Raw genomic sequence first — 55,859 nt, forward strand, 5'->3', positions numbered from 1 at the left:
TCACCCCGGCCGGGATTTTCAATATGCCGCTCAGGTGCTGCAGCCCGGCCTGGGCCGGATCGCTGGCTGCCGCCCGGCTCCATTGCGTCCAGTTGACGCCGTCCGTCGAATAAGTGAAGCCGATTCCGACCGGCGCCGGCGTGCGGCCATCGCGGTGCCCCCCGAATGGTATCCAGCGCGAACGTGTATTCTTCGTTTTCTTTTACCGCGAAACCGTTGCTGGCCAAGCTGTCGCGATTGACCAGCAAGATGGCGCTGCCGCCGCTGGCGAACCCGGCATCGGCCGCATTGACCGTGCGGCCGTCGGTGCGCCAGCTTTGGTCGATGGCGTTGGCGCCGCTCACCAGGTTGCTGGCCAGCGATTTGGCATAGCGGATGCTGTCGGTGACATTGCCGGCGGCGTCGTATCGGCGCTCGGTGACGTAGCCGGCGGCGTCGACGCTGAAGGTCGCCCGGCCCGCGCGTCGTAAATGCTGCGCGTGGCCTGGTCGGTGGCGTCGGTCTGCAAGATCTTGCGCAGGCCGGCGTCGTCCAGCCCCGCCGCGCCCGGTTGCGCCTTGCGTAGCGGATGGTCGCGGTAACGTTGCCGGCCGCATCGTATTGGCGCTCGGTAACGTAGCTGGCGGCGTCGACGCTGAAGGCCGGACGGCCGGCGGCGTCGTAAACGGTGCGCGTGGTCTGATCGGCGGCGTCGGTCTGCAAGATCTTGCGCAGGCCGGCGTCGTCCAGCCCCGCCGCGCCCGACTGCGCCTTGGCGTAGCGCATTGTGGCCGTGACGTTGCCGGCGGCATCGTATTTCCGTTCGGTGACGTAGCCCAGCGCGTCGATGCTGAAGGCCGGACGGCCGGCGGCGTCGTACACCGTGCGGCTGCTCTGGTCCGCCGCGCTGGCCTGCAGCCGCCCGGCAAGGTCCGCTTCGCTCAACTGCCGCTTGTCGCCCAGATTGGCCAGTTGCACCGCCGTCGCGTAACGGGTGCTCGCAGTCAGCTGGCCGGCGGCGTTGTAGTCGTTGCGCGTCACCTGGCCCAGCGGGTCGATGGTGTAGCGCAGCCGGTCGCCCCCGTCGTACACATAACGGGTCATGTTGCCGGCGGCGTCGGTCTTGGCCACCACGTTGCCGTTGCCGTTGTACTGGTACTGCGTCGCCAGCTTCAGCCCGTCCGGGTCCACCGTTTCGCGGATCCGCCGACCGGCGCCATCGTATTCGTACGCGGTGACCTTGGCTTGCGCGGTGCCCGCCGCTTCGGTCACCCGGAGCTGTTGCCCCTGGCTGTCGTAGTCGTAGGCGGTGGTCAGCTTCAGCCCGTCCGGGTCCACCACCACTTGCTTGACTTGGCCGGCGGCGTCGTAGCGGGTTTCGGTCACCCGGCCGCTGGGGTCGGTTTGCCGCAGGATGCGGCCTTGGGCGTCATAGCACGTTTGTGTCGTCAGTTTCAGGCCGTCCGGATCCACCGTGCGGCTGAGCACCCGGCCGGCGGCGTCGTAGCTGTAGCGGGTCTTGACGCCGCGCGCGTCGGTGGCGGTGATGAGCTGGCCGCGCTGTCGTAAGCGCTGCTGCTCGTCCCGGCCGCGGTGGTGGTGGACTGCAGTTGGCCGTCGCGGTTGTATTGGTAGGTGGTGGCGTGGCCGAGCGCGTCGATCAGTTTCACCGTTTCGCCGTAGGCATTCTTCTGGCTGACGGTCTGGAGGTTGCCCGGCTGGGTGACGGTGACGGTGCCGCTAGCGTCGTCGTAGACGGTGGTGGTGGTGTGGCCCAGCGCGTCGGTGTGGCTCAGTTCGCGGCCGAAGGCGTCGTAGACGGCGCTTTGGCCGCCATGTCGCGCGTCCTGGGTGGCGATCTGCCGCCCCAGCTTGTCGTAGTCGCGGTGGCTGGCGTTGCCGTTGGCGTCGACGCTGTCGGTCAGACGGCCGAAGGCGTCGTAGCGGGCGCTGCTCTGCAGCGCCAGTCCTTCGGCGTCGGCCGTCTGGCCGACTCGCTGGCCGCGCCGGTCGTAGCGGCTCTGCTGCAGCGCGCGATGGCCGGCGTCGAGGCGCTGGCGCTGGCCGATGGCTTCGCCGAAGGCGTTGTAGTCCCAGTTGTCGCGATTGGCGTTGACGGCGTCGCTTTGGCTGACGCGCTGGCCGAGCCGGTTGTAGCCGATTTGGCTCAGGCTGTCGAAGCCGGCCCGTTGCAGCGCGCTGGCCAGGGTGCCCAGGCTGCCGCGCGGCCCGCCGTTCAGTTGCGCCAGTTGTTCGGGGTTCAGCCGGGTGGCGTAGCTGCGGGTTTCCACCGCTTCGCCGAAGGCGTTGTAGCGGATTTCGCGGATTTCGCCCAGGCTGTTGAGGGTGTGGCTGAGCCGGCCTTCGCCGTCGTAGTAGTACAGGGTTCGGCCGCCGCTGCCGCCTTCGCCGTTGGGGCTGAACGCGGCGATGCGCTGGCCGCCGGCGTTGTATTGGTAAGTGGTGCCGTAGCGGCGCCAGATGGCGTCGGCTTGCGCCTGGCTGGGGGTGGCGCCCAGCGCCGCCAGCGCTTGCGCGCCTTCGCCGCCCAGTTCGCCGCTCAGCCGGCCCTGGCTGTCGTAGCGCTTGAGCTGGCTGCGCACGTCGCCATTGCCGGCATCGCGCACGCTGCGGACCAGATGGCCTTGCTCGTCGTAGAAATTGAGGGTGACCAGGCCGTCGGGCTGGCTTTGCTGGCGGATCAGTTGGTCGGCGTCATCGTATTGGTACAGCAGGCCGCGGTCCTGGCCGCTGGCGGCCGGCCGCAGTTGCGCCAGCGTGGCGCCGGCGGCATTCGCGCGGTTGGCGTAGCGTATCGTCTGCGCCACCCGCCCGCCCGCGTCGTAGACGGTTTCGTCCAGGTAGCCTTCGGCGTCGATCTGGCCGACCAGGCGGCCTTCGCCGTCGTACAGGCGGCGCACGCGCTGGTCTTGGGCGTCCGCCTGCGGGCGAATGGCGTCCAGCGTGTCGCCCGCGGCGGCGCGCGTGGCGTAGCGGATGGTGTCTACCGCGTGGCCCGCGCCGTCGTAGCGCATTTCGGTCAGGTAGCCTTCGCCGTCGACGCTGCCGACCAGCAGGCCGTCGCAGTCGTACAGCTGGCGGCTGACGCGGTCGTTGGCGGCGTCGGCCGCCGGCTGGTTGGCGGCGTCGTTGGGGTCGAGTTCACCCTGGCTGCTCAGCGCCGGCAGCCGCGCCAGCCGTTCGGCGCTCAGCCGGGTGGCGTAGCGCACGCTGCGCGTCAGCCGGCCGGCGGCGTCGTACTGGTTGCGCACGACCCCGCCTTCGGCGTCGATGGTCTGCGCCAGCCGCCCCAGGCTGTCGTACAGCTGGTACTCGAAGCGGTCGTTGCCGTCGTCCGGCGCCGGCCGCAGGCTGGCCACTTGCCAGCCGGCCGGGTCGCCCTGCAGCTTGGCGGCGTCGACGCGGTTGGCGTAGCGCTGGCTGCGGACCATTTGGCCGTTGCCGTTGTACAGCCATTCAGTGAGGCCGAGTTCGGCGTCGATCTGGCCGACCTTGCGGCCCAGCCCGTCGTACAGCAGGTAGCGGACGGCGCCGTTGGCGTCGGTCAGCTTCACCGGCTGGCCGTCGGCGTTGTACTGGGTGGTGGCGGCGCCCAGCGGGCCGCCGGCGTCTTGCTGGCTGACGCTGAGCGCCAGGCCGGCGGCGTCGTAGCGGGTGATGGTGGTCAGGCCGTTGGCCAGGGTGACCGCGGTCTGCCGCTGCGCGTCGCCGTAGACGGTGGTGGTGACCGCGCCGCGCGCGTCCCGGGTGCTGACTACGCGGTTGAGGCCATCGTACAGATAGGAGGAAAGCACCGCGCCGCTGACGCCGTCCAGCTTCTGCAGCAGATTGCCCGCCTGGTCGTAGACGTAGCGCGCCACGGTTTGCTTGCCGTCGGCCACGCCGTTGCCCTGCGCGTCCAGCGTGGCGTAGCGGGTGGTGCTGGCCACCAGGCCGCGCAGGTCGTAAGCGGTGTCGAGGCGTTCGATCCGCGCCGGATCCTGCTGCGCCGCCCACGCTTGCAGCTCGGCTTCGCCGGTGGCGTCGGCCGCATTGGCGTATACGCCGCCCTGGTAGGCCAGACGGCTGGTTTCGCGGCCCTGGGCGTCGTAGCGGTGTTCCACCACCCGGCCCTCGGCGCTGAGGCTGAAGCGCAGATGGCGGCCGCCGGCGTCGTAGACGTAGCGGCTGGTTTCCATGCCATGGCCGCTGTCGACCGTTTCGCTCAGCAGCTGGTTCTGCACGTTGTAGCGGCGGCTGACGCTGTGGCCCAGCGCGTCGCGCTGCAAGACGCGGTTGCCGTTGGCGTCGTATTCGTAATGGGTGGTCTGGCCGCGCGCATCGCTGACGTCGCTGACGCGGCCATGGCCATCGTAGCTGAAGCTTTGTGTCAGGCCGCCGGCGTTCAGGCTCAGCAATTGGCCAGCCGCGTCGTAGCTCAGCAGGGTGGTTTGCCGGGCGGCGTCGGTGATCGTGGTGAGATGGTTGACCGCATCGTAGTCGAAGCGGGTAGTCAGCGTCGCGCCATCGGCGCGCACGTCGCTGACAGTCTGGATGCGGTAATCGCTGCCGACCAGCACGTAGCCGAAATCGAGCCGGCTGCCGTCGTCCTGCTGGATGCTGGCGAGGCGCTGGCTGGCGCCGTCGTAGCGATAGCGGGTGGTGTAGGCCTGGCCGTCGGCGATGCTGTTGTCAGTGGGCGTGAGGTCGGTGCTGACGCTGATCAGACGATTGGCGCTGTCGTAGCCGTAGCGGGTGCGGGTCAGGGTGCGGCGGTTCGGGCCGTCCTGGTACACGGTGCGCAACTGGCTGAGGTTGCCGGCGGCGTCGTAGTCGATGAACAGCGTCTCGCCGCTGGCGCTGTTGAGGCTGACCAGTTGGCCGGCGCCGTTGTAGCCGAGGTCGATGGCCAGGCCGTCGCGGTCGCGCGCTTGCAGCAGGCGGCCGTTGGCGTCGTAGCTTTCTTGCTGGCCGCTGTCGCCGGCGGTCCAGGTCCAGCGCTGGCCGTCGAAGGCCAGGCTGTCGTCGACGCCGGCGCTGTGTTGCGACAGGTAGCGGCCGCTGCCGGCGTCGAACGCGTACAGGGTGTCGCTGCCGTCTTCGGCGATGCGGTGCACCGTGCTGCCGGCGGCGTTGGCGGCGCCCGAGAGGCCGCGGATCTGGCGGCTGTAGCCCAGGCGCCAGTTGCCGCTGTCGCCGCTCTGGCCTTGGCTGTTGTAGGTGCGCAGCAGGTTGAGCGGCAGGCCGTTAGCGGCCAGGAATTCGTCGCGGTGCTGCAGCACCAGGTTGCCGTTGCCGGCGTTGACGAACACCCGTTCACCGCCGCGGCCCAACTGCGCGCCTCCCAGCTGCCCCTGTTCGCCCAATGCCGCCAGCGAACCGTTCCGAAGCCCCAAGCCCGCGCCTGCTACGACTGCAACCATACAACCCTCCCGGCATATGAAATTGACATTTCGCAGTCTTATCCCGGGATTTCGAAAAAAGTTTAGAGGAAATGCAAAATAAATTTCTTCCGCGCTTCGGACCAAGCAAAATGGCCGCATCCCGATCAGGGATGCGGCCATATCTCATGCTGGCCTACTGCAAACGGAAACGGTCAATGCAAGGTTGGCGGACCGTCCTGCCCCCGGCCAGGCGCCAGCGCCACCGCGCGGGCGACTGCCTGTTGCAGGCTGGTGCCATCCGGCAGCACTTGCGTACTCATCAATTGCTGGTGGATGGCCTGCGCCTGTCCCGGCAGACCAGCCGCCTGCAGCAGCAGACTTTGCGCATACTGGCCCGGAAAGCTCTGAGGATTCAGGCCCAGCGCGCGGCGGGCGGATTGCTGCGCTTCCTGCAGCTTGCCCTCCATGATGGAGACGATGGCCAGGCCGCCATGGGTATCCGCAAAATTGCGGTCCAGCCGCAAGGCTTCCAGCAGCGCCTCCTTGGCTTCCTGGGGCTTGTTCTGCAAAATGCGGCTCCAGGCCAATACATGCCAGCTGCCCACGTGGCCCGGCATATTCCGCAGCGCCTGCACCATGGCGGCTTCCGCCTCGGCCAGATCGCCTTGCAACATCGCCGCCAACCCCAGCCCCACCTGCGCGCGCCCGGAATTGGGCTTGTTTCTGCTGGCGGCCTGCAGCAGCGGGACCGCATTGGCCAGATCTTGCTGGCTCAACGCCAGCATGCCCAGCACGGTGGCGGCATCCGGATCCTGCGGCGCGACCGCAAGCACCTGGCGCGCGACGATTTCGGCGCCGGACAGGTTTTCCTGATCCAGATACAAGGTGGCCAGCAAGCCATAAAGCGGCAGATGCTCCGGATGGTCGGCCAAGGCCTGCTCCGCCACCGCCACCGCCTCGGTCAGCTTGCCGAGGAAATGCAGATTGCGCGCATACAGCGGCCCGGCTTCCGGCAGCAGATCCAGCCGACCGGCAGCCGTCGCCGCCGGCGCCTCGGCTTCGGCATGACGGCCTTGCAGCATCAACGCATAAGCGAGGTTGTAATGCAGCGCCGGCTCATCCCAGCCATCCTGGCGCAGTTGGCTGAAAACCGCCGTAGCTTCCTCCAACCGGTTTTGCTGCAACAGCAGAATGCCTTGCAGCGAGCGTCCCGGGCAATGGCCGGGCTCAAGCTCGAACAACTGTTGCAAAGCCGCCTGGCAGGCCTGCGGCTGCCGAAGCTGCAATTGCAGGTCGGCCACTTCGTACAGCAGGTGCGGGTTGGCCGGATCGGCCTCGAGATAGGATTGCAGCTGTCGCAGCCGCTGGGTAGGTTCGGTCATGGTGCTTATTTGTGAGCGAGTTGCAATTGCTGCCGCAGATAATCGGCCAGCGCGTCGTATTGGCCATGCTGTCGGATGGCGTCGACCACATCGGCCAGCAGCCCGCCAAACGCCGGATCGCTGGCGACCTCCCCGCCAAACTGCTCGGTGAGCATGGCGCGGACATGAATCTCCAGCGCGCGCGGCACCGCATCCGGCCAAGCGGGATCAATCGCGCGCAATTGGCTGGCGATGCGCTTGCGCAGGCTGGGCGCATTGGCTGCGCCGCCAGCGGATTGCCGGGCAGCGGACACCCTACCGGAGGCAAGCTTGCTGCCACTCTTCGCCACCCCCTGCCCCAGCAGGCGCTGCAACATCCCAGCCTTGTCTATTGGTTCCATCTACTCAGTGCCTCCCTATGGGGCGAGCCATCCCGACTCACTGAACCGGATCGTCCCCCGACGCGGCATAGCCGCGCAGGAACAGGCTGCCCGCCGCGCCGACAGCCGGCTGCGTTTCCTCCTCAGGCGGAACGCCGGCCTGGACGGCCTCTTCCAACGGTTCCAGCTGCTGCAGGATGCGCGCCATGTCGGCATTCAGGACCGGCACCGCCTGATTGGCGGCAATGCCTTGCGTCAGCAGGCTGCGGCACTGGGAGAATTCGTCGCGGATCAAATGCTGCAAGCCCTGGCGGAACAGCTGCAGCGGCGACTCTTCCGGCAATGGGTCCAGCCCTTGCCAGGCGCGGACAGCCTGGTCCGGCTGGCCTTGGGTCAGATACAGCAGGCCCAGCTGGAATACCGCCATTTCCAAGGCCGGCCGCAGCGCCACCGCGCGCTCCAGCGCCTCCACTCCGCGCTCCGGCATGCCGATCTGCGCATACTCTACGCCCAGCAGATAATGCAGGCGAGCATCCTGATCATCATTCGACAAACCCTGCTTGAGCAAGGCAATGGCTTCGGCATGCTGCTGGTTTTCCATGGCATGCAGCGCCAGGCGGAACAATTCTTCCTGGTCCAGTACGGCGTAATTCATCACAACTCCAAACTAGGTAAAAACGCTGCGCCACCGCTCAAAACGGCAGCACGCTCATGAAAAATCGAGTCAGCCAGCCCGGGTCGGTAAACAGCCGGTTGTTGCCCTTGGTCTGCTGCTCCAGCCTGACATCGGTCAGTTTGGTGGAGGACACCAGGTTGCCGGGCAGGATCTCGCGCGGATTGACGGTGCCGGACAGCCGGATCTGCTCGGTGTCGTCGTTGACTTGCACCTGCTTCTCGCCGCTGACGCGAAGATAGCCATTGGCCAGCACGCCCACCACCGTCACCGAAATGGAGCTGGTAAAACTGCTGTTGTTGCTGCGGCTGCCCTTGCCGTTGGACTTTTCATTGCCGCTGAATCCCAATTGGCTGTCTATCGTGTTCTTGCTGGGCGAAGCGGACAGGAAAGGCACGCCGAGGCTGCCGTTGATGCCGTTCTGCAGCGAAGAGTCCCGGCTGCCTTTGGCCTCTTCGGACAGACTGGAGCTGGCGCGCTCCTGGATCACCACGGTCAGGCTGTCTCCTACATGCGACGGCACATCGTCGCGGTAGTACGAGCGGTAGCGCGCCGGTTGATACAGGCTGCCGGGCGAAACCGGCTGCGGCGCCGGGGCTTGCGGTTCCGCGCTGGTGGGACCATTCACCAGCGGCTCCCTGAGCGCGGTGACGCATCCCGCCATAGCCAGGACCAGAACCGATACTGACAGTAATTTGACACAACCCGGCATATTTTCGTCCTTCCCACTCATATCTCTGTACAGCGAGCAGGGAATGACAGATACCCGCAACGTCGGAGCCACTCCAAGCTGCTCGCCGAACAGCACCCTCTCGCTAGTCTTATCCCGGATTTGGCGAAAAAGTTTAGCCTGCGTCCATTATTTACATTCACGTCCATCTACCCTTCCGCATTCTGCAAGGTACCCAGACACCCGCGCAGCTTGCGCAGGCCATCTTTATGCAACTGCGAAACCCGTCCTTTGCTGATGCCCAATATCTGGGCAATGTCGTTGAATTGCACGCCGTTGAAGTAATGCAGTTTCAGAACCTGCTGCTCACCGCGCGCCAAGGACGCGATCAGCCGCCTCAAGTCCAACTGCAGCTGCTTCAAGGCATATGCCTGGTAAGCGCTAGGCTGCTTAGCTTCCGTTTCTGTTGCGTGATACATGCCGGTATCGTCCAGCATGAAGCTGATGGCAAAACCGATGGACAGCGAGAACAACATGTCAAACGGCTCTTCCTGGCAGTCCAGAATCGCCTCCGACCTGTCTTGCAGACGCTGCCGACGCGCGGAGATCTGGCTGGCGACTTCCGACGCCTGCTCCAGATGGCTCAATATCTCTCCTCGAATCCTGCGCTCGGCAAAGGTTTTGAACTTATTGCCCAAGGCAGGCTGGAAGCGGTCTATCGCCTGCAGCAGGCCTATCATTCCCGACTGATACAAATCGGCAAACTCCGAGGCTTCCCCCACCCTTTTCGCATAGATCCCCGCCGCCAGAATGCGCACCAAAGGTTGATAGCACTCAACCAGCGCCGCGCGCAACGCTGGATCGCGGCTCTGCGCAAATTGCGACCATAGGAGACCTTCCTCCATGGCGGATGGGGGGGCGAACCGAGAAGGCATGTATCTGTCACATGTTGTCGGATAGAACGGCCCTGGCGACCAGAGTCCAGCCGTCGATCATGACAAACATCAATATCTTGATCGGCAGGGCGATCGATGTAGGCGGCACCATCATCATGCCCATCGCCATCAGCACGCTGGAGACGATGATGTCCACCAGCAGAAAGGGCAGGAAAATCACGAAGCCGATCTGGAACGCCAGCCGCAATTCGCTCAGCAGGAAGGCCGGCACCACATAGACCAAGCTGATGGAGTCGGCATCGGCGGGCATGTCCTTGCCGGCGATGCCCAGCACGAAGCTCATGTCCTGTTCGTGCGTCTTGCCCACCATGTATTCCTTCATGATGCCGCCGCCGACCCTCAACGCAGCCGAGCCGGCCATCTTCTGCTCGTACACCGGCGTGATCACTTGCTGCTCCAGCTTCTCAAAGGTGGAGGACATGGACAGCAGCGTCAGGAAAGCCGCCAGCATGATCAACACCACGTTGGGCGGCGTCTCTTGCATGCCCATGGCATGGCGAAGCATGGACAGCACGATGATGATGCGGGTGAACGACGTCATCGCCACCAGCATGCCGGGCAGCAGCGCCACCAGCGTCAGGGCCAGCACGATATTGACCGCCTGGCTGATGCCGGCGCCGTTCATCGCCACCGTGGCCAGTTGGTCCTTGGCGTCGGCCAGTCCGGGCACGAGCGCAAGCGACAAGGCTATTCTCTGGAAACTCTTCATGGCTTGAGATCATCCCTGATTGCCGTTACGCCATGCTCATGCTCTGCCAGCACGATTTCACGGTCGCGATGATGAATGACATAAATGGTGGTCTTGACCGACAGGCGGCATTTGCCGACAACCCTGACGCCATCTTCGGCGCCGGCGATGCGGCCGCCCTGCAGATAGCGCCGCCGCAGCCAATAAGCCGCCGCGCCGGCCAGCGCCAGGCCCGCCAGGATTTCATAGGGTGCCAGTAATTGGCCGGAGCCCTCTGCCGCAGCCTCCTTGCGAAAATGCAAGGGCGCGCTCGCGGGTTCGGAACTGGCTTCCCGGCAAGCGCCTCCGGATGCGTCCGCGCACGGCTGCGCCGCCAGGACAGGCCAGGCAAACGCCGCCAGGCAAAGGCCGGCCAGCCATGCGGAAACTGCAGAACGTCGAGATTTCATGGTCATTCCGTCGCCGTCGGGTTCAAACCGTAAGCTGCGCCACTTCTTCAATGCGCACGCCGAAATAATCGCCCGCCACCACCAGGCTGCCGCGGGCCACCACTTTGCCCGCCAGCAGAATGTCCACCGGCTCGCCCGGCATCCGGTCCAGGGTCAGCACTTCGCCCTCCTTCAACGCATTCAGCGCGGCCACGCTCAGCTGGCAGTGGCCCAGGCGGGTGTCGAGCTGTACTTTGACATCCTTCAGCAAGTCCAGCCTGCCATCCAGCAAGCCGGGGGCAGCCTCGTTCGGCTTGGCTTCCAGTTGTTCCGGGCTGAAAATTTGTACTTCGGCATTCATCGCTATTGATTCCTGTAACTATGTTCCATCTACCGCGCGACACGCACGGCAAGACGAGCCCGGCTGACGCCATACTCGACCCGGCCCACTACCGAGCCGTCCTTCAGGCGCAGCTCGAAGGCGTCGCCAATCCGCTGATCCAGCCGGATGACATCGCCCGGGCGTATCGTTCCCGCCTCCTGCACCGTAAAACCGGTCGCTGCCGCATAAACCTCCAGCGCCACCTCGCCCTCCAGCCGCAGCTCCCGCAGCGACAGCGGCGCCAGTTCAGGGCCGGGCGCCGGCCGCGGCAACATCTTGGCGGCACATGCCGCGGAAACCAGCGCCGACAGCCGCTGCGAGCCGCTACGCACTTCCAGCCACAATGCGCCGGTGGCGGTGTAAATGGCTGCCAGCGCCTCGCCAGCCTGCTCGGTCGAATAGGCGCTCGCCTGCTCCGCCTGCGTCAGCGCCGCAGCCCAGGACTCCATCGCCGCCTGCAATACCGGCTGCGCCAGTTCGGACGCCGCCAGCGCGGCCCGGCTCTTCTCAGCCCCGAAGCAGAGTTGGGAAAAGAAACCGTACAGGCCGCTGTCGGCGCGCAATGCCGGCTGGCCCTCTCCGGCAGTCAGCCAGGCCGAGGAAACGACATCCGCCAATTGCGCCGGCGTGGCCGATACCTGCAAGGTGCCATCCGCGCCCGACCAGCTCTCCAGCCAACGGCTGGTCGCTGCCAGAACCTGCTCCTCCACCCGCGCCAGCTCCCGGTGGCCGTATAAGCGAAAAGGCAAGGCATCCATCAGCGGGAACTCTTCATCTGCAGCGCCTGCTGCATCATTTCATTGGCGGCGGAAATCAACTGCGAAGCCGCCTGGTAGCCGCGCTGGGTGATCATCATGTCGCTGAACTCTGCCGACAGGTCGACGTTCGACAGCTCAACCTTGCTGCCCACCACTTTGCCGAACGCGCCGACGCCTCCTGCGCCCAGCTCCGCCGACTTGTCGTCCAGGGCGCGGTAAATGCCGGCGCCGACGCGCTGCAGCTGCTGCTCGGGCCTGGCGAAGCGGGCCAGCGCCAGTTGGCCGCCGATAGCCGTCTGGCCGTTGGAGTAGCTGATCTGGGCGCGTCCATCGCTGTCAAAGCTCAGCTTGGTCATGCCGCCCGCCGCATAGCCATCCTGGCTGGCCACCCGGATGGTGGAAGTCGTGCCGCCGGAGAGGCTGGTGGTCGCGGAAATCGAGCCCGGCGCGCCAAAGGCCAGCTTCAGCGGGGAGGCAGAACCGGTAGCGGTTTTCAGCTGCATGTTCAGCTCGTTGTAGCCGACCGAGGGCGAACCGTCCGGACCAAAACGGATTTCGCCGCTGCCGACCGTGGCCTGCGTGGCCTTGTCCTGCACCTCAATCTTCCAGCTGCCCGGCGTCGCCGTCGAATTGCTGGTGAAGGTGATCTTCAACTGGCGCTGCACTCCGTCCTTGTCATAGACGGCGGTGTCCGCGCTGCTGCTGGTCGCCCCGGTGGACAGGTTGTCGGAGAACTGGATGGCGGTGGTCGGCTTGGCCATCTGGCTGCGCAGGGCGCCCACCGAGAAGTCCTGCATGCCGCCGGCCGAGCTCATCATCTGGATGCGCGACTTGTCCTGCCGGTTCACCAGAAAACCATCCGGGTCCAGTTCAAACTGGCCGACTCGGCTATAGCTGAGTTGGCTGCCGCTTTTGGCGACAAAAAAGCTGCCGCCATCGATGGCGACATCCAATGGATTGGTGGAGGCCTGCAGCTCACCCTGGGTGAAATCGGTCACCGTGGAGCCGACCTTCACTCCATCGCCGCTGAAATCGCCGCCGCCCTTGGCATCGTATTGATACATCATGTCGGTGAACTGCAGCGAAGTGCGCTTGAAGCCCGGCGTGTTCAGGTTGGCGACGTTGTTGCCGATATTCGACAACCCTTTCTGAAAGGTGCGCAGGCCGCTGAGACCGACGAACATGGTATCGATCATGTCGCGCTCCCGCGCACCAGCGCCACCTGGGTCAGAGAGACGTCGGTCATCAACTCCCCGCTGGCAGACTTGACTGTCAGCAAGGGCTGGCCGCTGGAGAAGGAGATGGTGGTCACCTGGCCGGGGACGTTGCCATTGGCTGTGGCCACCTCGACGGTCTTGCCGATCAGGCCCAGCGACTGGCTGGCCGCCTGCTGCGACAGCAGGGTATCCAGCTTCTCGTTGGACATCCGCGTTTGCTCAAGCGAGGAAAACTGCGCCATCTGCGCCATGAACTGCTGGTTGTCGATGGGCTTCAGCGGGTCCTGAAACGTCAGTTGCGTCGAAAGAATGCGCAGAAAATCCTGCTGAGTGATGCCACGCGTCTGTTCCACCCCGCCAGCGCTGGAAACGCCCAATCCTGTATTCGCCATGTTCATCCTTGTTTCAAATCGTGTTTGTTCATTGCATCGGCGCCGGATTCCACCAACGCGCCGTTGATTGCCAGCAAGGCCAGCCGGCCGCCGCTATCCTTCATGTACTGCTCCAGCCGCCCGCGCAGCGCCTGTGCGTCGTCGGCGCCCAGCCGCGCGTCCCGGATCCAGACCCGAACCTGATCCCCATCGGCGAATACCGTCACCTTGTACGGTTTCAGCCAGGAACGAACCACGGTTTCCATCTCCGCCGCCAAACCGGCGGACTTGCCCGCCGCCAGGCTCTCGGCGGAAGCCGCCGTCCGCGTCGGCCCTGCCCACAGTCCGGCGCCGACCCTGGCTGGCAAGATGCGCCCTTGCGCCGCCGCCTGGCCGCCAAGCGGGCCGGCCGCCGGAGCCGCAACGCCTGCCGCGCCGCGCGCGTCTGCGGCGATGGGGCCCCGGGCGGGCGTGTTTTCCATCGCATCGCCCGTCGCCGGTCCGCCGCTGGCCGGCTGCCGGCTGGCGTCGACACCCCTGCGGCCATTCGCCGCGTCCCGCAGCGCAATGGCGCGGCACACGCTCTGTTCCGCCAGCTCGGACTCCAGCCGCCGCTCCCACTGGCGCGTGGCCAGTTCGGTCGGCGCTTCGCGCCGGTAGGACAAAGTCGTCCCCGGCTGATCGCCGTCAACCAGTGAAATGCTCATTCCCGCCTTCTTTTCCGCCTCGCCGCAGCCAGGCCTCATCCAGCTCGCGGTATTCCCGCTTCTGCCATTGTTCCCTATGCGCCAGACGCTGGCGCTCGCGATGCTTCTCCAGCTGCCGCACCCGGGCCCGCGCCTCTTTGAGGGCGTCGCCGGCCTGCAGCCAGGCGCTTTGCGCATCCGCCACCACGCGCGCCTGCATCCTGCGCCGCTCATGCATCTCCCGGACAAACCCCAACGCCGACAGGAAAATCGGCGTATTGGCCGGCAAGCCGCTCAAGGCCTGTTCGCAACCTCGGACGTCGGCGACGATGGCGTCCAGCCGCGCGCTCTCGTCATCCAGCCGTCCATGAGCCGCCTGCAGCGCCGCGCGCAAGGGCTGCAATGCTGCCTCCTGAAACCGCAGCAAAGGCGCCAAGCGATAGCGAAAACCCGTCATCGCCATCCGCTCGCGGAGAAGACGCCGGCCAGCTGCGCCACCGCCGCCTTGCGTTCGCTGCGCTCATGGGTGCCCTGCTGAAAAAAGCTCTCCAGTCCAGGCTTCTTCTCCAGTAGCTGGTCCAGCTCCGGATTGCCGCCCGGCTTGTACACCCCGAGCTCCAGCAGATCCTTGCTGCCTGCCAGCACGCTCAGCGCCTTGCGGCAGGCTTTCATCAGCGTCCGCTCCTCCGGACTGGCCAAGTCCGATGCCAGGCGGCTGACGCTGCCCAGGATGTCTATCGCCGGGAAATGGCCGCTATTGGCCAGATCGCGCGACAGCAAGATATGGCCGTCCACAATGCCTCGCACGCTGTCGGCTATCGGATCGTGGATATCGTCGCTCTCCACCAGCACGGTGAACAGGCCTGTGATGGAGCCGCCTTCTCTGCGGGTGCCGCAACGCTCCAGCATCGCCGCCAGTTCGGAGAACACCGAAGGCGTGTAGCCGCGCGAGGTAGCCGGCTCGCCGATGGCCAGACCCACTTCGCGCCGCGCCATCGCGTAGCGAGTCAGCGAATCGACGATAAGCAGCACCGACTTCCCCTGGTCGCGGAAATGCTCTGCGATGGTCACCGCGCTCAACGCGGCTGCCTCTCGCACCAGCGCCGGCTCGTCGGCGGTCGCCACCACCACCACCGCACGCGCCATGCCTTCGTCGCCCAGCGTTTCCTCGATGAACTCCAGCACCTCGCGGCCGCGCTCGCCTATCAGGCCCACCACCACCACATCAGCCGCGCTGTTGCGCACCAGCATGCCCAGCAGCGTGCTCTTGCCCACACCGCTACCGGCCATGATGGACAAGCGCTGGCCATAGCCTATGGTCAGCATGGCGTCGATCGCGCGCACGCCGGTTTCCAGCACCTGGGAAATCCGGCTGCGCCGCAACGCCGGGATGGGCGCGCAACGCACTGGACGATGGCTCTGCGCAGCCAGTTCGCCGCCGGCATCCAGCGGCCGGCAGAAGGCGTCCACCACTCTGCCCAGCAATGCCGGCCCCACCGGCACCGAGAACGGCCGACCGGCCGAAACCACCCGGCCGCCCAGCAGCAGGCCGTCCACCGCGCCATAAGGCAGCAGCAGCAGGCGGTCCTCGTTCAAGCCGGCCACTTCGGCCAGGATGGCGGGCCGGCCGTCGGGGCGCTCGATATGGCACAAATCGCCGATGCCGGCGCCGGCCGGGCCGCGCGCTTCGATCAGCAGGCCGGTCTTGCGCGTCACATGGCCGACATGCTCGACCAGGTCGGCGGATTCGATCGCCGACAGCAGTTCTGCTACTTTCGTTTTCATTTGGCGCGCGCGTCCCGCAGTACCCTGCGCAACCGCTCCAGCTGGGTGGTGAACTGGGCGTCCAGATCGCCGCCGGCGGTTTCGATCACGCAGCCGCCGCCGCTCACCTGGCGGTCGGGGACGATGGTCACGCCGCGGCCCTCGCCATCCAGCGATCCCGCCGGCACATCAACCATTAGTGCGGCATCCTCGGGGTGCAGCCTGACCCGCATCGGCTCGCGCCCGCGCGCCTCGCTCAAGGCGCGGCGTACGCAGGATGCGACCAGTTCGGAGGACGGCGTCAGCTCGCCGATGATTTTCGCCAGGGCGGCATACAGCAACGGCGACACCAGCTCTTCCATCTCCGCCAGCGCGCGCTGCCGCTCCTCGTCGACGGACTGCATCAATGCCTGCAAGCGGCCGTTGAGGGCTTCCTGCCGCCGCACCGCCTCGGCTTCGCCGCGGCTGAGGCCTGCCTGGTAGCCTTCGCGGCTGGCCTGAACCTGCCACTCCTGACGCTCCGACTCCAGCCGGGCGTACAACGCCTTGCGCTCGGTTTCCAGCTGGGCGCGCCAATCCACCCGCTCTTCCGCCTGCGGCGGCGCTACCGGCTGGCGCGCCGCTACGGGCGGCTGCGGCAGTACCGCGACGGTGGGCGGCGCGCTGGCGGCTTGCCGCTCCCGCACCAGCGGATTGCGGATGATGTCACCCATGCCAACGCTCCTTCAATCTGGACCAGAATCCCGCCGGCGCGGCCGGCGAGGCCGCCGCCGCGGGGGCTTCGTCGGGATAGGCCTCGGCGCACTGCGCCAACTGGCGCAACAGGCTGTCGCGCAGCATGGGCGCAGCCCCGGGCAAGCTGCCGGCCCAATTGCGGCGCAGCGCGTCCGTCTTGTCCCGGCATGGGCCTGATTCGGCAGCAAAATTCAGCAACTGGGCGCGCAACGCCTCGCCCAGCGCCTGGCCGATGGCCTTCTGCATCCAGGCCGGCTCAGCGACTATCGCCCGCAGCGCCTGGGAAAGATGGCCGCCCAGCCAGGCCGCGTCGTCCTTGGGTTCGGCCCGGGCTCCGGCTTCCAGCCTGGCGGCGACTCCGCCCAGCGCCTGCCCATCGATTTGCCCAACCGCCCGCGCCAGCTTGGCGCGCTCCTCCGCCGACAGGCGCGCTTCCAGCCAACGCCTTTCTTCCGGCAGCAATGCGGAAACCGCCAAGGCGGCGCGCAACTCCGCCTGCGAAACCGCCATCACTGGGCCCCCTCGCTGGCCGGCTGCTCTTCCGCCAGCCAGCGCTGGACTTGCCGCAGCACTTTCTCGCGCTCAGCTTCGCTCAGCGCCCGCGCCGCCGCCTTGCGGCGCAACAGCCAGGCCGCCAGCGCCAGCGCAATGGCCAGCGCGCCGACAACCAGTCCAACCCATAGCGGGCCCAGGTCCGCGGCGGGCTTGCGCGCCGCCGAGGCCGCCTCGGCGTTTGCCGCCGGCGCCGCCACCGCCTGGATATTGTCCATGGCGGAGAAGGCGATGCCGTCGCCACGGGCGCTATCCAGGCCGACAGCCATCGCGATGACGCCGCGCAGGCGCTCCACCGTGCTATCCGACAGGCTGGCGTTGGAAATGATGCCGACGCTGATATGCTTGATGGCGCCTGTACCGGTGCTGGTCTGCTGGATCTCGCGGCCAACCTGGTACTCAGCGTCCATCGTCTTGTTGCCGACGGCTTCCGCGGCCGTCGGAGCGGCCTGCATGGACTGGATCCGGGCGACATCGTTGTCGCCTTGCCACTGCTCGCGCTTGCGCACCAGCATGCCCTTGTCGGCGCCGTCGCCCAACAGCGATTCGCGGGTGGACTTCACTGCGGACAGGTCCAGCACCACGTCGACGCTGGCTGCGGCCTGGCCAGGCCCCAGAGCCGTATCCAGAATACGGGTCACCTTGTTGTTCAGGTAGGCCTCTGTCTCCTTCTTCAGTTGCAGGCTGGCGTCTGCCGTCGGCAAACCGTCCTCGCCACTCTCCCGCGCCGACAAGGCGATGCCGCGCTGATCCAGCACGGTGACCGCGCCCGCATCCATCTCCGGCACCGAAGCCGCCACCAGGCGCTGGATGCCGGTGACTTGGTCGGCAATCAGGCTTTTGCCGCCCTTGAGCGTCACCCAGACCGAAGCCTTGGCCTTGGCGCCGCGCTTGCGCAGCATGCCGCCCTCAGGCAGCACCAGATGCACACGGGCATTCTGCACTTCGTCGAAACCCATGATGGTGCGGGACAGCTCGCCCTGCAGCGCGCGCTGGTAATTGATCTTCTGCGCGAACTCGGTCATGCCGAATTCGGCGTTGTTGAACAACTCGAAGCCCACCGACCCTTTCAGATCCAGACCGCCGCCCAGCAGCTTCATCCGCGTCTTGTACAGCGAGTCCTTGTCCACCTGAATGGTCCTGCCCTCATCGGACAAGACATAAGGCGTTTTCTGCTTTTCCAGCGCGGCCACCACCGTGGCCGCGTCCTTGGCGTCCAGATCGGAGAACAGCACCTGGTAATCGGGCCGGCCCGACCACCAGAAAATTCCCGCCGGCACCGCCAGCGCGGCGACTACGCCTGCGATCAGCATCGCCCGTCCCGCTGTTGACGAGCGCTGCCATAGCGCCCTGAAAAAATCGACCATCTTTTCCCTATCCAATTCATTGCCCGGTCAGGCAAGTCACACTTGAATGCGCATGACTTCCTGATAGGCTTCCAATGCCTTGTTCCTGGCCTGCATGAACAGCTCGAACTGCATGCGGGTTTCTTCCATCTTCAACATGACCTGGTGCAGATTGCCCGCCTGGCCGGTAGCGACATCGTTCAGCAAGGCGCCGATGCCTTTTTCAGACTGCTCCACCTGAGTCAAAATCCTTTCAAATCCTCCGGCCACAGAAGGCGCGGCCTGAGGCTCCACGGCGCCCACCGGGCCGCTGCCCTGCAATGCCTGCAGGGCGTGAATCGGCCCGGCGCCGGCAATCGCGTCTATCATTGCTTGCCTCCGATATCCAGCGCCTTGAGCATCATCGAGCGCGCGGCGTTGAAGGCGGTGACGTTGGCCTCATACGAGCGCACCGCCATGGTCATCGAAAACATTTCCTCCAGCGTGTTCACCCCGGAGTACTGTACATAACCCTGGGCGTCGGCCAGCGGGCTGGACGGATCCAGCACCTTTCGCGGCGCCACATCGGACTCCACCACCGCGGCCTTGACCCCGCCCAAGGGCAGCTGCGCGCTGTCCGCGTTGCTCAAGGCCTGAGAAAACGATGCTCCGCCGACCGGCATCGCCAGCACCCGCAAGGGCTTGGCCATGTTCGCGCCCGGCGCCGCCGCCACATTGGCGTTGGCGATGTTGCGAGCCGCGATTTCCGCCCTCAACTGCTCCACATCCATACCGCTCTGGCTGATAGCCAGTGACTGCCAGATACCCACTTACCGCCTCCCGTCCGAAACCGCCAGCTGCATGATGGCCAGCTGCTTGTTGACCCCCTTGATCAGGGTCTGATAACGCAACACCGTGTCGGCCAGCATGCTGACCTGATGGCTCAACTCCGCTTGCGCGGCCTGGCCCGTCGGCGCCGCCTGGCGCAAATCGGGCTTGATCCGCACCGCATTGGCGCCGTCGCCGGCGCCGGCCGCCACGCTTTGCAGCGCGCTTTCAAACTCCACTCGCATCGGCGTATAGCCGGGCGTGTTGAGATTGGCGATGTTCTGGGCGATGACCTGCTGGCGGGCCACCAATCCATCCAGCGCCAACGGCACCACTTCGCCTACCGAACCTATTTGCATATCGTGTCCTTTTCTTATTGAATCACCAGCTCCGCGTGCAAGGCGCCCGCGGTGCGGATCGCCTGCAACACCGCGATCACGTCGCGCGGGCTGGCGTGAATCCGGTTCAGCGCCGCCACCAGGTCCGCTATGGTGGAGTTGCCCTTAAGATTGATGCCGGGCAGCGGCTTTTCCTGCACCGCCATCCGGGTTTGCGGCACCACCACGGTCCGCACTTCGCCGGCGCTGCCGATAAAGGGCTGCGGCTGCGAAACCTGGTAGTCGGTGACCACCGAAATCTTCAGGTCGCCATGCACCACGGTGACTGCCGACAACCTGACGTCGCCCCCCGCCACCACCGTACCGGTCCTCTCGTTCACCACCACTCTGGCGCGCTCATCCGGCGTCACCTCTATACTTTCGATGCGGCTCAGCAGATCCATCGCGCCGGCCGTCGTCGACGCATCCACCCAGATGCGGACCTTGCCCGCCCCCAGCGGCGTGGCGATCTGCCCGCCCAAGGTGCGGTTGATCGCCTTGGCGATCCGCTCCGCGGTGGTGAAGTCCGGCGATGCCAGCAACAGCTCCGCCGCGTTGTCGCGGATGAAGCTAGTCGCCACCGCCTGCTCGACAATCCCGCCGGCCGGTATCTGGCCCACGGTGGGGTGGTTCTTCTGCACCATGTTGCCGTTGCTGTCGTAACGGTAGCCGCCCACCGACAGCGCTCCCTGGGCCAACACATAAACCTGGCCGTCTATGCCCTTCAACGGCGTTTGCAGCAGGCTGCCGCCCAGCAAGCTGCGGGCGTCGCCGATGGAGGTGACGGTAACGTCGATCCGCGCGCCCGGCTCCAGCAGCGGCGGCAGATTGGCGGTCACCATTACCGCGGCGACATTGCGGCTGTTCACTTGATCCGGCCCCAGGCTCAACTCGAACTGCTTGAGCATGTTGGCCAGCGATTGCTGGGTCATCTGGCTGCGCTGGCTGTCGCCGCTGCCGGCCAGACCGGTCACCAGGCCATAGCCGATCAGCTGGTTGTCGCGCCAGCCGCCAAACCTGCCCAAATCCTTGATTCTTTCGCCGGCCTGGGCCAACGATATGCCGAGCAGCAACACCGCCCCGCCTTGAAGAATCGATTGCAACCATCTGCTCTTTTTCATTTCCCAACCTTGCCGGCGCCAGCCGACAGAAACCAAACCGCCTGTTGTCACATCACATCCACGGCGCCATCCGCGGCCACCCTGGCCTTGAAGGCTGCGCCGCCCTTTTCGGACTTCGCGTACACCACCTCGCCGGCCGCGCCATCGCTGACCGCGATGGCGGACAGCTCCAGCTCCACCGCGCCGCTGCGCACCCTCGCAGCCACATGGGCGCCTTTTCTCACCAAGGGCAGCGGCAACGCATCCGACTCCTGCAGCACGCCCCCTGCCGGCAGCGCCCTGCCGGCCATCAGCCCCTGCAGGGACTGAAGCGCGCGGCCGGTGGCGGCGACATCCGCCACGGCTTCTTCGACATTGTCCGGCGACAGGCTTTCGCCCTTGGCGATCTCGCGCCTGGCCCTCAAGACCGGCCGATAGCACGCCACGTCGAACCACACCGGCCAACTGCGGTAAAGCGCCTCGCCTTCGAACGCATCCAGCCACACCACCATCCGCCTGGCCAGTTGCGGACTGGGCGGCACCCTGGCCGCCAGCCTCAAGCCTTGGCCTGGCAGCATGGCGTCGGCCTGCTCTGCCCGCGGCCGCAGCTCTGCGCGACGGCATGCGCCGGACAAGCGCTGTTCCAATGCCTGCCTCGCAGCCTGCTCGATGCGGCCGGCTGCAGGCGCGCCGCCGCTTCTGGTCACGGTGATTCGCTCCGGCATGTCCAGCGGCCATTGGCCGGCCGCCGCGCCCAGCGCCGACTGCCAGGCCATCAGCACCTGGCGCCGGCTCAGTTCGCGCGGCTCGCCTATGCGCAAGCCCGACGCCACCACCCGGGAGGCCAGCGCGGGGTCGCTCGCCCCAGGCCAGCGGCCGACGACGATGTCGCTCAGCCGGGCCTCCCGCGCATCGACAACCACGTCCGCCTTCGCCTGAACCGATTCAGCGGCGCGGCCCTGTCCTGCCCCGGCCAGCAACGGCAGGGCCAGCAGGCTTGCTATCAGCCTGCTCAACTGCGGCGCAGGTTGTTGCTGATGGATTGCATCTCGTCGGCGGCCTGGATGATCTTGGAATTGGCTTCGAAGGCGCGCTGCGCCAGCATCAGGCTCACCAGCTCGTCCGCCATCTTGACGTTGGAGCCTTCCAGATACTTCTGCGCCAGTTTGCCGCGGCCATCCGCGCCGGCACGGTCCAACTGCGCCTCGCCGGACTGCTCGGTGGCCTGGTACAAGCCCTCGCCTGCCGGCTTCAGACCGGAAGGGTTGCCGAACATCGCCAGCTCGATCTGGCCCACCTCAAGCGACTGGCCGTCGGCGGTCAGCACCGACACTTTGCCGGTTTCGCCCACCTGCAAGCTCTTGGCGTCGCGCGGAATGGTGATAGGCGGGTCCAGCGGCAAGCCATTGCGCAGACTCAGCAGGCCATCCTCGCCGACGCGCAGCGACCCCAGCCGGCTGTACGACAGGCTGCCGTCCGGATTGCTGACCGGCACAAAGCCGTCGCCATTGATGGCGACGTCGAACTCCGATTCCGACGCGCGCAGTTCGCCCTGCGTGAACACCTTGTTCACGCTGCTCATCCGCGCGCCCAGACCGATCCGGACCATTCCGGCCGGTTCGCCCTGAGCCGGCGTCTGTTGCGCCGCCTCCCGGTACATCAGATCGTCGAACACCACTTGCGAGCGCTTGAAAGCTGGCGTGTTCATGTTCGCCAGATTGTTGGCCACCGTCTCCAGGCTGGTCTGCTGCGCAGCCATGCCGGTCGCCCCCACGTACAATGCATCAATCACGATTCAAAACCTCAGTCATCTCATTCACTCAAAATTCGCCCAATGTGCGCAGCGCCTTGTCCCAGACCGCATCCATGCCCTGCACCGCCTTCTGCACCGACTCGAAGTGCCGGGTCGCCTCCATCAGCTCAACCATCTCCCGGGTGGAATTGACGTTGGACATTTCCAGATATCCCTGCCGCACCCGGCCGGCGCCGCCCGCATCCTTGGGATCGGCCAATGCGCCCTGCAGCCGGTACAGGCCGTTGCCCGCCGCTTCCAGCCGCGCATCCTTGGCCGGATAGGTCAACTTGATCTGCGCCACGCGGTCGTCGCCCTGGAATACCTGGCCGCCATCGTCCACGCGGAACACGCCCGGCCGCAGGAAAATCTCGCCGCCGTCCCCGGAAAGCGGCAAGCCAGACTGCGCCAGCACCAAGCGGCCGCGGCTGTCCAGCCGCATAGCGCCGCCGCGGCTGACATAGCTGCCGCCGTTGTCCGCCACGGTGAAGAAGCCATTGCCTTCAATCGCCAGATCCAGGTCAGAACCGGTGCGGCTCAAGGCGCCCTGGCGTTGATCCACCAGCGATCCCGCCTGGCCGTCGCCCAGCGTGAACATCCGCTTGAAACCGGCGGTATTGCTGTTGGCGATGTTGTGAGCAACCGTATTGACCCGGCTCATGTCGGCCTGCATCGAGGCCGCCATCACTCCCAGCAGTTCACTCATCTGAATACCTTAATCAAAACGTTACCGCGGCGAACGATTTCAGGTTCACCCCGGACGGCACTTCGTTCAGCGCCAGCACATGCAGATGCGGAATCATCCGCTCGGTCAGCTTGCGCAGATTGGCCCGTACTTCCGGCGCGCACAGCAACACCGGCATATGGTTGGCTCCGGCCATCTTTTCCGACTCGGCCAGCATCTTCCTCAGCAGCTGCTCGGCAAAGCGCGGGTCCAGCGCGATGGAAGTGGCGCCGCTCTCGGCTCGGCGCAGGCCGTCGTACAAGGTCTGCTCGATGCCGGCGTCCAGGGTGATCACATGCAGCGCCCCCTCGCGGTCGAGCAGGGACTCGCAAATCACATTGCCCAGGCGCTGGCGCACCCGGGTCGTCAACTCGTCGATGTCCTTGTTGCCGCGGCCGGCATCGACCAGCACTTCGAAAATCGACTCCAGATGGCGGATGGACACCTTCTCGCGCAGTAGGGCCTGCAGCACTTTCTGAATGTCGCTCAGCGTCATCACATTGGGCACCAGCTCGTCCACCAGGCTGCCCTGAATCTGCCGCACATGCTGCACCAGCCGCTCCACCTCGTCGCGGGTCAACAGCGCGGCCGATTGCCGCTTGATCAGTTCGGAGAAATGGGTCATGAACACGGTGGTGGCATCCACCACCGTGTAGCCGGACTCGCGCGCGCGCGCGCGCTGCGCGTCCTGAATCCAGATGGCCGGCAGGTTATAGGCCGGATCGGTGGTGGCGATACCCTCCAGCTTGGCTCGCTCGCCGCCCGGGTGGATGGCCAGCCAGCAACCGGCCTCCAGCTTGCCATCGCCCAACTTGCTGCCCTGCAGGAAAATCTGGTAGCCGCCATCCTGCAGGCTCTTGCTTTCCTTGACCTTCACCTTGGGCAACACCAGGCCGGAATCCAGCATGAACTGCTTGCGGAACAAGGCGATCCGCTCCAGCAACAGGCTGGCGCCGCTGCCCATCAGCGGCGTCAAGGCCGGCGACAGCTCGATCGCCAGCAGCTCCACCCGCATCTCGTCGTACAGGGAAACGTCGCCGCGCTCCTCGCCCTCCGCCTCGCCATCCGCGCCCATTTCCTCCTCCTGCTTCCTGGCGCGGCGCAGCATCATGCCGATGGCGAAGAAAGCAGCCGCCAGGAACAGCGCCGGCGCCGCCGGCAAGCCCGGCAACAAGGAAATCAGGAACAGCGCACCGGCCAACATCAACAGTATGTTGGGATAGGCGGTGAACTGGCCCAGCACTTCGCTGCTCAAGCGGTCGTCCGACGCCGATCGAGTGATGATGATACCGGTGCCCACCGCGATGACCAGCGCCGGCACCTGAGTGACGATGCCGTCGCCTATGGTCAGCAGCGTGTAGGTCTGCAGCGCCTCCTGCCACGGCATGCCGTGCTGGGCCACCCCGACGGCAAAGCCGCCCACCACATTGATCAGCATGATGATGATGCCGGCGATGGCGTCGCCTTTGACAAACTTGCTGGCGCCGTCCATAGCGCCATAGAAGCCGGCTTCCTTTTCCAGCGCCTTGCGGCGGCGCTGCGCCTCGGCTTGGTCGATGAAGCCCATGTTCAGGTCAGCGTCTATGCTCATCTGCTGGCCCGGCATGCTATCCAGCGTGAAGCGAGCCGCCACTTCGGCCACCCGCTGGGCGCCGCTGGTCACCACAACGTACTGCACCACCACCAGGATCAGGAACACGATCACGCCGATGACGTAGTTGCCGCCCACCACGTAGGATCCGATGGCGCCGATCACCCGGCCGGCATCGCCGTCGGACAGGATCAGCCGCGTGGCGGACACGTTCAGCGACAAACGAAACAAGGTCGCGATCAGCAGCACCGACGGAAAGGTGGAAAACTCCACCGGCTTGCGGACATAGAAGGTCAGCAGCAGCACGAACAGCGCCAGACTGAAGTTGCTCAGCAGCAGGCCGTCCAGCAGACGCGGAGAAACCGGGGTAAACAGCACAAACAAGATGCCGATCATCAACAGGATGATCGAAACATTCGCCCCTTCTTTCAGGACTTTAATCAGACCGCTCATCAACAAGTAACCATTTCACCATTGCCGCCTCAAGCGGCATGCTCGCCTCTACGCACCTTGAAAGCCCAGACCAGGGCTTTCGCCACCGCGCCGTAGTAGGCATCAGGAATCCACTCATTCACATCCACCTCCCGGAACAGACCCCGCGCCAGCGGCTTGTTCTCCAGGATGGGTACGCCATGCCGCCGCGCCATTTCCTTCATCTTCAGCGCCATCTCGCCGGCGCCCTTGGCCAGCAACAGCGGCGCCGCCATCTTTCCCCTCTGGTACTGAATGGCCAAGGCCAGATGCTGCGGGTTCACCACCAGCACGTCGGCCTCCTTCACCCGCGACATGGAGCGGGTTTTCTGCAGAAACTGCAGACGGATCTCTTTCAGCTTGGACTTGATCCGCGGATCGCCCTCGCGCCGCTTGTACTCGTCCTTCACTTCACGCTTGGACATCCGCAGCTTCTTGCTCAAGCTCCGCTTGACGAACAACCAGTCCACCAGGGCCGCGGCCAGCATCATCAGGAGCATGTAACGCAGCACCTGCAGCATCGCCTTGCCGGCGGCGCCGGCGATCTCCGCGATGCCGGCGGTGGTCAGCATCAACCAATCCGGCACCATTCCCTTCAGGATGAAATACAGCACCACCGAGAAAATCAGGAACTTTATCGAGGACTTGCCTGCCTCAAACAGAGAACGCATGGTGAACAGGCGCTTGAATCCTTCCAGCGGATTCAGCTTCTGCAAGTCCGGCTTCAAGGGCTCGGTGGAGAAAACCAGCCCAGACTGAGCCACCCCCGCAACCACCGCCGCCACCGCCAACACGGCCAATAACGGCGCGATCGCCTTGAAGATCGCCAGCCCCAGCTCGCGCTGCCAGGCCACCAGGCCGTTCAGCGAGAACGACAACTCGCCCGCATGCGACAATAGAGAAACAAAAATACCCAGGCACTCGCGCATCATGCGCGGCCCGGAAACCATCATCACCAGCAAGAAAGTGAGGGTGGAAACCGCCGCCAGCACATCCTGGCTGCGCGCAACGGTGCCCTTCTTTCTCGCCTCCTCCCGCTTATGCGGCGTGGCCTCTTCCGACCGGTCCTGATCCTGCTCCGCCATCGGCGCTACCCCCCTGAAACTTGGCCAGGTAGTCCAACATCGACGACAACCAGCGCTCAAAAAACCCACCCAGCCGCGGCAGCAGGATGGCCAGCAAAAGCAATCCCACCCCCACCTTTACCGGCATCGCCATCACAAACGCATTGAACTGCGGCATCGAGCGCGAAATCAGCGCCACGCCGACATCTATCGTAAACAGCGCTATCATCAAAGGCGCCGCCAAGGCCAGCGCCAACAGAAACAACACGCCAAACTGCCCGACAGCCAGCTCGGCCAGCTCCAGGCTGACCGGCCTGCCCACCGGCAAGGTTTCCAGCAGGAAGATCATCGCCTGCAACAGCATGTGATGGCCGTTGACGGCATAGACGTAAGCCACCGCCAGCAGCTCGAACAGCAAGCCCAGCAAAGGCCCGGCCTGCCGCGTCATCGGGTTAATCACGCTGGACATGCCGAAACCGATCTGGGTATCCAGCAAACGGCCGGCGAAGGCCAGCGCGCCAAACACCAGTTGCATACCAAACCCCAGCAAGGCGCCGATGAACAACTCGGTCAGCGCCTGCCCCGCCATCACCCAGCCGTTGTCAGGCACCGGCACAGGCAAGCGCAATGCCTGCACGATCAAGCCCGCCAGGCTCAGGGACAACAATCCCTTGACCAGCCCTGGCACATTGGCAACCCCCAGTACCGGCGTCATGAACAGCACAGCCGCCAGGCGGATGGACAATAAAAAAGTGGCGTATAGCCACCCCAGATCTAGCTCAAGCTGCATGGCGGCACTCAAAACATGGACGGGATGTTGCCGATAACGGTGGAAGCATAGGTCACCAGCGACTTCAACATCCACGGACCGAACAGCAACAGCGCGGCAAACACGGCCAACAGCTTGGGAATGAAAGCCAGCGAGGCATCCTGTATCTGGGTGACCACCTGGATCACGCTCACCAGAACGCCTACCGCCAGACTGAACAACAGCACCGGACCTGCAATGGACAAAGCCATCCACATCAACTGGGACATCAACTGCATCGATAGGTCGCTGGTCACTGATACACCTCGGAAACTGCGCCACACCGCGCCTTATCTACCTCAACAAAATCCATTCTCGTACATTTTCAACAAGAACATAATCAGCAGCATATAATATTTTCAGAAGTGTAAAATGAACACATCAATCCATTGCGGCACATTAACAATTGATTGCCCATGTATTGATATTTAGATGCGTACAGTTTGCCTGTATCGCACAGCAGTCTTATAAATTCCAATCCACAACCTTATTAAGTTATGTCAAAATAAACTCATTCTGTACTTGATCTAGAGGAGGGGAAGGCAACTCAGACTCCTCGGTTGGCCAGCCGGGTGGATAGGCCGGATGTGTGAGCCAGAAGATAAGAGAGTCTGCATCCGCAGCTATGCTCCATTGATAAATCCCACTCCCCATGAAATAGCAAACCGGCTGCTCTTGAATCTGGCCAATGATTTGTAATCGCTGATAAAACCCTGGTGCGGAAAGTATTTCTAATGGTGAAATTTGCTCCATGGAAGTAAGGTGGCGAACTCTACCCTCAATGGAGTCAAATGCAGAAAATCTAATACTTGGCGCGTAAGAGAGGCTATTTTGCGCTAATGCCAACAACTGCTCGCACTCGACCGGATTGAGATGGTGACGAATATGATTTGAAACGATTTGACAAAATTCTGGTCGAAAATTTTCTAATGGAAATAATCTCGGGTAGGCCATACTAAAACTCCAGCTGATCAAGATACAATATCGCCATATTAACTTCTCCTCCGACTTGGAATCAGAGGGGAAAACACCCTTATCACCGTGAAAATTCTATGTTATTATCGCCGGCTTTTTTTCACCTCGCCAAGCTGAAAAGCTTTGTGCGCTTGCATTGATGATCACCCCAAGCACGACAATGCAAGAGAATAAGACTTTTTGCATTGTGACTTCCTCGCCGAGTACTATATGGGAAAAAAATAAAGCAAAAGCTGGAACTAACAAATAACTTGGCGCGCTTAAAACAAGCTGATTTTGGCTTAGCAAGAGTGTCCACAGGCCATAACCAATCAATGTTGTTACATACCCCTGAAAGGCAATTGCAAACCAAGCTTGCTGGTCGATCTGTGAAAGCGTCGTAAAAAGTGCCCCATCTCCGAATAGGTTGATTGAAAAAAATAGGAGGGCAGAAATCAAGCTCCCCCAAGCGACAAAGGCCAAAGGGCGGTCGGTTCGCGATAATCGCACGGCCAGATTGGCAAAAGTCCAACTAAATGCCGACCCTAATACAAGGGCAATTCCTGTAGCATTAATCCCACCTCCCTTTATTTTTGAGATAAAATAAATACCCAGCATCGCAACTAGACACCCCAAGATGTTGAGTCTATTCCATTTTTCCTTCAGCACTAAGATCCCACCAATAGCTGTAAATAACGACCCCGCCTGCATGATGACAGAAGAAATTCCGGCATCAATCCCCGTTTTTAGTCCTTTGAAAAATAGAAAAAGACCAAAGGAGAACGCCACACCATAAAGTAAAACATAACACCAGTCTTCGCGTTTTGCTCGGAGAAAAAAGCAAGCGGGTAGTGCCGCGAAGGTAACTCTCAACATTGCTATTTCAACGGGGTCTATTTTTATGGAGCTTATTTTTGCAGCAACATAATTGAATCCAAAAATTCCAGTTGACAAAATGATGGTGATAATGACTCTGCTGATTCTCATTTTATTCCACCAACAAATTGTAGGTCATATGCTCCTTGAAAATTGCCCTGGAGATGACGGATTGATATCCCATCTTCCTTGCTACATCTATCAAATTCTGCTGATTGAGGGCGCCAAACTTATCTTTTAGGGATTCAACCCTATTTTCTACTGTGCGAGTGGAAATATCGAAGATGCCCGCAATGCGTTTAACCGGGACGCCACGGAGTAATAAATTTAAAACGGACAGTTCCCCTTCATTTAGTGGAACTTTCAACTCTTTTGATTCTTGCAGTTGGGCAAAAGATGCGGCAACGAGTTTTTCAATCTTTACCATAGGCTCAATGCCCCACAGAATCTCGCTCCAAAAGGTAGTGTCGCAGGTCAAATCCTCACCCGTGAACAGAATAATCGGGTCCTTGTCATTTAATAAGGCTGGGAATTTTCGGAATTTATAAGCTCGCGGGTCACCGCTGCGATGAGGATGGATACTACCCATGATGATTTTTTTTCTTTGGTGCAGCACCACTTGGTCTTGCTCATACATCATTTGTGACAATACCGAAATGCCATTTGGCATGTCCCCAGATTTCTTGCCTATAATCTCGTCACGCGGCAGACCATGAAAGTCGGCATAGCTGGCATTAACGTAAAGGAAATTGTGATGAAGGTCCTTGGCGCCAGCCATCTGTCCGACACTTTCTAATTGATCAATAAAACTTTCTAGTGCGGAAAAGTGCTTGAACAAGTAAGGGGGATGCATTCTCATCTCCAAGTGCATTGAAAGTCATAATGCGAACAAAGTACACCAATACATTATGCATATTCAATTTGCCATAATCCTTTCTGGAAGGCAATTTAGCCACAGGCACCACATACTGTTCAAATGGGGTTCATATCTGCACCGAACGACTTTTTCAGTATACGAGTAACCCGTTGTTTTCATGCTATGAACCGCCTCTCTTGCGGTCGCTCCTATTTTTTCATCCCATTCCAAATCCCTCTCTAAAAACCTGTCAATTAGTACAGGTCATGATGATAGAAAATTATGCTAATTTTCAAAATTTTATAAATAACACGCCGGTTAAGAGCCGCTTATATAGACGCCTCCCGTTTGCCAAGGGCAGTTTCATAAAATGACATGCGGCGGTTGGTTGCTCGCTTATATCCGGCCTTGTTGCAGACTCATAGGGCTGCGGGCCTTGATGGAATTCGCCGGAAGACGGTCTCAGCTAACAAGCGGATTCTAGATCCTGCGGTCTTATCAGACTTGGCCTCCCGCGGTCCAACCTGTATGCCATCACATGCAGCTGCTCCTTGCGCAACCAGCGAAACAACCTTCAGCACGACCTCAGGCCACGATGCCGTAGCCCGACTCATAACGACGCTGATGCGCCACCAGCGCCCAAATGGTGCGCGCCATCTTGTTGGCTAATGCCGCTACCGCCACATTGAATGGTCTGCGTGCCAGTAAATCGTGTAACCAGGGCCAAGCCCTATCCTTACCCTGGTGCAGAATCACCGAACGGGCGCCATGCATCAACAAGGTACGCAAATAGCGATCCCCTCGTTTACTGATGCCACCCAGCTGGACACGTCCACCAGTGCCTGAATGCCTTGGGACGAGGCCCAAACTGGCGGCAAAGGCTCGCCCGGAACGATAATGGTGCGCCTCGCCCATCGCCGCAATCATGGCAGTTGCTGTCAGCAAACCCACTCCAGGGATCTCCGCCACCCGTCTGCACGGTGTCATCGGAGCGGAGCCATTGCGCAAGCTGGCGCTCAATTTGCGCCATCTGCTCATTCAGTTCCCGCAGTCGCTGCACCTGCATTTGCATTTGCAAGGCTGCGTGCAGCAACGCAGGTACGCGTTCCCAATTGATGGTCCCGCAACGCCGCCAGACCGGCTTCGCGCCCGCCGGGGAACTCGATGCCGAACTCACCCAGCAGACCGCGTAGCTGGTTCATCTGCATGGTGCGAAACTTGACCAGTTGGCTGCGGATGCGATGCAGCGCCAGGACGGCTTGGGCGGCTTCGCTCTTGATCGGGACAAAACGCATGCTGGGTTGTTGGGCGGCGGTCCAAATCGCTTGCGCATCCGCAGCGTCGTTCTTGTTAGTCATGACAAACGGGCGCACAAACTTTGGATGGATCAGCTGAACCGTATCGCCCAGTGGCTGCAACTGTCGCGCCCAGTGTTGAGCTGCGCCGCAGGCTTCCATGACGACCCGCCCGGGGGCTTGCAGATGAAAGAACGTCATGACGTCATCTCGTTTCAGCTTTTTGCGCTGTATCTCGCCGGTTTCGGGGACGACCCAATGTATTTGGAACACGCGTTTGGCAATATCTACACCATATGTCGTAAGCTTCATTTGGGACCTCCGTCTATCCGTGGGGATCACACTTCCACTGTGGCACATCGATGCCGTTGGATCGCGAGGCCCTGCTTGCTTTTGCCTCTTCGATCGTCAGAAAGGGAGGCGTCCATACCATCTAACAAAACCTCGCAGAACACCTGAGGCAAGGCGCATCAACGCAGACAATACAAGCAGTACGACACGTTGACGCAATGCAGCATCAGGGTTTTGTTAGCGGCTCTAAGTATTAATTCAACGCTGAATGTAAGATTTTTTAATGCATGAATTTTACTTAAGGTTCCGCTATGAGGAGGGTGGGGTTTTAAATGGTGGTTTTTGAATTTATTGATTCTTTAATTGTTTTTTTTGAGGTGATTGTGAGTTTAAATTCATTGCCGTGGATTTTTTCTTTTTTTCAATGGCCGATTTTGATGTTGATAGGAGTCACCATAGTAAATTTGAAAAACAATCTTAGCAAAGGCGATTTTAGGGTTGACTTTTGCATTGTATTCCCAAGAAATGTCTTTTCTGCTTGTATTTTTATTTTTTCATTGGTGTCATTGATTTTGTTTTTTGCCATTTTGATGGCGGTCCTGTCTGTGACAAATACTTCTTTTGACTCGTCTGAGCTTGGGCTTGATTCTTTTGTTTTCCTCTTGACATTGGCAATGGATTTTTATGGGATTCATTATTTGGCCATATTTAGGCTGGCAATGGTTAACGGCCGTGGAGCATGGTTGGCAACGGCAACGAGTCGAGATGTTCTTTCTCTTGTCGGCGGTGGCGATGTGAAATATCAAACAAGGTTTATTGTTTTGACAAAATTAATCGCTAAGATTTTATTTGGCTTGGCAATGGTTTCTCTTGTTATTTTTTCATTTTTATTTGGTAGGTGGGGGTGTCATTGGGCACTGTTGCATAAATCCTGGGCAGGTCGAGCTTCCCCTTTCCCCAAACAGATTTATGCCACAGCCACCGTGCACGGAGGCCCAGCATGCTGAAGCGGTTCAAGATGGCAGCACGCACTTGCAGCTCTGCCACTTGGCCATCGAAGCACCGGGCTGTCACTCTTTCACCCAGCAACTTGAAGCAATGCATCTTGGTTTCGACCAAGCTGCGGCGATGGTAGCCACTCCAGCGTTTCCAGATCGCCCTGCCCAATCGCTTGGTGGCCCGCAGAATCTCGTTTCGAGCCAGCACACCCGGCCAACTTCCTTTCCACGGCCGCGCATTCTTGCGCGTCGGGATGCACCCGATTGCGCCGCGCGCGGCAATCGCCTCATGACATGCCTTGGTATCGAAAGCCCCGTCGCCGCTCACGCAGGCTATCGGCTGATCGGCCGGGATTTGCACCAAGAGCGAAGGCAACATTTGCGCATCGCCCTGGCGCTTGTCTGTCACCTCAATGGCGCGGATTTGCAGGGTTTCCGCATCGATGCCCAGATGCACCTTGCGCCATTGCCGGCGATACTCCGCGCCATGCTTCTTGGTTTTCCACTCGCCTTCGCCCAGCATTTTGATCCCAGTGCTATCCACCAGCAGATGCAGCGCGCCTGAGCTTTTCTGGTAGGGAATCTTGACCTGCAGCGTCTGCTGCCGCTGTAGTCGGGGATGCTCCAGTCCAGGCCCGCCAGCTTGAACAGGCTTTGAATGAAACCGATGGTTTGCCGCAACGCCAATCCAAACAGTTTTTTGATGGTCAGACAGAATTGAATGGCGGCATCGCTATAGGACTGCGCTCGGCCTCGCTTTCCCTGCGGTTTTGCCTGCCACATCAAGCTTGTATCGAGCCAGATGGACAGGGAGCCGCGCAGGATCAGGGCTTGGTTGTAGGCTTTCCAGTTGGTGGTTCGGTAGCGTTTCGGAGCGGGTTTGGTCATACCGCTATCTTACCAAGCCGCTGCGTTGGCGGATTTGTGCACCAGAGCCCCACTTCGGCCATCTCGACCAACTGCAACGCCATGACGAAACCATGCCTCAGCCCGGCCGCGGCGAGGTCTTGCTGCAAGTGCGCGCCAGCTCGCTCAACTACCGCGACTTGGCGCTGCTCAACGGCCGCTATCCGATGAGCTATCAGGACGGCCTGGTGCCACTATCCGACGCCGCCGGCGAAGTGGTGGAGCTGGGCGCGGACTGCCGCCGTTTTACCGTCGGAGACCGCATCTGCAACACCTTCTTCCCGGAGTGGTTCAGAGGGCCGTTTCCGTTGCCGACGGCGGCGCGCCAGTACGGCAGCAATCTGGACGGCTGGCTGTGCCAGTACAAGGTAGTGCGCGAAGAGGCGCTGGTGAAGGCGCCGCAGCACCTGAGCTTCGCCGAGGCCGCCACCCTGACTTGCGCCGCGCTCACCGCCTGGACCGCTTTGCACGGCCCGCAGCCGATCCGGGCCGGCGACACTGTGCTGACCCAAGGCAGCGGCGGCGTATTCTTGTTCGCCATCCAGCTGGCCAAACTGCTGGGGGCGCGGGTGATCGCCACCACATCCAGCGCCGCCAAGGCGCAACGGCTGACGGAGCTGGGGGCGGACGAGGTGATCGACTACACCGCCCGGCCCGATTGGGACGCGGCGGCGCGTGAGCTGAACGGCGGCCCCCCGCGATCCGGGCAAGGTAGTGATCCCGCACTGGGCCTGCGCCGCCGTCGTCGTGGCGGCGGCCGGAAACGGCTGAATTTGCAGCCGGCATTTGCTATCGGAGGGAAAAATATGTTACTAAAGTAACGTGATTTTCGATTCCGAATAGTTATGAGCCGCTCTCCACGTCACGACAAGATACTGCAACTGGTCCGCGAAAACGGCTTCATGCCGATCGAAGAGCTGGCCCGTCTGCTTGATGTCACGCCGCAAACCATCCGCCGCGACATCAACCAGCTGTGCGAAGCCAATCTGCTGCGCCGCTACCATGGCGGCGCCGCGCTGGGCAACAGCGTGGAGAACGAGGACTACTTTGCGCGCAAAGGAAAATTCCAGAGCGAAAAGGCCCACATCGCCGACATGATCGCGCGCAGCATCCCCGATCATGCCTCGCTGTTCATGAGCATAGGCACCACGATAGAGGCGGTGGCGCAGGCGCTCACCGCCACCCACAAGGGCCTGCGCGTGATCACCAACAACATCCACGTCGCCTCCATCATGTCCACCAACCCGGACTTCACCGCGATGATCACCTCCGGCACCGTGCGCGCGTCGGACGGCGGCATCACCGGCGTGGCGACGCTGGACTTCATCAACCAGTTCAAGGTGGACTACGCCATCATCGGCGTGTCCGGCATCGAATCCGACGGCTCGCTGCTGGACTTCGACTACCGCGAAGTGCGGGTGGCGCAGGCAATGATGAACAATGCCCGCCACCGCTACCTGGCCGCCGATCACAGCAAGTTCGGCCGCAACGCGCTGGTGCGCATGGGCCACATCAGCGAATTCCACACCGTATTCACCGATTCGATGCCGCCGGAGCCGGTGAGCAAGCTGCTGGAAGAACACAGCGTGCGGCTGGTGCTGTCCGAAGCCTGAGCCCCGCAGCTCTGCCCACGCGAAAACGCCGTCCGCCCGAATAGGCCGACGGCGTTCGCTTTGGCGCGGCGTCAGCTCGGCTGGGCCTGCTGGCCGAAGATGTCCTTCCAGCTGGTGTAGGCGGTGACGTAAGCCACCGGAAACCACAGCAGCAGGCCCAGGCCCAGCGGCAGCAGCGCCAACAAGCCCAGCACGCTCAGCGTCAGCCCTGCCACCAATAGCGGCAACCAGTTGCTCAGGCCGGCCGACAGGCTGCTGCGAACCGCCGGCCAGGGCGCGACGCCGCCCAGCGCCACCTGGGCCGGCGCAAACCAGTAACTCAGGCTGACCACAAACACCACCACCGCCATCAGCAGCATCAGCACGCCGACCACGCCGCCCGACGCCGCGGCGCGCTGGCCGGCCTCGATGTGGCCGCCGGCCAGCCCTCCCAGCACGCCGGTGGCCATGCCGGCGGCCACCACCGCCAGCGTCGCCGTCAGCATCAGGATGAAGAACATCGCGCCCACCTGCATCAGAGGGCCGGGCATCAGGCGGAAACCGGCGAACAGGTCGGCCAACTCCAGCTCCTCGCCGCGCTCCGACTTGCTGGCGGCCATCACGAAGCCGGCGGCGAACACCGGGGCGACGATGGCGCCGATCAGGTTGCCTATCATCGGCACCAGGCTGATGGCGAAATGGATCAGCAGGTAGACCAGCGCCAGCAGCACCCAGGTCAGCGGCTGCTCGCGCACGATGTAAAAAGCCTCCACGCACCAGCGCCAGCCGCGGCCGGCGCCGACTTTACGGGGAAGGGTAGGGTTGTCGAACGGCTGCATAGAAATTCTCCACGATGACGGTTTTAGCGCCGGATAAAGGGGGAAATGGCACAGACCATTCCATTCACGCATGGTTCTCCTTGATTCTACGCAATTTGCGAGCGGCATGGCTGGTTGCCGGCAAAGGGCAAAATCGGCGATAATCCGGCGGTTTTGCGGCGGTGGACCCTGTCTCCAGCAGCATGGGGCGTAAGGGATGGACCGTCGTACCGGTTCCCAATAGTCTTGAGGTTTTACCGAAATGGTTACCCGCACCGAGCTTGCCAACGCCATCCGCTTCCTCTCCATGGACGCCGTGGAGAAAGCCAAATCCGGCCATCCGGGCGCCCCGATGGGCATGGCAGACATCGCCGAAGTCCTGTGGCGCGATCACCTGAAGCACAATCCGGCCAATCCGTCCTGGGCCGACCGTGACCGCTTCGTTCTCTCCAACGGCCACGGCTCGATGCTGATCTACAGCCTGCTGCATCTGACCGGCTACGACCTCTCCATCGACGACCTCAAGAACTTCCGCCAGTTGCACAGCAAGACGCCGGGCCACCCGGAATACGGCTACGCGCCCGGCATCGAAACCACCACCGGCCCGCTGGGCCAGGGCATCACCAACGCGGTGGGCATGGCGCTGGCCGAGAAAATGCTGGCCGCCCAGTTCAACCGCGACGGCCACGACATCGTCAACCATCGCACCTACGCCTTCCTCGGCGACGGCTGCCTGATGGAAGGCATCAGCCATGAGGCCTGCTCGCTGGCCGGCACCTGGGGCCTGTCCAAGCTGATCGCCTTCTGGGACGACAACGGCATCTCCATCGACGGCCATGTCGAAGGCTGGTTCAGCGACGACACTCCGGGCCGCTTCGAAGCCTACGGCTGGCAAGTGATCCGCAACGTCAACGGCCACGATCCGCAGGAAGTGGCCACCGCCATCGCCACCGCCAAGAAGAGCGCCGACAAGCCGACGCTGATCTGCTGCAAGACCACCATCGGCTTCGGCGCCCCCACCAAGCAGGGCAGCCACGACTGCCACGGCTCCGCGCTGGGCGCTGCCGAAATCGCCGCCTCGCGCGAGCTGCTGAAATGGCCGCACGCGCCGTTCGAGATTCCGGCCGAGATCTACGCCGAGTGGAGCGCCCGCGACAAGGGCGCCGCCGCCGAAACCGAATGGACCAAGCGCTTCGACGCCTACCGCGCCGCCCACCCGCAGCTGGCCGCAGAATTCAGCCGCCGCATGGCGGGCGAGCTGCCGGCCGGCTGGGAAGAGACGCTGAACGCCGCGCTGGCCAAGATCGCCGACGCCGCCCAGACCGTGGCCACCCGCAAAGCCAGCCAGATCGCGCTGGAAGCGCTGTCGCCGTCCCTGCCCGAGTTCGTCGGCGGCTCCGCCGACCTGACCGGCTCCAACCTGACCAACTGGTCCGGCAGCAAGTGGATAGACGGCCAGGGCAACGGCAACTACATCAGCTACGGCGTGCGCGAGTTCGGCATGGCCGCCATCATCAACGGCATGACGCTGCACGGCGGCCTGCGCCCCTACGGCGGCACTTTCCTGATGTTCAGCGAATACGCCCGCAACGCGCTGCGCATGGCCTCGCTGATGAAGATCAACCCGATCTTCGTGTTCACCCACGACTCCATCGGCCTGGGCGAAGACGGCCCCACCCACCAGCCGGTGGAACAGGTGGCCACGCTGCGCTACATCCCCAACCACCACACCTGGCGTCCTTGCGACACCAGCGAAACCGCGGTGGCCTGGGCGCACGCCATCGAGCAGAAAACCACTCCGTCCAGCCTGGTGCTGAGCCGGCAGAACCTGCCCTTCGTCGCCCGCGACGCGGCGCAGATGGCCGCCATCCGCAAGGGCGGCTACGTGCTGCGCGACGCGGCCGGCGCCCGCGCCGTGCTGATCGCCACCGGTTCCGAAGTGGAACTGGCGCTGAAGGCGCAGGAAGCGCTGGCGGCCGAAGGCATCGCGGTGCGCGTGGTGTCCATGCCCTGCACCAATGTGTTCGACGCGCAGGACAAGGCCTGGCGGCAGAGCGTGCTGCCGGCCGGCCTGCCGCGCGTGGCCGTAGAGGCCGGCCATCCGGACTTCTGGCGCAAGTATGTCGGCCTGGAAGGCGAAGTGGTGGGCATCAACCACTTCGGCGAATCGGCGCCGGCGCCGCAGCTGTTCAAGGAATTCGGCTTTACCGTGGAAAACGTGGTCGCCAAGACCCGCGCGGTTATCCGTTGAGTTAGAAGTCAGGCCATCGCGGCAGCGCGATGGCCTTTTTTTCGCCATGCCATGTAGTCGCCGCACTACAAAAGTTTTACCGGGAGACCCTGCAGCATGACCATCCGCCTCGCCATCAACGGTTACGGTCGCATTGGCCGCCAAGTTCTGCGCGCCATCTATGAAAACAAGTTGCACGATGATTTCACGGTGGTGGCGGTCAACGCCTCCGGCGACCTGAACATCAACGCCCACCTGACCCAGTTCGACACCGTGCACGGCCGTTTCCCCGGCAGCGTGGAGCAGGATGAACAACACCTGATCCTCAACGGCGACAAGATTCCGTTCTTCAGCACCCGCAACCCGGCCGAGCTGCCGTGGCAGGAACTGGATGTCGACCTGGTGCTGGAATGCACCGGCGCCTTCACCAGCAAGGAAAAGTGCCAGGCCCATATCGACGCCGGCGCCAAGAAAGTGCTGATCTCGGCGCCGGGCGGCGACGACGTCGACGCCACCATCGTCTACGGCGTCAACCACGACACGTTGAAGCCGGAAATGACCGTGGTGTCGAACGCCAGCTGCACCACCAATTGCCTGGCGCCGGTGGCCAAGGCGCTGAACGACGCCATCGGCATCAAGAAAGGCCTGATGACCACCATCCACGCCTTCACCAACGATCAGGTGCTGACCGACGTCAAGCACAAGGACCTGCGCCGCGCCCGCTCCGCCACCGACAACATGATCCCCACCAAGACCGGCGCCGCCAAGGCGGTGGGTCTGGTGCTGCCGGAGCTGAAGGGCCGGCTGGACGGCTTCTCGGTGCGGGTGCCCACCATCAACGTGTCGCTGGTGGACCTCACCTTCACCGCCAGCCGCGACACCAGCAAGGACGAGGTCAACGAGATCCTCAAGAATGCGGCCGAAGGCGGCATGCAGGGCATCTTGGGCTACAACACGCTGCCGCTGGTGTCCGGCGACTTCAACCACACCGACGAGGCCTCCACCTTCGACTCCACGCTAACCAAGGTGACCGGCGGCAATATGGTGAAGGTGCTGGCCTGGTACGACAACGAGTGGGGCTTCAGCTGCCAGATGCTGCGCACCGCGCGCGCGATGTTCAGCTGCTGACACGGGTTTCAGGCGCAACCGGCGACGGGGCGGGCCGGCTTTATATGCCATTCGCCCTGTTGTTTTGTTACATAAAGCCGCGCATGAAATTTGATTGGTGTTAAAGTGGCGCCGTCATTTCGGCATACACTGCTTGCTAGGGAAGACAGTCCCGCCTGGGCGGGGTTTTCTTAGAACGCGATGGAGAACAGGATGCAGCAGGGTCAGGCCTTGTCCCGGCCGGAAAAAATGGTGCGGCTGGCCTCGTGGCTGGTGGCGCTGGTATTCGCCGGCCTGCTGGTCAGCCTGGGCGAACTGGTAATCCGCGACCTGTTCTACCTACCGGAAGGCGGCCCGCCGCAACAGGAAGTTTTCCGACAGCATATCGGGCTGGATCCGTTGAAGCGCCAGCAAGAACAGCTGCAACGGCAGACCGAGGCCTTGCGCGCCGAGCAGGAAAAGCTGGCAACCACCCGCGGCCAGCTGGAGCGCGGCTACCAGACCCAGCGCCAGGGACTCGACAACTGGCTGGCCAGCCGAGCGGTCACCGCCGATGCCGGCCAGAGCGCCGAAGTGCTGAAGCGCACCCGCGCGCTGGACGCCTTGCAGGCGCAGATCCTGCAATGGCAGAAGCGGGAAGACCAGGCCAGCGCTGGCCTGCTGGCGCTGGCGCAGCAGCAGCAGGCATTGCAGGGCCGCGTCGGCGCACTGGAACAGCAGGCCGGGCGGCAATACCAGCAGGCCTACAGCCGCTTTGAACTGAAAGTGTTCGCGCTCAGGCTGGCGGTGATCCTGCCGCTGTTGCTGCTCGGCGTGTGGCTATTCCTACGCTACCGCAGCCACCGCTACTGGTTCTTCGTCTACGGCTTCGGCCTGTTTTCGCTGTTCGCCTTCTTCGTCGAACTGCTGCCTTACCTGCCCAATTTCGGCGGCTATGTGCGGCTATTGGTCGGCATCGCGCTCACCGTGTTTGCCGGCATGCGCATGATCCAGGCCTTCCAGCGCTACGCCGAGAAGAAGCGCGTCGAGCTCAAGCAAAGCCAGAGCGAGCGCGCCAGCCACGTCGCTTACCCCAAGGCGCTGCAGTCGTACCAGAAGCGCAGCTGCCCGTCGTGCGACCACCAGTACAATATCGCCGGCGACGACGCCGACTACTGCATCCACTGCGGCCTGCAGCTGTTCCGCGTCTGCGCCTGCGGCGCGCGCAATTTCGCCTTTTTCCCGTTCTGCAAGAAATGCGGCGGCGCCGTGGCCCGGCCAGCCGCCTTGCCTGATCATCCCGCATCCAAACCCGAGTGAGTGAAACGATGAAATTCAACAAACTCTCCGACCAGAACCTTACCGGCAAGCGCGTGCTGATCCGCGTGGACATGAACGTGCCGCTGAAAAGCGGCGTGATCGGCGACGACACCCGCATCCGCGCCAGCCTGGCCACCATAGAGCTGTGCCTGAAGGCCGGCGCCGGCGTGATGCTGATGACCCATCTGGGCCGCCCGACCGAAGGCGAACCCAAGCCGGAAGACAGCCTGGCGCCGGTGGTGGCCCGCCTGGCGGAACTGCTGGGCAAGCCGGTGCGGCTGCAGGCCGACTGGCGAAGCGGCGTGGAGCTGGCGCCGGGCGAGGTGGTGATGCTGGAGAACATCCGCCTGAACCCGGGCGAGAAAAAGAACAACGCCGAGCTGGGCCGCGCCTACGCCGCGCTGTGCGACGTGTTCGTCAACGACGCCTTCGGCACCGCGCACCGCGCCGAGGCCTCCACCCACGCGGTGGCGCGGTTCGCGCCCGTCGCCTGCGCCGGCCTGTTGCTGTCCGCCGAGCTGGACGCGCTGGGCAAGGCCTTGCTGGCGCCGGCCCGCCCGCTGGTGGCCATCGTCGCCGGCTCCAAGGTATCTACCAAGCTGACCATCCTGGAAGCCCTGGCCGACAAGGTTGACCGGCTGATCGTCGGCGGCGGCATCGCCAACACCTTCCTCTTGGCCGAAGGCAAGAATATCGGCAAGAGCCTGGCCGAGGCCGAGCTGGTGGACGAAGCCAGGAAGGTGATCGCCAAAATCCGCGCGCGCGGCGGCGATGTGCCGCTGCCCGCCGACGTGGTGTGTGCCACCGAATTCGCCGAAACCGCCGCCGCCGTCACCAAGAACGTGGCCGAGGTGAACGCCGACGACATGATCCTGGACATCGGCCCGGACTCCGCCAGGGAGCTGGCCGCCATCATCGCCCAGGCCGGCACCGTGGTCTGGAACGGCCCGGTGGGCGTATTCGAGTTCGACCAGTTCGGACAAGGCACCAGGACGCTGGCCGACGCCATCGCAAAGTCCGCGGCCTTCTCCATCGCCGGAGGCGGCGACACGCTGGCGGCGATCGCCAAATACGGCATCACCGACGACATCGGCTACATCTCCACCGGCGGCGGTGCCTTCCTGGAATTCCTGGAAGGCAAGGAGCTGCCGGCGGTGGCGATTCTGGCCGAGCGCGCGCGCTAACCTGGCCGAGCGACAGTGGCGGCGCCCCTACCGCCACGGCCTGCCAGCCAGATGGAACCTGGCCGGAACACGGCGTTTCCTGCCAGCCGCCGAGGCATTCGTTATACTACCCGGCCAAGCCCCCACGGAGAGAGTCATGCCCCTGCACACCTGGCTGTTGTTCGTCACCACCATGTTCTTCGTGTCCGCCACCCCCGGCCCCAATATGCTGCTGGCGATGACCCACGGCATCCATTACGGCGTGCGCCGCACGCTGATGACCTGTTTCGGCCTGATGAGCGCGCTGGGCTTGCTGATGCTGGCCTCGGTGGCGGGGCTGGGCGCGGTGCTGGCCACATCGGAAGTGCTGTTCTCCGTCATCAAATACGCCGGCGCGGTGTATCTGGTGTATCTGGGGGTGAAGACCTGGCGCAGCCCGCCGCAGCCGGTGGCGGAACTGCGCGAGGACGCGACGGGTCAGCACGGCCCGTGGGCCTTGTACCGCCGCGGCTTCCTGGTGGCGATGAGCAATCCCAAGGCGCTGATCTTCTTCGCCGCGCTGTTTCCGCAGTTCATGGACGCGCATCAACCGCAGGGGCCGCAGCTGGCCATCCTGGCGCTGACCTTCTTCGTGGTCGAGTCGTCCTGGCAGCTGACCTACGCCAGCTGCGGCGCCAGGCTTGCCGGCTGGCTGAACAGCGCGCGCCGGCTGCGGCTGGTCAACCGTTTCAGCGGCGGCGCTTTCGTCGGCGCCGGCGTGCTGCTGACCAGCCTGTCGCGCCAATAATTCCGGCGGTCGGCGCTATGCCGGCCGCCCCGTTTTTTGCAAACAGGCTCCGCCGCGAGCGGAGCCCATGAGGGAGAAATTCATGGCACTCGTTTCTATGCGTCAGCTGCTGGACCACGCTGCCGAGTACAGCTACGGCCTGCCGGCCTTCAACGTCAACAATCTGGAGCAGATGCGCGCCATCATGGAAGCGGCCGACAAGGTCGACGCCCCGGTGATCGTGCAGGCTTCGGCCGGCGCCCGCAAATACGCCGGCGCCCCCTTCCTGCGCCACATGATTCTGGCGGCGATCGAAGAATTCCCCCACATCCCGGTGGTGATGCACCAGGACCACGGCACCAGCCCGGACGTCTGCCAGCGCTCGATCCAGCTGGGCTTCAGCTCGGTGATGATGGACGGTTCGCTGAAATCCGACGGCAAGACCCCGGCCGACTACGACTACAACGTCGGCGTCACCCGCACCGTGGTCGGCTTCGCCCACGCCTGCGGCGTGTCGGTGGAAGGCGAAATCGGCTGCCTGGGTAGCCTCGAAACCGGCATGGCTGGCGAGGAAGACGGCGTCGGCGCCGAGGGCGTGCTGGACCACAGCCAGCTGTTGACCGACCCGGAAGAGGCCGCCCGCTTCGTCAAGGATACCGGCGTGGACGCGCTGGCCATCGCCATCGGCACCAGCCACGGCGCCTACAAATTCAGCAAGAAGCCCACCGGCGACGTGCTGCGCATCGACCGCATCAAGGAAATCCACGCCCGCATTCCCAACACCCACCTGGTGATGCACGGCTCCTCCAGCGTGCCGCAGGAATGGCTGCAGATCATCAACCAGCACGGCGGCCATCTGGGCGAGACCTACGGCGTGCCGGTGGAAGAGATTGTCGAAGGCATCAAGCACGGCGTGCGCAAGGTGAACATCGACACCGATCTGCGCCTGGCCTCCACCGGCGCCATCCGCCGCTTCCTGGCGGAAAACCCGGCTGAATTCGACCCGCGCAAATACCTGACCAAGACCATAGAGGCGATGCGCGACATCTGCATCGCCCGCTACGAGGCTTTTGGCGCCGCCGGCCAGGCCAGCAAGATCAAAGCCATCAATCTGGACACCATGGCCAATAAATACCTGAAGGGCGAACTCTCGCAAATCGTGCGCTGAGCCTGCATGACGATGGATGCGGCGCCGATATGTAATCGGCATGTAAAACGCCTTGCAAGCCGCGCCGCCCACTGCAATAATTCATTTGTCATTTCAGGAAAGGGGTTTGCATGACAATTTTGCTTGCCGGACCACCGCGGCAATAGCCGCCAGTTCAGGCCAGCCAAACCCATGCTGATTACCCGACCCGCCGCCAAGGCGGGTTTTTTTATTCCGCGGCCATCTTGAAGCCAGCGCTATCGCTGTTGCAAAACCTGCTTGCGCGGCCAGCCGGCGGCCCGGAGCGGCTGTGCTAAATTAAGTGGATGGCGGGATAGGGGACACGGCGATGTGGAAGTGGCTATTACTGTTCTGCCTGGCTCAGGCCGGCCACGCGGCCGAAGCCATGAGAGTGGTTTATCCCGCCGGCGAAAGCGCAAGCGACCTCCGCTACGACGATATCCGGGAAATCCTGCGCACCGCGCTGGACAAGACCGTCGACAGCTATGGCCCCTACTCGCTGCAAGCCAGCGGCTGGCCGATGGACGAGGACCGCGCCTTGGTGGAATTGCGGCAAGGCAATGCCATCAATGTCGCCTGGAGCTCCACCTCGGACGAGCGGGAACTGCATCTGCGGCCGGTACGGGTGGATTTGCGCAAAGGCTTGCTCGGCTATCGCATCGCGCTGATAGACGGCAAGCGCCAGGAGGAGTTCGACCAGGTGCGGAGCCGCTCCGACCTAGGCCGTTTCCTGGTGGGCCAGGGCAAGGGCTGGGGCGACATCCAGGTCTACCAGGCCGCTGACATCCAGGTCAGCACCGGCCGCTACGACAAGCTGTTCGGCATGCTCAGCCACCACCGCTTCGACCTGTTTCCGCGCAGCGTGCTGGAAATATTCGACGAATACCAGCGCTTCCACAGCGAATATCCTAATCTCGAAGTCGAGCAGCATCTGCTGTTCTATTACCCCTGGCCCTACTACTTCTTCTGCAACCGCAACAATCCATTGCTGGCGGAGCGCTTGCGGCTGGGACTGGCGCGGATGCGCGCCGACGGCAGCTTCGACGCCATCTTCTGGAAATACCACCGCGACGTGCTGCGCCAGGCGAAGATGAGCGAACGCCGCCTGATTCCCCTCTCCAACCCGCTGCTGCCCGACAGCGCGCCGCTGAGCGACAAGTCGATGTGGTTCGACCCTCTGCGCGACCATCCGCCCAAACCCTGAGCGCCGCCAGCCGCTCCCACCGCATCGGCATTGGCCGGCCGGCGCCGATTGCTTACACTGCCTGATGAATGAAAGCCGCGGCCGAAGCGGCAACCCAGGGAGGGTCATGCGATGCAATTGAACATGCTGTATTTCGCCCGGCTGCGCGACGCGCTGGGCCTGGATGCGGAAACGCTGGACAGCGAGGCCGCCACGGTGGACGAGCTGATGGCGGAATTGCGCCAGCGCGGCGGCGAGTGGGCGCGCGCGCTGGCGCTCGGCCAGACGTTCCGGGTGGCGGTCAACCAGGACATGGCCACCGGCGACACCCCGCTGGCCGATGGCGACGAAGTGGCGGTATTCCCGCCGGTGACCGGAGGCTGAAATGGCGGTCAATCATATCCGGGTGCAGGTCGAGGATTTCGACGTCGGCGCCGAGGTCAGGCGCTGGTCCGCCAACCCAGCCTGCGGCGCGGTGGTCAGCTTCACCGGCCTAGTGCGCGATTACGGCGACCGCCAGGACGTGGTGGCGCTGGAGCTCGAGCATTATCCGGGCATGACGGAAAAGGCGCTGGCCGGCATCGTCTGCGAGGCGCGCCAACGCTGGTCGCTGAAAGGGGTGACGCTGATCCACCGCGTCGGCCGCCTGGCTCTGGGCGAGCCCATCGTGCTGGTGGTGGCGGCCAGCAGTCACCGCCGCGACGCCTTCGAAGCCGCCAACTTCCTGATGGACTACCTGAAGCAGCACGCGCCATTCTGGAAATGCGAAATCCTGGCCGACGGCAGCCGCCACTGGGTGGAAGCGCGCGCCGGCGACGCGCAGGCGGCGGCGCGCTGGGACGCCGATGCCGGCGCGAAGCCCCGCTGAACCTGTCCGTCAACTGCCGGGAGCGCGGCGCCAGCCATCCAGCCTGAGATGGCCTGCGCCGTCGGCGCGCCGGCTGGAGGCGATCAGCGCCACCTCGCGCAATTCCAGCCGCAACGGCGGCACCGGCTGCGGCGGCAATGCCTGCTGCAGCTTGCGCAACAGGGTCAGATGCGGCTGGTAGGGCCGGTTTTCCACCGCCAGTCCCTCGAGGCGCAACGCCCGCCGCAAACGGTACACCCAGGCCTGCAGCGCAGCATCGGACCTGGCGGGTCCGCACCAGCCTATGCCGCTGTCCCAGCTGCCGCAGCTATCCAGCAGCAGGCTGTCGGGCAGGCTGGCCGCCGCCTGTTCGGCGCAGTCGGCGGCGCGCTGCAGCGCCAGCGGGCCGACCTCGCCCAGAAAAGCCAGGGTCAGATGCAACTGCGGCAAGGGCAGCTTGCGGCCGCCGGCCAGAACATGCATGGCGTCCTGCCACTGCGCCAGCCGCGGCAGGCAGTCGGCTGGCGGCAGGCAAGCGAAGAAGACCCGCATGCCCGGCCTCATTCGTGGTGGCGCAACAGCGCCTGCCGCCGCCTGACGAAGCCGTGCACCCGTTCGTTGTCGTGCGGCAACCATTGCAGTAGCTGGCGCAAAGCCTGCAATGGCTCGGCATAGTCTTGCTGCGCCTGCTGACGGTTTTCGCAGATGCGCAGCAGCATCGCGCAGCCATACATGCCCAGCCGCTGGTTGAGCGTGGCCATCGCGTCGCGGTGCAGCATGTCGGCCGCCGCCTCCAGCTGTCCCTGATTGGCCTGTTCCAGCGCCGCCTGGCTCTTGCCCTGCAACTGCTCGTAGGCGGTCTTGATCGACTGCAGGCAGGCCGGATGCTGGCGCGCGGCCTCCTGCAGGCTGCCGAGCTCGTGGCGGCCGTCGGCGAAACGCAGCGCGATAGTGTGCGCCCATTGCGGCGCCTGTTCCGCGCCGTGACCGGACGGCAACCGCGCCGTCGCCGCCAGAAAGCGCAGGGCGCTGTCGAAGTCGGTCTCCGCCGCGCGCAGCCATTCCGCTCCTTCCTCCAGCTGGCTCAACGCCTGCTCCGGCCGCTGCTGCGCCAACGCGGCCATCGCCCGGCACACCGCCAGCATCAGCTGCCCGCCGGCCCGCTTGCCCAGCTGGGTGGAAATTTCGTTCTGCAGCCGGTCCATCTGCTGGATTTGGCCGCTTTCGCTGCGCGCCTGCATCAGGTCGACCAGCACTTCCGGACCGAAGAAGCTGTTGTGGCGGCCGATGTCCACCGCGCGCTGCAGCTGATCGACCGCCTTGGCAGCCTCGCCGCTGCGCAGCAGCGCGTTGCCGTAACTGTGCAAGCGGGTGAAATTGCGCGGCGAGATGCCCACCGCCTTTTCCAGCACCGCGGCGGCTTCCTGGTAAGCGCCGTCGTCTATCATGTTCTGCGCCAGCAGATCGTAGGCTTCGGTGTAGCGCGGCGCGATGGCGATCACCTCGTCCAGCAGCGCGTTGGACTGGGGGCTGTCGCCCTGCTCGGACAAGATGCGCGCCACGCCCATCTTGGCCCAGGGAATCTCGTCCTGCTCCAGCAGCCCCTGATAAATCCGCAGCGCCTGCTCGTACTGGCCTTCGCGCACCATCAGCTCGGCGCGCAGCCGCAGCGCGCCGAGCCGGCTCTGGCGGTTGTCGGCCTGCTGCGCCAGCTCCTGCAGCGCCTGGATCGCCTGCTCCGTTTTGCCCTTGTCCAGCAGCTTGTGCGCCGGCGCGAGGAAGGCCTTGCGCTGGACGGCCAGTTCCAGACGGTCCAGCAGCTGCTGCGAGGTGAAAGGCTTGAGGATGTAGTCGTCGGGCACCATTTCCGCGGCGCTCACCACCTGGGTGTAGTTGCGCTCGCCGGTGATCATCACCCACAGCGTCGACAAGGGCAGCGTGCCGCTCTTGCGCATCGCCTCCAGCAGCTCCTGGCCATTCATGCCCTTGCCCAGATTGTAGTCGCACAACACCACGTCGAAGCGCTTGCTGCGCAGCCGGTTGCTCGCCTCGCCGGCGTGGCTGGCGGTTTCCGACTGGGTGACCCCGGCCATCGCCAGGATGGCGCGGATGCCCTGCGCCATGGTCAGCGCATCGTCGACGATCAATACCGTGGTGTTCGCGCTGAAAGCCATGGGCAGCCTCGCGGGGGCCGGCGGCCAGCGGCCGCGGCGGGGTTGGATGGCGGCAGCCGGGCGACCCCGGCCTGCGTTGTTACCAGTCTAGCCTGCCGCGTCGCGGCGGCGCGCTCATTCGCATTCCGGATCCAGCGCCTGATGGCGGCGGATGAAACCGCGCACCCGCTCGTTGTCCTGCGGCAGCCAGTGCATCAGCTTCAGCACCTGGCGGTCCTCCTCGGGATACGGCTGGCCGGCCTTGCTGCGGCTTTCGCAAGTGCGCAGCAGCAGCGCGCAGGCGTTCATGCTGATGCGTTCGTTCAGCGTATTCTGCGACAACAGGTAGAGCATGGCGGCGGCCTCCTCCAGCTTGCCGGTGCTGGCCAGTTCCACCGCCTTGTTGCTTTCGGTCTGCAGCATGTCGTAGGCGGTTTCGATGGCGCCATGGCAGGCCTCGTGCTTGTGGGCGATCTCCAGCAGCGTGCCCAGCTCATGGCGGCCGTCGGCGAAACGCAGCGCGATGCTGTGCGCCCACTGCTGCGGCAGCTCATTGCTTTGCTCGGCGGTCAGCCGCACCGCGGCGGCGAGGAAGCGCTGCGCGCTGGGGAAGTCGGTTTCCCGCGCGCGCAAGTGCTCCGCCACCGATTGCAGCTGGGCCAGCGCGTCGCTGGGGCGCTTCTGCGCCAGCGCAGTCAGCGCGCGGCACACCGCCATGGTCAGTTGGCCGCCGGGCAGCTCGTCCATCCGGCTGGAGATTTCCGCCTGCAGCCGGTCCAGATGTTGGGTCTGGCCGCTTTCGCTGTAAGCCTGCAGCAGGTCCACCAGCACGTCGGGGCCGAAGAAATTGTTGTTGCGCCCCACCTCCACCGCCCGCTGCAGATAATCGGCCGCTTTGGTGGCGTCGCCGCAGCGCAACAGCGCGGTGCCGCAGCTCTTGAGCCGGTTGAAGTTGCGCGGCGAGATGGCCACCGCCTTTTCCAGCACGATGGCGGCGGTCTGGTACTGGCCCTCGTCGATCAGGTTTTGCGCCAGCAGGTCATAGGCGTCGGTATAGCGCGGCGCGTCGGCGATGATCTCTCGCAGCAGCGCATTGGACTCCTGGCTCTCGCCCTGCTCGGCGACGATGCGCGCCACCCCCATCTTGGCCCAGGGAATCACCCGCTGGGTCAGCAGCTCCTGGTAGATCGACAGCGCCTCGCCCTGGCGGCCTTCGTTGACCAGCAGCTCGGCGGCGAGCCGCTGCGCGTCCAGCCGGTATTGCGCGTTGGAGGTTTCGCGCGCCAGTTGCTGCAGCACCTGGATCGCCTGCTCCACCTTGCCGGCGGACAGCAGCTTGTGCGCCGGCGCGAGGAAAGCCTTGCGCTGGCCGGCCAGGCTCATCCGGTCCAGCAGCAGCTGCGAGGCGAACGGTTTGAGGATGTAGTCGTCCGGCGCCATTTCGGCGGCGGCCACCACTCTTTCGTAGTGGCGCTCGCCGGTGATCATGATCCAGATGGTGGACAGCGGCAGGTTGCCGCTCTTGCGCATCGCCTCCAGCAGCTCCTGGCCGTCCATGCCCTCGCCCAGATTGTAGTCGCACAGCACGACGTCGTACGGCTTGCCGCGCAGGCGGTTGCGCGCCTCGCTGGCGTTGCTGACGGCCTCCGAGCGGGTCACTCCGGCCATGGACAGCATGGTGCGCAGACCCTGGCGCACGGTGTGGGAATCTTCGATGATGAGTACGGTGGTATTGGCGTCAAAATGCATGATGGGCTATGGCGTGGCGCCAGTTCAGACTATATCCAGGTGGTCGATGCCTTCCAGCGGGTCGCGGTTGCGGCCGCTTTCGCTGTAGAGCTTGATTCTCAAGCGCAGGTCGTTGATGGAGTCGGCGTTGCGCAGCGCGTCCTCGTAAGTGATCAGATCGGCCTCGAACAGCTCGAACAGCGACTGGTCGAAGGTTTGCATGCCGGCCTCGCGCGAGCGCGACATCACTTCCTTCAGGCCAGCGATCTCGCCCTTGAACACCATGTCAGACACCAGCGGGCTGTTGAGCAGGATCTCCACCGCCGCCACCCGGCCGCGGCCCGATTTATGCGGCACCAGCCGCTGCGAAATGATGGAGCGCATGTTCAGCGACAAATCCATCAGCACCTGCTGGTGGCGCTCCTCCGGAAAGAAGTTGAGGATGCGGTCCAGCGCCTGGTTGGCGTTGTTGGCGTGCAGCGTGGCCAGGCACAGGTGGCCGGTTTCGGCGAACTGCAGGCCGTAGGCCATGGTTTCGCGGTCGCGGATCTCGCCCATCATGATCACGTCCGGCGCCTGACGCAGCGTGTTCTTCAGCGCCACCTCCCAGTTGTCGGTGTCGACGCCGATCTCGCGCTGGGTGACGATGGACTTCTTGTGGGTGTGCACGTACTCGATCGGGTCCTCGACCGTGATGATGTGGTCCTGGTTGTTCGTGTTGCGCCAGTCCACCAGCGCCGCCAGCGAGGTGGACTTGCCGGAGCCGGTGCCGCCGACGAAGATCACCAGCCCGCGCTTGATCAGCGCGATGTCCTTCAGCACCTCCGGCAGGGTGAGCTGGTCGAAGTTGGGGATGTCGGTGTTGATCTTGCGCAGCACCATGCCCACGGTGCCCTGCTGCACGAAGGCGCTGACGCGGAAACGGCCGACGCCGGGCGGATTGATCGCGAAATTGGCCTCCTTGCGGCCCTCGAACTCCTCGGTCTGGCGGTCGTTCATGATGGCGCGCACCAGTTCCTTGCTCTGCTGGGCGGACAACGGCTGCGGCGCCACCGGGGTGATCTTGCCGTCTATCTTCATCGCCGGCGGAAAGTCGGCGGAAATGAAAATGTCGGAGGCATTCTTGCCGATGGCATGCTTCAGCAGATCATGAATGAATTTGGATGCCTGGTCTTTTTCCATGGCGGCTTAATCCTGCGTGGGCTGCTTCCAGTCTAGCCTGCTAACGCCGCGCGCAGCAGGCGATTGTAGCCGTGGCTTTCTGCCAAAAGCGCGGCTCAGAACGAGTCTTTGTTGCTGGCCTTGGCGCGGGCTTCGCCCGGCGAGACCATATTGCGCCGGACCAGATCCGCCAGACACTGGTCCAGGGTTTGCATGCCGTGCTGCTGCCCGGTCTGTATCATCGAGTTGATCTGCGCGATCTTGTTTTCGCGGATCAGGTTGCGGATCGCCGGCGTGCCTATCATGATCTCGTGCGCCGCCACCCGGCCCTGGCCGTCCTTGGTTTTCAGCAGGGTCTGGGCAATCACCGCCCGCACCGACTCCGACAGCATCGAACGCACCATTTCCTTCTCGCCGGCCGGAAACACGTCGACGATGCGGTCTATGGTCTTGGCCGCGCTGCTGGTGTGCAGCGTGCCGAACACCAGGTGGCCGGTTTCAGCCGCGGTCAGCGCCAGCCGTATGGTTTCCAGATCGCGCAGCTCGCCCACCAGGATCACGTCGGGGTCTTCGCGCAGCGCGCTTTTCAGCGCGTTGGCGAAGCTTTGGGTCTGCAGGCCCAGTTCGCGCTGGTTGACCAGGCTTTTCTTGCTTTCGTGGACGAATTCGATCGGATCTTCCACAGTAAGAATGTGCGAGAAGTCGTTTTCGTTGACATAGTCTATCATCGCCGCCAGCGTGGTGGACTTGCCGGAACCGGTGGGACCGGTCACCAGCACCAGGCCGCGCGGGTAGCCGGCGATATCCTGGAAGATCTTGGGCGCCGCCAATTGCTCCAGCGACAGCACCTTGCTGGGAATCACCCGGAACACCGAGGCCATGCCGCGGTTCTGCACGAAGGCGTTGACGCGGAAGCGGGCGATGCCGGGCAGCTCGAACGAAAAGTCGCACTCGTAGACATCTTCGAAGATCTTGCGCTGGTAGTCGTTCATGATGTCATACACCATGTCGTGCACGTCATGGTGGTCCAACGGCGGCAGATTGATGCGGCGGATATCGCCGTTCACCCGTATCATCGGCGGCAGGCCCGCCGACAAGTGCAGGTCGGAAGCCTTGTTCTTGACGGTAAAAGCCAGGAGCTCGGAAATTTCCATATAATTCTCCACGATGATGACATCGCCGCCGCCCGCCGACGCCCTGCTGGCATGGCCGGTCCTGCAGTGCATTGTAAGCGCTGCTCGGGCCGTCGGATATCCCCCGTGGCGGCCGGCTCACGGATACAGACGACATGACAGACACCCTTTCCATCCGGTTGCAGCAGGTCGGCGCGCGGCTGGCCGAGGCCTGCCGCCGGGCCGGGCGCGCGCCAGACGAAGTCGCCCTGCTGGCGGTGAGCAAGACCTTTCCCGCCGCCGACCTGCGCGAGGCCTATGCCTGCGGCCAGCGCGCCTTCGGCGAGAACTACGTGCAGGAGCTGGAGCAGAAGAGCGGGGCGCTCTCCGACCTGGCGATAGAATGGCACTTCATCGGCCCGCTCCAGTCCAACAAAACCCGCATCGTCGCCGAACGCGCGCACTGGGTGCACTCGATAGACCGGCTGAAAACCGCCGAGCGGCTGTCGGCGCAGCGGCCGGCCGACATGCCGCCGCTCAACCTCTGCGTGCAGGTCAACGTCTCCGGCGAGGCCAGCAAGAGCGGCTGCGCGCCGCAAGACGCGGCGGCGTTGGCGCGCGCGGCGGTGGTTCTGCCCGGCATCCGGCTGCGCGGCCTGATGTGCATTCCCGAGCCGGGCCCCGACCCGGTGCGGCAGGCGGCGCAGTTCGCCGCCTTGCGCGCGCTGGCGGAGCAGTTGCGGGCCGAAGGCCTGGCGCTAGACACGCTGTCGATGGGCATGTCGGCCGACCTGGAGCTGGCGGTGGCCGAAGGCGCCACGCTGGTGCGGGTGGGCTCGGCCATCTTCGGCCGGCGCGATTACCAACATTGACAATCCGCTTCCGGCCCAGCCGGGAGCCGCAGCATCCAGGGGATAAGCAGATGCAGATCACTTTCATCGGCGGCGGCAATATGGCCGGCGCCATCATCGGCGGGCTGGCCCGCCAGGGCGGCCACCGCATCCATGTGGTGGAGCACCAGCAGGACAAGCTGGACCAATTGGCGGCCGACTTCGGCTGCAGCGGCGGCCAGGCGCTGCCGGAGCGTTTCTCTGCGGATGATGTAGTGGTGCTGGCGGTCAAGCCGCAGCAACTGCGTGAATTGTGCCTGGAGCTGGCGCCGCGGCTAGGCGGCGCGCTGGTGGTGTCCATCGCCGCCGGCATCCGTCTGGACGCGCTGGCACGCTGGCTGGGCAGCGGCCGCATCGTGCGGGTGATGCCGAATACCCCGGCCATGGTGGGCAAGGGCGTGTCAGGCCTGTTCGCCGCCGCCGTTCCGGCGTCCGACCGTGCCGCCGCCGAGACCATCATGCGCGCCGCCGGCCTCACCGTCTGGCTGGACGACGAAGCCGGCATAGACGATATCACCAGCGTCTCCGGCAGCGGCCCGGCCTATGTGTTCTACTTCATCGAGAGCATGATAGAAGCCGGCGTCAAGGCCGGCTTCAGCGAGAGCCAGGCGCGCGAGCTGGTGCTGGCCACCTTCGACGGCGCGGTGGAGCTGGCGCGGCAGAGCCCGCTGCCGGTGGCGACGCTGCGGCGCAACGTGATGTCCAAGGGCGGCACCACCGAACGCGCCATCGCCCGCTTCGAGGCCGAAGGCGTCAAGGCGGCCATCGTCGCCGGCGCGATGGACTGCCGCGAGCGCTCTGTCGAAATGGGTCAACAACTCAGCCAGGAGTAAGCCAAGATCATGTTTGTCGATACCTTGCAGTTTCTGATCAAAACCCTGTCCGGCCTGTTCGTGCTGGTGCTGCTGCTGCGTTTCTACCTACAGGTGGCGCGCGCGCCGTTCAAGCATCCCTTGTGCCAGTTCGTGATGTCCGCCACCAATTTCCTGGTGCTGCCGGCGCGCAAGCTGGTACCCTCGGTGCGCAATTACGACACCGCCACCATGCTGCTGGCTTGGCTGGTGTGCCTGCTGGCCAACGTCCTGATGCTGCTGCTGGGCTCGCTGCCGGAAGTGTTCACTTTCCCGCAAGTGTGGGTGGCGCTGTTCCTGCTGTCGGTGCTGGAAGTGTTCAAGCAATCGCTGACGCTGCTGATGGGCGCGGTGATCGTGCAGGCGGTGCTCAGCTGGGTCAATCCCTACAATCCCATCGCACCGGTGCTGGACAGCCTGACCCACCCCTTCCTCAGGCCGTTCCGCCGCGCGGTGGTGGGCGGGGTGGACCTGTCGCCGCTGGTGCTGCTGCTGATCATCCAGGTAATCATGATGCTGCCGGTGCGGATGCTGGAAGCAAGCTTCTTGATGCAACTCAAGGTGGTGATCCAGTAAAGCAGGTTATTTGTCATACTTTTGATAGTCGCCGGCTGCCGTGGCCGGCGCTTACGTGAAACGATCAGGAGAACTACGATGAGAAAAACCCTGCTTGCCGCCCTGTTGCTGGGCATGGCCGCCATGCCGGCGATGGCCAATCTGCAGTTGGCGCAAAAGTACAGCTGTACCGCCTGTCATGCGGTGGACAAGAAGATCGTAGGCCCGGCCTACAAGGATGTCGCCAAGAAATACGCCGGCCAGAAGGGCGCCGAAGCGATGCTGATGGCCAAAGTGAAAAACGGCGGCTCCGGCGTGTGGGGGCCGATTCCGATGACTCCGCACCCCAATATTCCCGACGCCGACCTGAAGGCGCTGGTGAAATGGGTGCTCAGCCAGAAATAAACACGGGTATTATCTGTGTGCGGCAAGCCAGCAACTAGGCTTGCAAACATCAAAGGCGGCCGTTGCCGCCTTTGAACTTGTATCGGGATATCTGGTCGAAACCGGCATTCTCATTACCTTTACCCAAATGGGTGGACTTGTTATCGGTGTCAAACCGGGCTATATAGAATGTTAGCGGCAGTGGGTGATTATTTGGATTTCAAGCTCAAGACAGTTGCGCAAACATTGGCCCGCCGGTAATCTTCTCCGCCTGTTGCCAACTCTATGCTGGAAGCACCAAACATGGCTAAACTGACCGAACAGGATATCCTCAACTGGGAAGGCGATGATTACATGAACGCCGACCATCTTGAGTTCTTCAAGGACCGGTTGTTGCAAATGCAGCAGGAGTTGCTGGTAAACGCCAACGCCACTGCCAACCATTTGCAGGAACAGGAAGCTACCCCCGATCCCGCCGACCGGGCCACGCTGGAAGAAGAGTACGCGCTGGAACTGCGCACCCGCGACCGCGAGCGCAAGCTACTGCAGAAGATCCAGGCATCCATCCGCCAGATCGACGACGGCTCCTACGGCTTCTGCGAGGACACCGGCGAACCCATCGGCCTCAAGCGTCTGATGGCCCGTCCGACCGCCACGCTGTCGGTGGAGGCCCAGGAGCGCCGCGAGCGCATGAAGCGCCAGTACGCTGACTGAACATCGCGCCGTTTTGCATCAAGCGCCACCGCCGCCAGGCCGTGGCGCTTTTTGCATGGCCGGGCGCGCCGAGGTTGTCGGCCGCCGACAAATGCGGTTATCTTGCTGCTATGCAGAAAACGAGTTAGCCAAGGGACACCAGCATGCAACGCCAGACCGACGACGTCAGAATCCGCGAGATCAAGGAACTCCTTCCGCCCATCGCCCACCTGTACGAACTGCCTATCAGCGAATCGGCTTCCGAGCTGATCTACAACACCCGGCGCGAGATCTCGGCCCTGTTGCGCGGCGAGGACGACCGCCTGCTGGTGGTGATCGGCCCCTGTTCGATCCACGACACCGAGGCCGCCATCGAATACGCGCAGAAGCTGGCGCCGCTGCGCGCCGCGTTGGCGGACGAGCTGGTGGTGGTGATGCGGGTGTATTTCGAGAAGCCGCGCACCACGGTGGGCTGGAAGGGCTTGATCAACGACCCGCACCTGAATGAGTCCTACGACATCAACACCGGCCTGCGCATCGCCCGCCGCCTGCTGCTGACGCTGAACAGCATGGGCGTGCCGGCCGCCACCGAATTCCTCGACATGATCACGCCGCAGTACTTCGCCGACCTGATCAGCTGGGGCGCCATCGGCGCGCGCACCACCGAGAGCCAAGTGCACCGCGAGCTGGCGTCCGGCCTGTCCTGCCCGGTGGGCTTCAAGAACGGCACTGACGGCAATCTGAAGATCGCGGTGGACGCCATCCGTTCGTCCAGCGTGCCGCACCATTTCCTGTCGGTGACCAAAACCGGCCACTCCGCCATCGTCTCCACCGGCGGCAACCCGGACTGCCACGTGATCCTGCGCGGCGGCAAGGAACCCAATTACTCGGCCGAGCATGTGCGCGCCGCGGCGGCGGA

The 55,859-nt window shown here is 63.6% G+C and carries 57 protein-coding genes and 2 pseudogenes (1 of these 59 running past the window's edge); 18 read left to right on the top strand and 41 right to left on the bottom strand.

Translation table 11 applies throughout. The annotated features are described in order from the left end of the window. Window positions 1–30 precede the first annotated feature (30 nt). From BI347_RS00005 to BI347_RS24915, 34 genes and pseudogenes are all read right to left on the bottom strand, one after another. Entirely contained in the window at window positions 31–1,467 is a 1,437-nt protein-coding gene (locus BI347_RS00005; protein ID WP_071115024.1) for an RHS repeat domain-containing protein, read from the bottom strand. Then, window positions 1,434–5,402, bottom strand: a complete 3,969-nt coding sequence (locus BI347_RS00010; RefSeq protein ID WP_139167146.1) for an RHS repeat protein — start codon at window positions 5,400–5,402, stop codon at window positions 1,434–1,436. Before BI347_RS00010 ends, BI347_RS00005 begins: the two co-directional genes overlap by 34 nt. Window positions 5,403–5,575: 173 nt before the next feature. After that, a complete protein-coding gene (locus tag BI347_RS00015; protein WP_071115026.1) occupies window positions 5,576–6,745 on the bottom strand; it encodes a tetratricopeptide repeat protein in 1,170 nt (389 codons plus the stop codon). A 5-nt stretch (window positions 6,746–6,750) separates the two neighbouring features. Further along, window positions 6,751–7,125 (bottom strand): hypothetical protein, encoded by a 375-nt coding sequence (locus BI347_RS00020; protein ID WP_139167147.1) that lies wholly within the window; start codon window positions 7,123–7,125, stop codon window positions 6,751–6,753. 37 nt (window positions 7,126–7,162) lie between these two features. Then, entirely contained in the window at window positions 7,163–7,759 is a 597-nt protein-coding gene (locus BI347_RS00025) for a tetratricopeptide repeat protein (protein WP_071115028.1), read from the bottom strand. 37 nt (window positions 7,760–7,796) lie between these two features. Continuing rightward, a complete protein-coding gene (locus BI347_RS00030) occupies window positions 7,797–8,405 on the bottom strand; it encodes a flagellar basal body L-ring protein FlgH (protein WP_239690795.1) in 609 nt (202 codons plus the stop codon). Window positions 8,406–8,656: 251 nt separating this feature from the next. Further along, window positions 8,657–9,352 (bottom strand): sigma-70 family RNA polymerase sigma factor, encoded by a 696-nt coding sequence (locus BI347_RS00035; RefSeq protein ID WP_158020678.1) that lies wholly within the window; start codon window positions 9,350–9,352, stop codon window positions 8,657–8,659. A 37-nt stretch (window positions 9,353–9,389) separates the two neighbouring features. Continuing rightward, a complete protein-coding gene (locus BI347_RS00040; RefSeq protein WP_204377982.1) occupies window positions 9,390–10,088 on the bottom strand; it encodes a flagellar type III secretion system pore protein FliP in 699 nt (232 codons plus the stop codon). Window positions 10,089–10,108: 20 nt separating this feature from the next. Then, window positions 10,109–10,591, bottom strand: coding sequence for a hypothetical protein (locus BI347_RS00045; RefSeq protein WP_158020679.1), 483 nt, complete (start codon window positions 10,589–10,591; stop codon window positions 10,109–10,111). Further along, complete coding sequence (locus BI347_RS00050) at window positions 10,563–10,880, bottom strand: FliM/FliN family flagellar motor switch protein (protein ID WP_071115033.1); 318 nt, start codon at window positions 10,878–10,880, stop codon at window positions 10,563–10,565. Before BI347_RS00050 ends, BI347_RS00045 begins: the two co-directional genes overlap by 29 nt. Window positions 10,881–10,909: 29 nt before the next feature. Then, window positions 10,910–11,659 carry a FliM/FliN family flagellar motor C-terminal domain-containing protein gene (locus BI347_RS00055; RefSeq protein WP_071115034.1) on the bottom strand — a complete coding sequence of 250 codons (750 nt, stop codon included), beginning with the start codon at window positions 11,657–11,659 and terminating at the stop codon, window positions 10,910–10,912. Further along, a complete protein-coding gene (locus tag BI347_RS00060) occupies window positions 11,659–12,855 on the bottom strand; it encodes a flagellar hook protein FlgE (RefSeq protein ID WP_071115035.1) in 1,197 nt (398 codons plus the stop codon). Before BI347_RS00060 ends, BI347_RS00055 begins: the two co-directional genes overlap by 1 nt. Then, complete coding sequence (locus BI347_RS00065; protein ID WP_071116304.1) at window positions 12,852–13,268, bottom strand: flagellar hook assembly protein FlgD; 417 nt, start codon at window positions 13,266–13,268, stop codon at window positions 12,852–12,854. Before BI347_RS00065 ends, BI347_RS00060 begins: the two co-directional genes overlap by 4 nt. Window positions 13,269–13,270: 2 nt before the next feature. Further along, complete coding sequence (locus BI347_RS23185) at window positions 13,271–13,954, bottom strand: hypothetical protein (protein ID WP_071115036.1); 684 nt, start codon at window positions 13,952–13,954, stop codon at window positions 13,271–13,273. Continuing rightward, complete coding sequence (locus BI347_RS00075; RefSeq protein ID WP_071115037.1) at window positions 13,935–14,336, bottom strand: flagellar FliJ family protein; 402 nt, start codon at window positions 14,334–14,336, stop codon at window positions 13,935–13,937. Before BI347_RS00075 ends, BI347_RS23185 begins: the two co-directional genes overlap by 20 nt. Before the next feature lie 50 nt (window positions 14,337–14,386). Continuing rightward, window positions 14,387–15,718 carry a FliI/YscN family ATPase gene (locus BI347_RS00080; protein WP_071115038.1) on the bottom strand — a complete coding sequence of 444 codons (1,332 nt, stop codon included), beginning with the start codon at window positions 15,716–15,718 and terminating at the stop codon, window positions 14,387–14,389. Continuing rightward, window positions 15,715–16,410, bottom strand: a complete 696-nt coding sequence (locus BI347_RS00085; RefSeq protein WP_071115039.1) for a FliH/SctL family protein — start codon at window positions 16,408–16,410, stop codon at window positions 15,715–15,717. The genes BI347_RS00080 and BI347_RS00085 overlap by 4 nt, the downstream gene beginning before the upstream one ends. Further along, window positions 16,403–16,942, bottom strand: a complete 540-nt coding sequence (locus BI347_RS00090) for a hypothetical protein (RefSeq protein WP_071115040.1) — start codon at window positions 16,940–16,942, stop codon at window positions 16,403–16,405. The genes BI347_RS00085 and BI347_RS00090 overlap by 8 nt, the downstream gene beginning before the upstream one ends. After that, a complete protein-coding gene (gene fliF, locus BI347_RS00095; protein ID WP_071115041.1) occupies window positions 16,942–18,351 on the bottom strand; it encodes a flagellar basal-body MS-ring/collar protein FliF in 1,410 nt (469 codons plus the stop codon). The genes BI347_RS00090 and fliF overlap by 1 nt, the downstream gene beginning before the upstream one ends. A 36-nt stretch (window positions 18,352–18,387) precedes the next feature. Continuing rightward, window positions 18,388–18,699, bottom strand: coding sequence for a flagellar hook-basal body complex protein FliE (fliE, locus tag BI347_RS00100; RefSeq protein WP_071115042.1), 312 nt, complete (start codon window positions 18,697–18,699; stop codon window positions 18,388–18,390). After that, window positions 18,696–19,139, bottom strand: a complete 444-nt coding sequence (flgC, locus tag BI347_RS00105; protein ID WP_071115043.1) for a flagellar basal body rod protein FlgC — start codon at window positions 19,137–19,139, stop codon at window positions 18,696–18,698. The genes fliE and flgC overlap by 4 nt, the downstream gene beginning before the upstream one ends. Further along, window positions 19,140–19,496, bottom strand: coding sequence for a flagellar basal body rod protein FlgB (locus BI347_RS00110; RefSeq protein ID WP_071115044.1), 357 nt, complete (start codon window positions 19,494–19,496; stop codon window positions 19,140–19,142). Between the two features lie 14 nt (window positions 19,497–19,510). After that, on the bottom strand, window positions 19,511–20,635 hold the full coding sequence (locus tag BI347_RS00115; RefSeq protein WP_071115045.1) for a flagellar basal body P-ring protein FlgI: 1,125 nt from the start codon (window positions 20,633–20,635) through the stop codon (window positions 19,511–19,513). Window positions 20,636–20,682: 47 nt separating this feature from the next. After that, a complete protein-coding gene (gene flgA, locus BI347_RS00120; RefSeq protein WP_071115046.1) occupies window positions 20,683–21,630 on the bottom strand; it encodes a flagellar basal body P-ring formation chaperone FlgA in 948 nt (315 codons plus the stop codon). Continuing rightward, complete coding sequence (gene flgG / locus BI347_RS00125; protein WP_071115047.1) at window positions 21,627–22,406, bottom strand: flagellar basal-body rod protein FlgG; 780 nt, start codon at window positions 22,404–22,406, stop codon at window positions 21,627–21,629. The genes flgA and flgG overlap by 4 nt, the downstream gene beginning before the upstream one ends. A gap of 28 nt (window positions 22,407–22,434) precedes the next feature. Further along, on the bottom strand, window positions 22,435–23,112 hold the full coding sequence (locus tag BI347_RS00130) for a flagellar hook-basal body protein (protein ID WP_071115048.1): 678 nt from the start codon (window positions 23,110–23,112) through the stop codon (window positions 22,435–22,437). A 13-nt stretch (window positions 23,113–23,125) separates the two neighbouring features. Then, a complete protein-coding gene (locus BI347_RS00135) occupies window positions 23,126–25,174 on the bottom strand; it encodes a flagellar biosynthesis protein FlhA (RefSeq protein ID WP_071115049.1) in 2,049 nt (682 codons plus the stop codon). 29 nt (window positions 25,175–25,203) lie between these two features. Beyond that, complete coding sequence (locus BI347_RS00140) at window positions 25,204–26,277, bottom strand: EscU/YscU/HrcU family type III secretion system export apparatus switch protein (RefSeq protein WP_071115050.1); 1,074 nt, start codon at window positions 26,275–26,277, stop codon at window positions 25,204–25,206. Continuing rightward, entirely contained in the window at window positions 26,231–27,046 is an 816-nt protein-coding gene (locus tag BI347_RS00145; RefSeq protein ID WP_071115051.1) for a flagellar biosynthetic protein FliR, read from the bottom strand. Before BI347_RS00145 ends, BI347_RS00140 begins: the two co-directional genes overlap by 47 nt. Before the next feature lie 8 nt (window positions 27,047–27,054). Then, a complete protein-coding gene (fliQ, locus tag BI347_RS00150) occupies window positions 27,055–27,321 on the bottom strand; it encodes a flagellar biosynthesis protein FliQ (RefSeq protein ID WP_071115052.1) in 267 nt (88 codons plus the stop codon). A gap of 238 nt (window positions 27,322–27,559) precedes the next feature. Next, entirely contained in the window at window positions 27,560–28,018 is a 459-nt protein-coding gene (locus BI347_RS23350) for a hypothetical protein (protein WP_139167149.1), read from the bottom strand. 96 nt (window positions 28,019–28,114) lie between these two features. Continuing rightward, window positions 28,115–29,005, bottom strand: coding sequence for a DMT family transporter (locus BI347_RS22410; protein WP_083338603.1), 891 nt, complete (start codon window positions 29,003–29,005; stop codon window positions 28,115–28,117). Window position 29,006: 1 nt separating this feature from the next. Further along, complete coding sequence (locus tag BI347_RS00155; protein WP_071115053.1) at window positions 29,007–29,747, bottom strand: helix-turn-helix transcriptional regulator; 741 nt, start codon at window positions 29,745–29,747, stop codon at window positions 29,007–29,009. 588 nt (window positions 29,748–30,335) lie between these two features. Further along, window positions 30,336–31,357, bottom strand: a pseudogene (locus tag BI347_RS24915) (IS110 family RNA-guided transposase). A 311-nt stretch (window positions 31,358–31,668) separates the two neighbouring features. Between BI347_RS24915 and BI347_RS24920 the strand changes: the two are divergent. Continuing rightward, entirely contained in the window at window positions 31,669–32,343 is a 675-nt protein-coding gene (locus tag BI347_RS24920) for a hypothetical protein (RefSeq protein WP_420837160.1), read from the top strand. On the opposite strand, the pseudogene BI347_RS00165 reads toward BI347_RS24920, so the two are convergent. After that, window positions 32,330–33,222: pseudogene (locus tag BI347_RS00165) on the bottom strand (IS5 family transposase); the annotation flags it as partial. The gene BI347_RS24920 and the pseudogene BI347_RS00165 sit on opposite strands and share 14 nt — an antisense overlap. Window positions 33,223–33,314: 92 nt before the next feature. Here BI347_RS00165 and BI347_RS00170 point away from each other — a divergent pair. Both BI347_RS00170 and BI347_RS00175 read left to right on the top strand, forming a co-directional pair. Beyond that, window positions 33,315–34,061 carry a zinc-dependent alcohol dehydrogenase family protein gene (locus BI347_RS00170; RefSeq protein WP_071111788.1) on the top strand — a complete coding sequence of 249 codons (747 nt, stop codon included), beginning with the start codon at window positions 33,315–33,317 and terminating at the stop codon, window positions 34,059–34,061. 24 nt (window positions 34,062–34,085) lie between these two features. Further along, window positions 34,086–34,853: a DeoR/GlpR family DNA-binding transcription regulator gene (locus tag BI347_RS00175; RefSeq protein WP_071111787.1), complete on the top strand. Its 768-nt coding sequence runs from the start codon at window positions 34,086–34,088 to the stop codon at window positions 34,851–34,853. A 71-nt stretch (window positions 34,854–34,924) separates the two neighbouring features. Here BI347_RS00175 and BI347_RS00180 read toward each other — a convergent pair whose 3' ends face one another. Then, window positions 34,925–35,671, bottom strand: coding sequence for a BPSS1780 family membrane protein (locus BI347_RS00180; RefSeq protein ID WP_071115054.1), 747 nt, complete (start codon window positions 35,669–35,671; stop codon window positions 34,925–34,927). A 241-nt stretch (window positions 35,672–35,912) separates the two neighbouring features. On the opposite strand from BI347_RS00180, the gene tkt reads away from it, so the two are divergent. The 9 genes from tkt (at window position 35,913) to moaE (ending at window position 45,434) form a co-directional block, all read left to right on the top strand. Then, window positions 35,913–37,901 carry a transketolase gene (gene tkt, locus BI347_RS00185; protein ID WP_071111785.1) on the top strand — a complete coding sequence of 663 codons (1,989 nt, stop codon included), beginning with the start codon at window positions 35,913–35,915 and terminating at the stop codon, window positions 37,899–37,901. A gap of 96 nt (window positions 37,902–37,997) precedes the next feature. Then, window positions 37,998–39,008 carry a type I glyceraldehyde-3-phosphate dehydrogenase gene (gap, locus tag BI347_RS00190; RefSeq protein WP_071115055.1) on the top strand — a complete coding sequence of 337 codons (1,011 nt, stop codon included), beginning with the start codon at window positions 37,998–38,000 and terminating at the stop codon, window positions 39,006–39,008. Window positions 39,009–39,200: 192 nt separating this feature from the next. Beyond that, window positions 39,201–40,286, top strand: coding sequence for a zinc ribbon domain-containing protein (locus tag BI347_RS00195; RefSeq protein WP_071111783.1), 1,086 nt, complete (start codon window positions 39,201–39,203; stop codon window positions 40,284–40,286). A gap of 8 nt (window positions 40,287–40,294) precedes the next feature. Then, window positions 40,295–41,470: a phosphoglycerate kinase gene (locus tag BI347_RS00200; RefSeq protein ID WP_071115056.1), complete on the top strand. Its 1,176-nt coding sequence runs from the start codon at window positions 40,295–40,297 to the stop codon at window positions 41,468–41,470. Window positions 41,471–41,606: 136 nt separating this feature from the next. Then, window positions 41,607–42,236, top strand: coding sequence for a LysE family translocator (locus BI347_RS00205; RefSeq protein ID WP_071111781.1), 630 nt, complete (start codon window positions 41,607–41,609; stop codon window positions 42,234–42,236). An 82-nt stretch (window positions 42,237–42,318) separates the two neighbouring features. Further along, complete coding sequence (gene fba / locus BI347_RS00210) at window positions 42,319–43,383, top strand: class II fructose-bisphosphate aldolase (RefSeq protein WP_071112071.1); 1,065 nt, start codon at window positions 42,319–42,321, stop codon at window positions 43,381–43,383. Between the two features lie 328 nt (window positions 43,384–43,711). Next, window positions 43,712–44,587, top strand: a complete 876-nt coding sequence (locus BI347_RS00215; RefSeq protein WP_071111780.1) for a type 2 periplasmic-binding domain-containing protein — start codon at window positions 43,712–43,714, stop codon at window positions 44,585–44,587. A 111-nt stretch (window positions 44,588–44,698) separates the two neighbouring features. Beyond that, window positions 44,699–44,950: a molybdopterin converting factor subunit 1 gene (gene moaD / locus BI347_RS00220; RefSeq protein ID WP_071111779.1), complete on the top strand. Its 252-nt coding sequence runs from the start codon at window positions 44,699–44,701 to the stop codon at window positions 44,948–44,950. Window position 44,951: 1 nt separating this feature from the next. Continuing rightward, window positions 44,952–45,434, top strand: a complete 483-nt coding sequence (moaE, locus tag BI347_RS00225) for a molybdopterin synthase catalytic subunit MoaE (protein ID WP_071111778.1) — start codon at window positions 44,952–44,954, stop codon at window positions 45,432–45,434. Between the two features lie 9 nt (window positions 45,435–45,443). Here the strand turns inward: moaE and thpR are convergent, their stop codons facing one another. The 5 genes from thpR to BI347_RS00250 all read right to left on the bottom strand — a co-directional run bounded on the left by thpR (window position 45,444) and on the right by BI347_RS00250 (window position 51,609). Beyond that, on the bottom strand, window positions 45,444–45,965 hold the full coding sequence (gene thpR, locus BI347_RS00230; RefSeq protein ID WP_071115057.1) for an RNA 2',3'-cyclic phosphodiesterase: 522 nt from the start codon (window positions 45,963–45,965) through the stop codon (window positions 45,444–45,446). An 8-nt stretch (window positions 45,966–45,973) separates the two neighbouring features. After that, window positions 45,974–47,587, bottom strand: a complete 1,614-nt coding sequence (locus BI347_RS00235) for a response regulator (RefSeq protein ID WP_071115058.1) — start codon at window positions 47,585–47,587, stop codon at window positions 45,974–45,976. Window positions 47,588–47,701: 114 nt separating this feature from the next. Continuing rightward, window positions 47,702–49,315, bottom strand: a complete 1,614-nt coding sequence (locus tag BI347_RS00240) for a response regulator (protein ID WP_071111775.1) — start codon at window positions 49,313–49,315, stop codon at window positions 47,702–47,704. Between the two features lie 24 nt (window positions 49,316–49,339). Next, window positions 49,340–50,476 carry a PilT/PilU family type 4a pilus ATPase gene (locus tag BI347_RS00245; RefSeq protein ID WP_071111774.1) on the bottom strand — a complete coding sequence of 379 codons (1,137 nt, stop codon included), beginning with the start codon at window positions 50,474–50,476 and terminating at the stop codon, window positions 49,340–49,342. Window positions 50,477–50,571: 95 nt separating this feature from the next. After that, complete coding sequence (locus BI347_RS00250; RefSeq protein ID WP_071112070.1) at window positions 50,572–51,609, bottom strand: type IV pilus twitching motility protein PilT; 1,038 nt, start codon at window positions 51,607–51,609, stop codon at window positions 50,572–50,574. Window positions 51,610–51,743: 134 nt separating this feature from the next. On the opposite strand from BI347_RS00250, the gene BI347_RS00255 reads away from it, so the two are divergent. The 6 genes from BI347_RS00255 to aroG all read left to right on the top strand — a co-directional run. Further along, window positions 51,744–52,439 carry a YggS family pyridoxal phosphate-dependent enzyme gene (locus BI347_RS00255; protein ID WP_071111773.1) on the top strand — a complete coding sequence of 232 codons (696 nt, stop codon included), beginning with the start codon at window positions 51,744–51,746 and terminating at the stop codon, window positions 52,437–52,439. A 50-nt stretch (window positions 52,440–52,489) separates the two neighbouring features. Then, entirely contained in the window at window positions 52,490–53,290 is an 801-nt protein-coding gene (proC, locus tag BI347_RS00260) for a pyrroline-5-carboxylate reductase (protein WP_071111772.1), read from the top strand. A gap of 9 nt (window positions 53,291–53,299) precedes the next feature. Further along, window positions 53,300–53,884: a YggT family protein gene (locus BI347_RS00265; protein ID WP_071111771.1), complete on the top strand. Its 585-nt coding sequence runs from the start codon at window positions 53,300–53,302 to the stop codon at window positions 53,882–53,884. A 78-nt stretch (window positions 53,885–53,962) separates the two neighbouring features. Further along, on the top strand, window positions 53,963–54,268 hold the full coding sequence (locus BI347_RS00270; protein WP_071111770.1) for a c-type cytochrome: 306 nt from the start codon (window positions 53,963–53,965) through the stop codon (window positions 54,266–54,268). Between the two features lie 282 nt (window positions 54,269–54,550). Then, window positions 54,551–54,961 carry an RNA polymerase-binding protein DksA gene (gene dksA / locus BI347_RS00275; protein WP_021478430.1) on the top strand — a complete coding sequence of 137 codons (411 nt, stop codon included), beginning with the start codon at window positions 54,551–54,553 and terminating at the stop codon, window positions 54,959–54,961. 143 nt (window positions 54,962–55,104) lie between these two features. Beyond that, window positions 55,105–55,859: the 5' portion of a 3-deoxy-7-phosphoheptulonate synthase AroG gene (gene aroG, locus BI347_RS00280; protein ID WP_071111769.1), read on the top strand. The gene runs 310 nt beyond the window's last position; the window shows 755 of its 1,065 coding nt (coding positions 1–755); it begins with the start codon at window positions 55,105–55,107; the stop codon falls past the right edge of the window.

Source organism: Chromobacterium sphagni (assembly GCF_001855575.1).
Taxonomy (GTDB): domain Bacteria; phylum Pseudomonadota; class Gammaproteobacteria; order Burkholderiales; family Chromobacteriaceae; genus Chromobacterium; species Chromobacterium sphagni.

Excerpts from the sequence above, each read along its gene's own strand:
- BI347_RS00085 (WP_071115039.1), bottom strand. The coding sequence starts at position 16,410 with ATGGGTGACATCATCCGCAATCCGCTGGTGCGGGAGCGGCAAGCCGCC.
- BI347_RS23350 (WP_139167149.1), bottom strand. The coding sequence starts at position 28,018 with ATGGCCTACCCGAGATTATTTCCATTAGAAAATTTTCGACCAGAATTT.
- BI347_RS00140 (WP_071115050.1), bottom strand. The coding sequence starts at position 26,277 with ATGGCGGAGCAGGATCAGGACCGGTCGGAAGAGGCCACGCCGCATAAG.
- BI347_RS00065 (WP_071116304.1), bottom strand. The coding sequence starts at position 13,268 with ATGGCGAATACAGGATTGGGCGTTTCCAGCGCTGGCGGGGTGGAACAG.
- BI347_RS00250 (WP_071112070.1), bottom strand. The coding sequence starts at position 51,609 with ATGGAAATTTCCGAGCTCCTGGCTTTTACCGTCAAGAACAAGGCTTCC.
- BI347_RS00265 (WP_071111771.1), top strand. The coding sequence starts at position 53,300 with ATGTTTGTCGATACCTTGCAGTTTCTGATCAAAACCCTGTCCGGCCTG.
- fliE (WP_071115042.1), bottom strand. The coding sequence starts at position 18,699 with ATGATAGACGCGATTGCCGGCGCCGGGCCGATTCACGCCCTGCAGGCA.
- BI347_RS00010 (WP_139167146.1), bottom strand. The coding sequence starts at position 5,402 with ATGGTTGCAGTCGTAGCAGGCGCGGGCTTGGGGCTTCGGAACGGTTCG.
- proC (WP_071111772.1), top strand. The coding sequence starts at position 52,490 with ATGCAGATCACTTTCATCGGCGGCGGCAATATGGCCGGCGCCATCATC.
- BI347_RS00130 (WP_071115048.1), bottom strand. The coding sequence starts at position 23,112 with ATGAGTGAACTGCTGGGAGTGATGGCGGCCTCGATGCAGGCCGACATG.
- BI347_RS00255 (WP_071111773.1), top strand. The coding sequence starts at position 51,744 with ATGACAGACACCCTTTCCATCCGGTTGCAGCAGGTCGGCGCGCGGCTG.
- BI347_RS00015 (WP_071115026.1), bottom strand. The coding sequence starts at position 6,745 with ATGACCGAACCTACCCAGCGGCTGCGACAGCTGCAATCCTATCTCGAG.
- BI347_RS00270 (WP_071111770.1), top strand. The coding sequence starts at position 53,963 with ATGAGAAAAACCCTGCTTGCCGCCCTGTTGCTGGGCATGGCCGCCATG.
- BI347_RS00060 (WP_071115035.1), bottom strand. The coding sequence starts at position 12,855 with ATGATCGATACCATGTTCGTCGGTCTCAGCGGCCTGCGCACCTTTCAG.
- BI347_RS00170 (WP_071111788.1), top strand. The coding sequence starts at position 33,315 with ATGCCTCAGCCCGGCCGCGGCGAGGTCTTGCTGCAAGTGCGCGCCAGC.
- BI347_RS00205 (WP_071111781.1), top strand. The coding sequence starts at position 41,607 with ATGCCCCTGCACACCTGGCTGTTGTTCGTCACCACCATGTTCTTCGTG.
- moaD (WP_071111779.1), top strand. The coding sequence starts at position 44,699 with ATGCAATTGAACATGCTGTATTTCGCCCGGCTGCGCGACGCGCTGGGC.
- BI347_RS00180 (WP_071115054.1), bottom strand. The coding sequence starts at position 35,671 with ATGCAGCCGTTCGACAACCCTACCCTTCCCCGTAAAGTCGGCGCCGGC.
- BI347_RS00080 (WP_071115038.1), bottom strand. The coding sequence starts at position 15,718 with ATGAAAACGAAAGTAGCAGAACTGCTGTCGGCGATCGAATCCGCCGAC.
- BI347_RS00200 (WP_071115056.1), top strand. The coding sequence starts at position 40,295 with ATGAAATTCAACAAACTCTCCGACCAGAACCTTACCGGCAAGCGCGTG.
- BI347_RS00240 (WP_071111775.1), bottom strand. The coding sequence starts at position 49,315 with ATGCATTTTGACGCCAATACCACCGTACTCATCATCGAAGATTCCCAC.
- fliF (WP_071115041.1), bottom strand. The coding sequence starts at position 18,351 with ATGGTCGATTTTTTCAGGGCGCTATGGCAGCGCTCGTCAACAGCGGGA.
- BI347_RS00175 (WP_071111787.1), top strand. The coding sequence starts at position 34,086 with ATGAGCCGCTCTCCACGTCACGACAAGATACTGCAACTGGTCCGCGAA.
- BI347_RS00195 (WP_071111783.1), top strand. The coding sequence starts at position 39,201 with ATGCAGCAGGGTCAGGCCTTGTCCCGGCCGGAAAAAATGGTGCGGCTG.
- BI347_RS00135 (WP_071115049.1), bottom strand. The coding sequence starts at position 25,174 with ATGAGCGGTCTGATTAAAGTCCTGAAAGAAGGGGCGAATGTTTCGATC.
- dksA (WP_021478430.1), top strand. The coding sequence starts at position 54,551 with ATGGCTAAACTGACCGAACAGGATATCCTCAACTGGGAAGGCGATGAT.
- fba (WP_071112071.1), top strand. The coding sequence starts at position 42,319 with ATGGCACTCGTTTCTATGCGTCAGCTGCTGGACCACGCTGCCGAGTAC.
- BI347_RS24920 (WP_420837160.1), top strand. The coding sequence starts at position 31,669 with ATGGTGGTTTTTGAATTTATTGATTCTTTAATTGTTTTTTTTGAGGTG.
- BI347_RS00020 (WP_139167147.1), bottom strand. The coding sequence starts at position 7,125 with ATGGAACCAATAGACAAGGCTGGGATGTTGCAGCGCCTGCTGGGGCAG.
- BI347_RS00115 (WP_071115045.1), bottom strand. The coding sequence starts at position 20,635 with ATGAAAAAGAGCAGATGGTTGCAATCGATTCTTCAAGGCGGGGCGGTG.
- BI347_RS00050 (WP_071115033.1), bottom strand. The coding sequence starts at position 10,880 with ATGAATGCCGAAGTACAAATTTTCAGCCCGGAACAACTGGAAGCCAAG.
- moaE (WP_071111778.1), top strand. The coding sequence starts at position 44,952 with ATGGCGGTCAATCATATCCGGGTGCAGGTCGAGGATTTCGACGTCGGC.
- BI347_RS22410 (WP_083338603.1), bottom strand. The coding sequence starts at position 29,005 with ATGAGAATCAGCAGAGTCATTATCACCATCATTTTGTCAACTGGAATT.
- BI347_RS00025 (WP_071115028.1), bottom strand. The coding sequence starts at position 7,759 with ATGAATTACGCCGTACTGGACCAGGAAGAATTGTTCCGCCTGGCGCTG.
- BI347_RS00145 (WP_071115051.1), bottom strand. The coding sequence starts at position 27,046 with ATGCAGCTTGAGCTAGATCTGGGGTGGCTATACGCCACTTTTTTATTG.
- gap (WP_071115055.1), top strand. The coding sequence starts at position 37,998 with ATGACCATCCGCCTCGCCATCAACGGTTACGGTCGCATTGGCCGCCAA.
- BI347_RS00215 (WP_071111780.1), top strand. The coding sequence starts at position 43,712 with ATGTGGAAGTGGCTATTACTGTTCTGCCTGGCTCAGGCCGGCCACGCG.
- BI347_RS00035 (WP_158020678.1), bottom strand. The coding sequence starts at position 9,352 with ATGGAGGAAGGTCTCCTATGGTCGCAATTTGCGCAGAGCCGCGATCCA.
- BI347_RS00245 (WP_071111774.1), bottom strand. The coding sequence starts at position 50,476 with ATGGAAAAAGACCAGGCATCCAAATTCATTCATGATCTGCTGAAGCAT.
- BI347_RS00090 (WP_071115040.1), bottom strand. The coding sequence starts at position 16,942 with ATGGCGGTTTCGCAGGCGGAGTTGCGCGCCGCCTTGGCGGTTTCCGCA.
- BI347_RS00235 (WP_071115058.1), bottom strand. The coding sequence starts at position 47,587 with ATGGCTTTCAGCGCGAACACCACGGTATTGATCGTCGACGATGCGCTG.
- thpR (WP_071115057.1), bottom strand. The coding sequence starts at position 45,965 with ATGCGGGTCTTCTTCGCTTGCCTGCCGCCAGCCGACTGCCTGCCGCGG.
- tkt (WP_071111785.1), top strand. The coding sequence starts at position 35,913 with ATGGTTACCCGCACCGAGCTTGCCAACGCCATCCGCTTCCTCTCCATG.
- BI347_RS23185 (WP_071115036.1), bottom strand. The coding sequence starts at position 13,954 with ATGAGCATTTCACTGGTTGACGGCGATCAGCCGGGGACGACTTTGTCC.
- BI347_RS00055 (WP_071115034.1), bottom strand. The coding sequence starts at position 11,659 with ATGGATGCCTTGCCTTTTCGCTTATACGGCCACCGGGAGCTGGCGCGG.
- BI347_RS00155 (WP_071115053.1), bottom strand. The coding sequence starts at position 29,747 with ATGCATCCCCCTTACTTGTTCAAGCACTTTTCCGCACTAGAAAGTTTT.
- BI347_RS00110 (WP_071115044.1), bottom strand. The coding sequence starts at position 19,496 with ATGCAAATAGGTTCGGTAGGCGAAGTGGTGCCGTTGGCGCTGGATGGA.